The 56,006-nt window shown below is 63.0% G+C and carries 50 protein-coding genes, 4 tRNA genes and 3 pseudogenes (1 of these 57 running past the window's edge); 20 read left to right on the top strand and 37 right to left on the bottom strand.

The window, feature by feature from the left end:
- On the top strand, window positions 1–1,782 hold the 3' portion of the coding sequence (locus tag A0O30_RS21405) for an ABC transporter permease (protein WP_105947915.1). It extends 726 nt beyond the left edge of the window; 1,782 of the gene's 2,508 nt are visible here — the last part of the coding sequence; its start codon lies off the left edge, out of view; it ends in the stop codon at window positions 1,780–1,782.
- A 44-nt stretch (window positions 1,783–1,826) separates the two neighbouring features.
- Here the strand turns inward: A0O30_RS21405 and greB are convergent, their stop codons facing one another.
- From greB to A0O30_RS21385, 4 genes are all read right to left on the bottom strand, one after another.
- Window positions 1,827–2,300: a transcription elongation factor GreB gene (gene greB, locus A0O30_RS21400; RefSeq protein WP_060498371.1), complete on the bottom strand. Its 474-nt coding sequence runs from the start codon at window positions 2,298–2,300 to the stop codon at window positions 1,827–1,829.
- An 11-nt stretch (window positions 2,301–2,311) separates the two neighbouring features.
- Entirely contained in the window at window positions 2,312–2,620 is a 309-nt protein-coding gene (locus A0O30_RS21395; protein ID WP_105947914.1) for a hypothetical protein, read from the bottom strand.
- 247 nt (window positions 2,621–2,867) lie between these two features.
- Entirely contained in the window at window positions 2,868–3,305 is a 438-nt protein-coding gene (locus tag A0O30_RS21390; RefSeq protein WP_019097176.1) for a DoxX family protein, read from the bottom strand.
- A gap of 113 nt (window positions 3,306–3,418) precedes the next feature.
- Window positions 3,419–4,837: a transglycosylase SLT domain-containing protein gene (locus A0O30_RS21385; protein WP_105947913.1), complete on the bottom strand. Its 1,419-nt coding sequence runs from the start codon at window positions 4,835–4,837 to the stop codon at window positions 3,419–3,421.
- A 157-nt stretch (window positions 4,838–4,994) separates the two neighbouring features.
- Here A0O30_RS21385 and A0O30_RS21380 point away from each other — a divergent pair, with 157 nt between their 5' ends.
- The 3 genes from A0O30_RS21380 to A0O30_RS21370 all read left to right on the top strand — a co-directional run bounded on the left by A0O30_RS21380 (window position 4,995) and on the right by A0O30_RS21370 (window position 7,824).
- Window positions 4,995–5,792 (top strand): TatD family hydrolase, encoded by a 798-nt coding sequence (locus A0O30_RS21380; protein WP_105947912.1) that lies wholly within the window; start codon window positions 4,995–4,997, stop codon window positions 5,790–5,792.
- Window positions 5,793–5,901: 109 nt separating this feature from the next.
- Window positions 5,902–7,380, top strand: a complete 1,479-nt coding sequence (locus A0O30_RS21375; RefSeq protein ID WP_060498375.1) for a methyl-accepting chemotaxis protein — start codon at window positions 5,902–5,904, stop codon at window positions 7,378–7,380.
- A gap of 75 nt (window positions 7,381–7,455) precedes the next feature.
- Window positions 7,456–7,824 carry an Mpo1-like protein gene (locus tag A0O30_RS21370; RefSeq protein ID WP_060498376.1) on the top strand — a complete coding sequence of 123 codons (369 nt, stop codon included), beginning with the start codon at window positions 7,456–7,458 and terminating at the stop codon, window positions 7,822–7,824.
- A gap of 118 nt (window positions 7,825–7,942) precedes the next feature.
- On the opposite strand, the gene A0O30_RS21365 is transcribed toward A0O30_RS21370, so the two are convergent.
- The 3 genes from A0O30_RS21365 to A0O30_RS21355 all read right to left on the bottom strand — a co-directional run bounded on the left by A0O30_RS21365 (window position 7,943) and on the right by A0O30_RS21355 (window position 9,887).
- A complete protein-coding gene (locus A0O30_RS21365) occupies window positions 7,943–8,740 on the bottom strand; it encodes an acyl-CoA thioesterase II (RefSeq protein WP_105947911.1) in 798 nt (265 codons plus the stop codon).
- 86 nt (window positions 8,741–8,826) lie between these two features.
- Window positions 8,827–9,594, bottom strand: a complete 768-nt coding sequence (locus A0O30_RS21360) for a CHAD domain-containing protein (protein ID WP_105947910.1) — start codon at window positions 9,592–9,594, stop codon at window positions 8,827–8,829.
- 14 nt (window positions 9,595–9,608) lie between these two features.
- Entirely contained in the window at window positions 9,609–9,887 is a 279-nt protein-coding gene (locus A0O30_RS21355; RefSeq protein WP_003250254.1) for a lipoprotein, read from the bottom strand.
- A gap of 180 nt (window positions 9,888–10,067) precedes the next feature.
- Here A0O30_RS21355 and A0O30_RS21350 point away from each other — a divergent pair, with 180 nt between their 5' ends.
- Window positions 10,068–11,108, top strand: coding sequence for a patatin-like phospholipase family protein (locus A0O30_RS21350; RefSeq protein ID WP_016714767.1), 1,041 nt, complete (start codon window positions 10,068–10,070; stop codon window positions 11,106–11,108).
- Window positions 11,109–11,322: 214 nt separating this feature from the next.
- Here A0O30_RS21350 and A0O30_RS21345 read toward each other — a convergent pair whose 3' ends face one another.
- The 7 genes from A0O30_RS21345 to A0O30_RS21315 all read right to left on the bottom strand — a co-directional run bounded on the left by A0O30_RS21345 (window position 11,323) and on the right by A0O30_RS21315 (window position 20,347).
- Window positions 11,323–13,194 (bottom strand): SurA N-terminal domain-containing protein, encoded by a 1,872-nt coding sequence (locus tag A0O30_RS21345; RefSeq protein ID WP_105947909.1) that lies wholly within the window; start codon window positions 13,192–13,194, stop codon window positions 11,323–11,325.
- 181 nt (window positions 13,195–13,375) lie between these two features.
- Entirely contained in the window at window positions 13,376–13,648 is a 273-nt protein-coding gene (gene hupB, locus A0O30_RS21340; protein ID WP_003250246.1) for a nucleoid-associated protein HU-beta, read from the bottom strand.
- A 152-nt stretch (window positions 13,649–13,800) separates the two neighbouring features.
- The gene (gene lon, locus A0O30_RS21335; protein WP_105947908.1) at window positions 13,801–16,197 is read right to left on the bottom strand and encodes an endopeptidase La; all 2,397 of its coding nucleotides are present in this window, start codon (window positions 16,195–16,197) and stop codon (window positions 13,801–13,803) included.
- Between the two features lie 164 nt (window positions 16,198–16,361).
- Window positions 16,362–17,645 (bottom strand): ATP-dependent Clp protease ATP-binding subunit ClpX, encoded by a 1,284-nt coding sequence (gene clpX, locus A0O30_RS21330; protein ID WP_003250242.1) that lies wholly within the window; start codon window positions 17,643–17,645, stop codon window positions 16,362–16,364.
- A gap of 108 nt (window positions 17,646–17,753) precedes the next feature.
- The gene (gene clpP, locus A0O30_RS21325; RefSeq protein ID WP_003250240.1) at window positions 17,754–18,395 is read right to left on the bottom strand and encodes an ATP-dependent Clp endopeptidase proteolytic subunit ClpP; all 642 of its coding nucleotides are present in this window, start codon (window positions 18,393–18,395) and stop codon (window positions 17,754–17,756) included.
- 91 nt (window positions 18,396–18,486) lie between these two features.
- On the bottom strand, window positions 18,487–19,800 hold the full coding sequence (gene tig, locus A0O30_RS21320) for a trigger factor (protein ID WP_104835176.1): 1,314 nt from the start codon (window positions 19,798–19,800) through the stop codon (window positions 18,487–18,489).
- A 247-nt stretch (window positions 19,801–20,047) separates the two neighbouring features.
- Entirely contained in the window at window positions 20,048–20,347 is a 300-nt protein-coding gene (locus A0O30_RS21315) for a DUF6388 family protein (protein WP_105947907.1), read from the bottom strand.
- Between the two features lie 280 nt (window positions 20,348–20,627).
- On the opposite strand from A0O30_RS21315, the gene A0O30_RS21310 reads away from it, so the two are divergent.
- Window positions 20,628–20,930 (top strand): XRE family transcriptional regulator, encoded by a 303-nt coding sequence (locus A0O30_RS21310; protein ID WP_105947906.1) that lies wholly within the window; start codon window positions 20,628–20,630, stop codon window positions 20,928–20,930.
- A gap of 74 nt (window positions 20,931–21,004) precedes the next feature.
- Here the strand turns inward: A0O30_RS21310 and A0O30_RS21305 are convergent.
- The 4 genes from A0O30_RS21305 to A0O30_RS21290 all read right to left on the bottom strand — a co-directional run bounded on the left by A0O30_RS21305 (window position 21,005) and on the right by A0O30_RS21290 (window position 21,455).
- Window positions 21,005–21,080 (bottom strand) — tRNA-His (locus A0O30_RS21305).
- A gap of 44 nt (window positions 21,081–21,124) precedes the next feature.
- A tRNA-Leu gene (locus A0O30_RS21300) sits at window positions 21,125–21,209 on the bottom strand.
- Between the two features lie 52 nt (window positions 21,210–21,261).
- Window positions 21,262–21,337: transfer RNA gene (locus A0O30_RS21295), tRNA-His, on the bottom strand.
- A 41-nt stretch (window positions 21,338–21,378) separates the two neighbouring features.
- Window positions 21,379–21,455: transfer RNA gene (locus tag A0O30_RS21290), tRNA-Arg, on the bottom strand.
- 270 nt (window positions 21,456–21,725) lie between these two features.
- On the opposite strand from A0O30_RS21290, the gene folD reads away from it, so the two are divergent.
- Window positions 21,726–22,580, top strand: coding sequence for a bifunctional methylenetetrahydrofolate dehydrogenase/methenyltetrahydrofolate cyclohydrolase FolD (gene folD / locus A0O30_RS21285; protein ID WP_105947905.1), 855 nt, complete (start codon window positions 21,726–21,728; stop codon window positions 22,578–22,580).
- 186 nt (window positions 22,581–22,766) lie between these two features.
- Here folD and A0O30_RS21280 read toward each other — a convergent pair whose 3' ends face one another.
- From A0O30_RS21280 to A0O30_RS21255, 6 genes are read right to left on the bottom strand one after another with little or no spacing between them, the layout of a single operon-like run.
- A complete protein-coding gene (locus A0O30_RS21280) occupies window positions 22,767–24,506 on the bottom strand; it encodes an ABC transporter substrate-binding protein (protein ID WP_105947904.1) in 1,740 nt (579 codons plus the stop codon).
- A 39-nt stretch (window positions 24,507–24,545) separates the two neighbouring features.
- Window positions 24,546–24,818: a DUF2160 domain-containing protein gene (locus tag A0O30_RS21275; protein WP_013971877.1), complete on the bottom strand. Its 273-nt coding sequence runs from the start codon at window positions 24,816–24,818 to the stop codon at window positions 24,546–24,548.
- Window positions 24,819–24,830: 12 nt separating this feature from the next.
- Window positions 24,831–25,631, bottom strand: coding sequence for a carbohydrate ABC transporter permease (locus A0O30_RS21270; protein WP_105947903.1), 801 nt, complete (start codon window positions 25,629–25,631; stop codon window positions 24,831–24,833).
- A 3-nt stretch (window positions 25,632–25,634) separates the two neighbouring features.
- Window positions 25,635–26,498, bottom strand: a complete 864-nt coding sequence (locus A0O30_RS21265; protein ID WP_016714776.1) for a carbohydrate ABC transporter permease — start codon at window positions 26,496–26,498, stop codon at window positions 25,635–25,637.
- Window positions 26,495–27,592, bottom strand: coding sequence for an ABC transporter ATP-binding protein (locus A0O30_RS21260; protein WP_105947902.1), 1,098 nt, complete (start codon window positions 27,590–27,592; stop codon window positions 26,495–26,497). Before A0O30_RS21260 ends, A0O30_RS21265 begins: the two co-directional genes overlap by 4 nt.
- Window positions 27,592–28,686: an ABC transporter ATP-binding protein gene (locus tag A0O30_RS21255; protein ID WP_105947901.1), complete on the bottom strand. Its 1,095-nt coding sequence runs from the start codon at window positions 28,684–28,686 to the stop codon at window positions 27,592–27,594. Before A0O30_RS21255 ends, A0O30_RS21260 begins: the two co-directional genes overlap by 1 nt.
- 223 nt (window positions 28,687–28,909) lie before the next feature.
- Between A0O30_RS21255 and A0O30_RS21250 the strand changes: the two genes are divergently transcribed.
- On the top strand, window positions 28,910–30,658 hold the full coding sequence (locus A0O30_RS21250; RefSeq protein ID WP_105947900.1) for a sigma-54-dependent Fis family transcriptional regulator: 1,749 nt from the start codon (window positions 28,910–28,912) through the stop codon (window positions 30,656–30,658).
- A 22-nt stretch (window positions 30,659–30,680) separates the two neighbouring features.
- On the opposite strand, the gene A0O30_RS21245 is transcribed toward A0O30_RS21250, so the two are convergent.
- From A0O30_RS21245 to A0O30_RS28265, 3 genes and pseudogenes are all read right to left on the bottom strand, one after another.
- Window positions 30,681–32,369 carry a bifunctional diguanylate cyclase/phosphodiesterase gene (locus A0O30_RS21245; RefSeq protein ID WP_105947899.1) on the bottom strand — a complete coding sequence of 563 codons (1,689 nt, stop codon included), beginning with the start codon at window positions 32,367–32,369 and terminating at the stop codon, window positions 30,681–30,683.
- Between the two features lie 13 nt (window positions 32,370–32,382).
- Window positions 32,383–32,877, bottom strand: a pseudogene (locus A0O30_RS28270) (methyl-accepting chemotaxis protein); the annotation flags it as partial.
- Between the two features lie 789 nt (window positions 32,878–33,666).
- Window positions 33,667–33,948: pseudogene (locus tag A0O30_RS28265) on the bottom strand (PAS domain-containing protein); the annotation flags it as partial.
- A 266-nt stretch (window positions 33,949–34,214) separates the two neighbouring features.
- Between A0O30_RS28265 and A0O30_RS21235 the strand changes: the two are divergent.
- The 5 genes from A0O30_RS21235 to A0O30_RS21215 all read left to right on the top strand — a co-directional run bounded on the left by A0O30_RS21235 (window position 34,215) and on the right by A0O30_RS21215 (window position 38,759).
- Window positions 34,215–34,529 (top strand): helix-turn-helix domain-containing protein, encoded by a 315-nt coding sequence (locus A0O30_RS21235; RefSeq protein ID WP_025754409.1) that lies wholly within the window; start codon window positions 34,215–34,217, stop codon window positions 34,527–34,529.
- Between the two features lie 228 nt (window positions 34,530–34,757).
- Complete coding sequence (locus A0O30_RS21230; protein WP_016714783.1) at window positions 34,758–36,071, top strand: C4-dicarboxylate transporter DctA; 1,314 nt, start codon at window positions 34,758–34,760, stop codon at window positions 36,069–36,071.
- A gap of 44 nt (window positions 36,072–36,115) precedes the next feature.
- Window positions 36,116–36,820, top strand: coding sequence for a FadR/GntR family transcriptional regulator (locus A0O30_RS21225; RefSeq protein ID WP_016714784.1), 705 nt, complete (start codon window positions 36,116–36,118; stop codon window positions 36,818–36,820).
- 16 nt (window positions 36,821–36,836) lie between these two features.
- The gene (locus tag A0O30_RS21220; RefSeq protein ID WP_105947897.1) at window positions 36,837–37,502 is read left to right on the top strand and encodes a GntR family transcriptional regulator; all 666 of its coding nucleotides are present in this window, start codon (window positions 36,837–36,839) and stop codon (window positions 37,500–37,502) included.
- Between the two features lie 195 nt (window positions 37,503–37,697).
- Entirely contained in the window at window positions 37,698–38,759 is a 1,062-nt protein-coding gene (locus A0O30_RS21215; RefSeq protein WP_105947896.1) for a hypothetical protein, read from the top strand.
- 41 nt (window positions 38,760–38,800) lie between these two features.
- Here A0O30_RS21215 and A0O30_RS21210 read toward each other — a convergent pair whose 3' ends face one another.
- Window positions 38,801–39,229: a PACE efflux transporter gene (locus A0O30_RS21210; protein WP_016714787.1), complete on the bottom strand. Its 429-nt coding sequence runs from the start codon at window positions 39,227–39,229 to the stop codon at window positions 38,801–38,803.
- A gap of 102 nt (window positions 39,230–39,331) precedes the next feature.
- Here A0O30_RS21210 and A0O30_RS21205 point away from each other — a divergent pair, with 102 nt between their 5' ends.
- The 3 genes and pseudogenes from A0O30_RS21205 to A0O30_RS28255 all read left to right on the top strand — a co-directional run bounded on the left by A0O30_RS21205 (window position 39,332) and on the right by A0O30_RS28255 (window position 42,239).
- Entirely contained in the window at window positions 39,332–40,210 is an 879-nt protein-coding gene (locus A0O30_RS21205) for a LysR family transcriptional regulator (RefSeq protein ID WP_105947895.1), read from the top strand.
- A 97-nt stretch (window positions 40,211–40,307) separates the two neighbouring features.
- Window positions 40,308–41,384 (top strand): annotated as a pseudogene (gene mcpA / locus A0O30_RS28260) (methyl-accepting chemotaxis protein McpA); the annotation flags it as partial.
- 114 nt (window positions 41,385–41,498) lie between these two features.
- Window positions 41,499–42,239, top strand: a complete 741-nt coding sequence (locus A0O30_RS28255; protein ID WP_370290711.1) for a methyl-accepting chemotaxis protein — start codon at window positions 41,499–41,501, stop codon at window positions 42,237–42,239.
- A gap of 33 nt (window positions 42,240–42,272) precedes the next feature.
- Here the strand turns inward: A0O30_RS28255 and A0O30_RS21195 are convergent, their stop codons facing one another.
- The 3 genes from A0O30_RS21195 to A0O30_RS21185 form a co-directional block, all read right to left on the bottom strand.
- Window positions 42,273–43,337: a hypothetical protein gene (locus tag A0O30_RS21195; protein WP_105947893.1), complete on the bottom strand. Its 1,065-nt coding sequence runs from the start codon at window positions 43,335–43,337 to the stop codon at window positions 42,273–42,275.
- Window positions 43,338–43,532: 195 nt separating this feature from the next.
- Window positions 43,533–43,910, bottom strand: a complete 378-nt coding sequence (locus tag A0O30_RS21190) for a RidA family protein (RefSeq protein WP_012271538.1) — start codon at window positions 43,908–43,910, stop codon at window positions 43,533–43,535.
- A gap of 12 nt (window positions 43,911–43,922) precedes the next feature.
- Window positions 43,923–45,059 (bottom strand): FAD-binding oxidoreductase, encoded by a 1,137-nt coding sequence (locus A0O30_RS21185; protein WP_105947892.1) that lies wholly within the window; start codon window positions 45,057–45,059, stop codon window positions 43,923–43,925.
- Between the two features lie 115 nt (window positions 45,060–45,174).
- Here A0O30_RS21185 and A0O30_RS21180 point away from each other — a divergent pair, with 115 nt between their 5' ends.
- Together A0O30_RS21180 and A0O30_RS21175 are read left to right on the top strand one after the other, a co-directional pair.
- Window positions 45,175–45,768, top strand: a complete 594-nt coding sequence (locus A0O30_RS21180) for a helix-turn-helix domain-containing protein (protein ID WP_105947891.1) — start codon at window positions 45,175–45,177, stop codon at window positions 45,766–45,768.
- A gap of 105 nt (window positions 45,769–45,873) precedes the next feature.
- Window positions 45,874–46,659, top strand: a complete 786-nt coding sequence (locus tag A0O30_RS21175; RefSeq protein ID WP_012271535.1) for a sulfite exporter TauE/SafE family protein — start codon at window positions 45,874–45,876, stop codon at window positions 46,657–46,659.
- A gap of 3 nt (window positions 46,660–46,662) precedes the next feature.
- Here the strand turns inward: A0O30_RS21175 and A0O30_RS21170 are convergent, their stop codons facing one another.
- From A0O30_RS21170 to A0O30_RS21150, 5 genes are all read right to left on the bottom strand, one after another.
- Window positions 46,663–47,202, bottom strand: a complete 540-nt coding sequence (locus tag A0O30_RS21170) for a histidine phosphatase family protein (protein WP_105947890.1) — start codon at window positions 47,200–47,202, stop codon at window positions 46,663–46,665.
- A gap of 99 nt (window positions 47,203–47,301) precedes the next feature.
- Window positions 47,302–47,634: a DUF3325 domain-containing protein gene (locus A0O30_RS21165; protein ID WP_105947889.1), complete on the bottom strand. Its 333-nt coding sequence runs from the start codon at window positions 47,632–47,634 to the stop codon at window positions 47,302–47,304.
- On the bottom strand, window positions 47,631–49,151 hold the full coding sequence (locus A0O30_RS21160; RefSeq protein WP_105947888.1) for a PepSY domain-containing protein: 1,521 nt from the start codon (window positions 49,149–49,151) through the stop codon (window positions 47,631–47,633). The genes A0O30_RS21165 and A0O30_RS21160 overlap by 4 nt, the downstream gene beginning before the upstream one ends.
- The gene (locus A0O30_RS21155) at window positions 49,148–49,435 is read right to left on the bottom strand and encodes an iron transporter (protein WP_105947887.1); all 288 of its coding nucleotides are present in this window, start codon (window positions 49,433–49,435) and stop codon (window positions 49,148–49,150) included. Before A0O30_RS21155 ends, A0O30_RS21160 begins: the two co-directional genes overlap by 4 nt.
- A 156-nt stretch (window positions 49,436–49,591) precedes the next feature.
- Window positions 49,592–51,832 carry a TonB-dependent siderophore receptor gene (locus A0O30_RS21150; RefSeq protein ID WP_105947886.1) on the bottom strand — a complete coding sequence of 747 codons (2,241 nt, stop codon included), beginning with the start codon at window positions 51,830–51,832 and terminating at the stop codon, window positions 49,592–49,594.
- A gap of 398 nt (window positions 51,833–52,230) precedes the next feature.
- Between A0O30_RS21150 and A0O30_RS21145 the strand changes: the two genes are divergently transcribed.
- Together A0O30_RS21145 and A0O30_RS21140 are read left to right on the top strand one after the other, a co-directional pair.
- On the top strand, window positions 52,231–52,545 hold the full coding sequence (locus A0O30_RS21145; protein WP_060498405.1) for a DNA-binding transcriptional regulator: 315 nt from the start codon (window positions 52,231–52,233) through the stop codon (window positions 52,543–52,545).
- A gap of 203 nt (window positions 52,546–52,748) precedes the next feature.
- Window positions 52,749–53,951 carry an MFS transporter gene (locus tag A0O30_RS21140; protein WP_105947885.1) on the top strand — a complete coding sequence of 401 codons (1,203 nt, stop codon included), beginning with the start codon at window positions 52,749–52,751 and terminating at the stop codon, window positions 53,949–53,951.
- 58 nt (window positions 53,952–54,009) lie between these two features.
- Here A0O30_RS21140 and A0O30_RS21135 read toward each other — a convergent pair whose 3' ends face one another.
- Complete coding sequence (locus A0O30_RS21135) at window positions 54,010–55,818, bottom strand: ABC transporter ATP-binding protein/permease (RefSeq protein ID WP_105947884.1); 1,809 nt, start codon at window positions 55,816–55,818, stop codon at window positions 54,010–54,012.
- Window positions 55,819–56,006: the final 188 nt, after the last annotated feature.

Raw genomic sequence — 56,006 nt, 5'->3', positions numbered from 1 at the left:
GACACCCGCGATGGCAACCAGCAGATCGGTGGCGCCCTGGGCAAGGCCGAACGCTACCTGAACATGGCCAGCCTGGTGGCGGTGCTGCTGGCGGGCGTGGCCGTGGCCCTGTCGGCCAGCCGCTATGCCGCACGCCGCCTGGACGCCAGCGCCCTGCTGCGCTGCCTGGGGCTGTCGCGCCGCCAGGCACTGGGCCTGTATTGCCTGCAACTGGCCATGCTCGGCCTGGTCGCCGCCCTGGCCGGCGCCCTGCTCGGCTGGCTGGCCCAGCTGGGCCTGTTCCGCCTGCTGCAGGGGCTATTGCCAAGCGTGGTGCCTGCCGGAGGCGTCGTTCCCGCCCTGGCCGGCATCGGGACCGGGCTGGTGGCACTGGCCGGTTTCGCCCTGCCGCCGATCGCTGCACTGGGCCAGGTGCCCCCGCTGCGGGTGCTGCGCCGCGACCTGCTGCCGATACCGCCCAGCAGCTGGCTGGTGTATGGCGCCGCGCTGTTTGCCTTGGGCCTGATCATGTGGCGGCTGAGCCTTGACCTGCTGCTCACCTTCGCCTTGCTCGGTGGCGGCCTGGTCGCCGCATTGTTGCTCGGCGGCCTGCTGTTGCTCGGTTTGCGCAGCCTGCGCCAGTTGCTGGCCGGCGCACCGCTGACCTGGCGCCTGGGGTTGGGCCAGCTGCTGCGCCACCCCACGGCCGCCGCCGGCCAGGCCCTGGCCTTCGGGCTGATCCTGCTGGCCATGGCCCTGGTCGCCCTGCTGCGCGCCGAACTGCTCGACACCTGGCAAGCCCAACTGCCCAAGGATGCGCCCAACCATTTCGCCCTGAACATCCTGCCGGATGACCGCGAACCGTTCGCGCAACGCCTGCACCAGGTCAATGCAGCCTCGGCGCCGCTTTACCCGGTTACGCCCGGGCGCCTGGTGCAAATCAACGAGCAGCCGGTGCAGCAAGTTGTCAGCAAAGACTCGGCGGGTGAACGCGCCGTGCAGCGAGACCTTAGCCTGACCTGGGCCGCCGAACTGCCCGAAGGCAATCAACTCACTGCCGGCAGCTGGTGGCAAGCCTTGCCGGCCGACAGCGAAATACCCGGCGTTTCGGTGGAAGCAGAGCTGGCCGCCAGCCTGAAACTGCACATGGGCGACCTGCTGACCTTCGACATCGGCGGCCAGCAGCGCCAGGCCCGGGTCAGCAGCCTGCGCAGCGTGCATTGGGACAGCTTCCAGCCGAACTTCTACATGATCTTCCAGCCCGGCACGCTGCAGGGGTTGCCGACCACTTACCTGACCAGTTTCTACCTGGCACCCGGCCACGACCTGGATGTGGTGGCGCTGTCGCGGGCATTTCCGGCGGTGACCATCCTGCAGGTGGACGCCTTGCTCGACCAGTTGCGCAGCATCCTCGCCCAGGTGACCCTGGCGGTGGAGTATGTGCTGCTGTTCGTGCTGGCGGCCGGGCTGGCGGTGCTGTTCGCCGGCTTGCAGGCAACGCTGGACGAACGCATTCGCCAAGGTGCCTTGCTGCGTGCGCTAGGGGCGGCGCGGCCATTGCTGGTGAAGGCGCGGCGTATCGAGTTCGGTTTGCTGGGTGCGGCCAGTGGGCTGTTGGCGGCAGTGGGTTGTGAACTGATTACCCTGGTGCTGTATCGCTATGCCTTCGATTTGCAGTGGAGCCCGCATCCTTGGCTGCTTGTGTTGCCGCTGGCGGGGGCACTGCTGGTGGGCGGTGCGGGGGTGCTGGGGACGCGGCGGGCGTTGAATGCCAGCCCGCTGGCGGTTTTGCGGGAAACCTGATTGCCACATGTGCCCGCGAAGAGGCCGGCACAAACAACATCAATCTATTGTCCGTACGAGATGCTGCTCACATACCAGGTCGCTTCACCGGTAGGTGTATGCACCACCACCTCATCACCCTCTTCCTTCTTCAACAAGGCACGGGCCATGGGCGAATCGATCGAGATGTAGTCGTTGCGCCCGTAGATTTCGTCATAACCGACAATGCGAAACTTCATGGCCTCACCATCATCATTCTCGATCTCGACCCAGGCGCCGAAAAATACCTTGCCTTCCTGCTGCGGCGAATAAGCCACCACCTTCACATCTTCAAGACGCTTTCGCAGATAACGCACCCGGCGGTCGATTTCGCGCAGCAGCTTCTTGTTGTACTGGTAGTCGGCGTTTTCGCTGCGATCCCCCAGGGATGCCGCCCAGGCAACCTTCTGAGTGATCTCCGGGCGATATACCCGCCACAGGTGGTCCAGCTCTTTCTTCAGCGCCTCGTGGCCTTCCGTGGTAATGATGTTGGTGCTCAACAGCGCACTCCTTAACGGCGGGTAATCAGGCCTTGGCGCGCGATACGGGTGAGGTGGCCAATAACGTCTGCGGCCTCATCCTGCGCCGGAGCCTGGATGACGGCCAGGTCAAAACGGTCATTGCCGTACTGCGCCAGGTGGCAGCCGGTTTCGGCAAACTGAATCAGAAACGCGCGTGCCTGGCCCTTGCGCCGGGACAGGCCTTCGAGGTGACGCAAAAGGGTGGGCTGATGCTGGCCGCCGAGCAGAATGCGCGGTGTGCGGGACGCCTGGTTGGCAGGCAATGGGCTTAAACAGACACTGGTACGTGGGCAACTCATGGAGCTTCTCTCCGCCTCGCGAATCCCGCTGGGCAGCGGTGGGAGGCGTCACCGAACCAGCGCTTTAGCGGTATTTCGGATAACCCGGATGGGGGCTTTCCTGCGCCCCGCAAGTAGCTGTTTAAATCGGCGCAGGCGGTATGCTAGAGCGATGAGCCACAAGTTGCAAGCTACAAGCCGCAAGCAAAAGCAGGCCGAGTATTGGCCCGCTCTTGCTTGCGGCTTGTAGCTCAAAGCTTGCAGCGGGTTACCGGGCGATCAGGCGGTCCAGCGAGAAGCGGCCAGCGCCTTCGATCATGACGGCGACAGTGCCCGCCAGCAGGGCCAGGGCGAACTCATAGCCGTTATTGGACATGAACAGGCCGTTGCCGATATGCACCGAGAAGATCGCCACCACCAGGGTCACGGTCAGCGCCAGAGCCGCCGGGCGGGCCAGCAGGCCGATCACCAGGGCCAGGCCACCGAAGAATTCGGCACTGCCGGACAGCAAGGCCATCAGGTAACCCGGCGCCAGGCCGATGCTTTCCATCCACTGGCCGGTACCTTCCAGGCCATAACCGCCAAACAGGCCGAACAGTTTTTGCGCGCCATGCGCCATGAAGATGATGCCAACCAGGATGCGGATAACGCTGAGGCCAGCGCCGGCGCGGGTGGAGAACAGGGCGTTGAGGGTCGTGTTGTTCATGTCGAAGCGTCCTTGAAGCGGAGAAGTTGTGTTGGAATGGGCGCTATCATAATCAATTCAATAGATATGAAAATCGCAAAAAACCCAACATAACAATCGATAAAATCGATTTATCAACGCTTCGCTACGCGCTCCAGCACCGCACGCTCGCGGTTGAACGCCAGGAAGTACTTGTTGACGCTATTGACGAAGTTGACCGGCCCCATGCCGACCTGCTCCATGGCGATGCGCTCGGTCTGGAAGAACCACTGGTTGCCATTGAGGCCACGCCGCCGGGCCTCCGCACGCATGGCCTGGACCCGCTCGGGGCCGAGGTTGTAGGCCGCCAGCACAAAGGCCATGCGTTCACGCTCGTTGATCTTGGGGCTGGCAAAGAACTTGCGACGGATCAGCGCCAGGTAACGGGCACTGGCTTGTACATTGCCATCTACCGTGGCGGTGTTGCTCACCCCTACCCGCTGGGCCGCCGAAGGCGTTATCTGCATCAAGCCGTGGGCACCGCCAGTGCCACGCGCGGCCGGGTTGAGGGTGGACTCCTTGAAGGCCAGCGCGGCCAGGTTGAGCCAATCGATCTGCTGCGCCTGGCCATGCTTCTGCAGCACTGCACGCACCGAGGCCAGCCGCTGACGGTCCTTGCTGGCCAACGGGTTGTGCACCCGGTACTGGCGGCGGTAGATGCGCTCGAAGGCGGCATCCTGGTTGTCCGGTGCGCGGTAGCCCTGCAGGAAACGATCGACCGTGGCCAGCAATTGCGGTGCATCGTGCCCTACATACCAACGCATGGCCTGCGGCGCCCCGAGGTGCACCCGGGTGTCCAGGCGCAGGCGTGGCATCACCCGCGCCCAGCGCCGGGCAATGGGTTGCTCGACCACTGTCAGGTGGTAGATGCCCGCCTGCACCATCTCCAGCACATCCTCTACCGCCAGCGTTGAGTCGACCCACTCCACCTTGATCGGCGGCCGTTTGCGCAGGGCCAGTTGCTGGTTGACCTGCTGGATCAGCGGCCCGGCGGCACTGGCACTGGTCAAGGCCACGGTACGCCCGGAAAGCTGTTCGACCTTGCTGAAGCTTCGCTCGCCCTTGCGCCCCACCAGCATCAGCGGCACCTGGTCGAGAATTGGCGCACTGCTGCTGACACCGCGCACCGTGCTGGGGTCAAGCAGCTCGCCCGGCGCTGCCAGGTCACCCTCGCCGCGAGCCAGTGCGCCTAGCAGTTGCTCCTTGGCGCGTGGGATGAGCTTGAGTTGAATCTCCTGGCCATCGGCGGCACGGGCATTGAGGTAATGCTCCAGGGCGCGCAGGCGGTAGTATTCGATGCCGACCGGCTCGCCTTTGACCTCACCGGAGCTGTTGCGGCTTTGATTGACCAACACCCGCAGCACCTGGCTGGAGCGGATCTGTTGCAGGTCGCGCACCTTGGCAGGCGGGATATTCTGCTGCGGCCCCGGCGCGCGCGCATGGGCGGCACCGGGCAGGGTCAGCCCAATCGTCAGCCCGAGCGTGAACAGGAAGGTGAGCCAGCATCGCAGCATGCGAAAACGTGTCCGTGGTCGGTGGGCGGCATCCATGGGTTGCACCGCCAAGTGAGAAATGACGGTAAAAGACCACGGCAACAGCATGAAGTTCTTGGTTTTTTCAGAAAAACGCGGTTTTTGCTATGCTGGCCGCCCCGCGGCACGAGATAGCACCATGCAACTGATCGATATCGGCGTCAACCTGACCAACAGCAGTTTCCACGACCAGCAGGCAGCCATTGTCGAGCGCGCGCTTGAAGCCGGTGTAACGCAAATGGTGCTGACAGGCACCAGCCTGGCGGTCAGCGAGCAGGCACTGGAGCTGTGCCAGCAGCTGGATAACAGCGGCGCGCACCTGTTCGCCACGGCAGGCGTACACCCTCACGATGCCAAGGCCTGGGATGCCGGTAGCGAGCGCCAGTTGCGCCAACTGCTGAATGAGCCGCGCGTGCGTGCAGTGGGAGAATGCGGCCTGGATTTCAACCGCGACTTCTCCCCTCGCCCGCTGCAGGAAAAAGCCCTGGAAGCCCAGCTCGCCCTGGCTGCGGAACTGCGCCTGCCGGTGTTCCTGCATGAGCGCGATGCCAGCGAGCGTTTGCTGGCAATCCTGAAGGATTACCGCGACCACCTGACCGGCGCGGTGGTGCACTGCTTTACCGGCGAACGCGAGGCGCTGTTTGCCTACCTGGACATGGACCTGCACATCGGCATTACCGGCTGGATCTGCGACGAACGCCGTGGCACTCACCTGCACCCGCTGGTAGGCAACATTGCCGAAGGCCGGCTGATGCTGGAAAGCGACGCCCCCTACCTGCTGCCACGCAGCCTGCGGCCCAAGCCGAAGAACGGGCGCAACGAGCCGGCGTTTTTGCCAGAGGTGTTGCGTGAAGTCGCCTTACACCGGGGCGAATCAGCCGAGCATACGGCTGCCCACACCACCGCAACGGCGCGGGCATTCTTCCAGCTTCCCTGAGCCCTGCGTGCGGGCTGTTGATATGTATCAACATCTTGCTGAGTAGATACAGGCACAATGATGGCACCTTGCCAATATTGTTTCCGCTCAACTCAGAGAAGACCTGCCCATGGGTGCCTGGCTTAGCAATGTTTCCCTGAAGTACAAATTCTGGGCCGTCAACGCGGTGGCCTTTGTCACGACCTTGCTGCTGGTGCTCTACGCCGTGCACCTGGAGCAACGCGCCCGCGCCGAGGCAGCACAAGCCCAGGCGGCCGCACAGGCCCAGCTGATAGCCGCCTGGCCGGCTGGGCAAGCACTGCCCCGCCTTGCCAATGTCATCAGTTGGCCTGCGGGGCAAACGCCGACGTTCGCCGGTGAGGCGCTCGACCCCCTGCGCAACGCCCAAGGCTGGGTCGAACTGCCAGGCGCCTGGGTCCTCGGAGAAAACCCGCTGCGCGGCGCACAGGTGCTGCGCAACGGTGACCAGCACGTGGCCGTGGTGGCCCAGTCGCCAAGCCTGCGCCAGGTGTTCTTCGACCGCTTCAGTAACTACGCGGTGTGCGTGCTGATCCTGATGCTGGCCATGCTTGGCGCTTCGCAGTTGCTGATCCGCTTCCTGCTCAGCCAGCTCAACACCTTGAAAGACGTGATGCTGCATGTGGAGAAAACCGGTGACCTGGCTGCCCGCGTGCCGCTGGCCTGCGGCGACGAGGTCGGCCAGATGGCCGGGGCCTTCAATGCCATGCAGGCCACCTACCACCGGGTCGTCAGCACTGTTGCCCACACGGCGGCACAACTGGACTCCGGCGCCGCACGCCTGGCCGCCAGCATGAGCGACGTGCGCCACGGCATGCTCGGCCAACAAAGCGAAACCGACCAGGCCGCCACCGCGATCAACGAAATGTCGGCGACGGTACACCACATCGCCCAGCATGCCGGTGCCACCCGCGACCTGTCGCAAACCGCCGACACCTTGGCCGGCAGCGGCAAAGAGGTGGTCAGCCGGGTACAGGACTCGATTTCCGGGCTTTCCAGCGGCGTGCAGCAAACTGCCGAAATGATTCGCCAGCTGGCCGACGACAGCCAGAAGATCAACGGCGTGGTCAGCGTGATACACAGCATCGCCGAGCAAACCAACCTGCTGGCGCTCAACGCTGCCATCGAAGCGGCCCGTGCTGGCGACCTGGGGCGCGGCTTTGCCGTGGTGGCCGATGAGGTGCGCAACCTGGCCAAGCGCGTGCAAACCTCTACCGACGAAATCACCACCATGGTCTCGGCCCTGCAATCGGGCACCCGCGATGCGGTGGAGTTCATGCAGGAAAGCTCTTACAAAGCCGACGACTGCGTGCGACAAGCCCAGGAGGCCGGCGAAGCGCTGGCCGAGATTACCGGCGCAGTGGCGCAGATGCGCGAAAGCAACACCCAGATCGCCGTGGCCGCCGAGCAACAAAGCCAGGTGGCCGAGGAAATGAACCGCGCCGTGGTGAGCATCCGCGATGTCACCGAGCAGACCGTGCAGCAGACGGTGGGCTCGGCCACCACCAGCAGCGAACTGGCGACCCTGGCCGGCGAACTCAGCAAGGCCATTGGCCAGCTCAAGCTATAGTCACCATAGCCAGCCTCGATTGGCCCCCGCCCGGGGGCCGCACTAAGCTTTGGGCATGACTGTGAGGAAATGCCCATGAGCAAGCGTCTGCCCAACCTGCCCGCCTGGCAATGGCGTGGCTACCACCATAACCACCGCCACCCGGCTAACCTGGTGCTGCACCTGATTGCCGTGCCGCTGTTCATCCTTGGCGCGCTGTTGGTTCTGTCCGGCCTGTTTGCCCTGGACCTGGGGCAGATTGCTGTCGGCGTGATCGCCCTGATTGCGGGGCTTGGCTTGCAGCGCCAGGGGCACCGGCTGGAAGCCGAGCAGCCTGAGCCGTTCGCCAATCGTCAGGACGCCGTGCAGCGATTGCTGACCGAGCAGTTCATCACCTTTCCGCGCTTTGTGCTGAGCGGGGCGTGGTGGAAGGCCTGGCGGGAGCGGCATAAACACCGGCATTGATGCCAAGGGGCTGCTTTGCAGCCCAATCGCGACGCAAGGCCGCTCCCACAGGAATCGCGCAGTCCCTGTGGGAGCGGCCTTGCGTCGCGAAAGGAGCGCGCAGCGCTCCCAGGAGTGATCAGGCAAATACGGTCACGGTCTGTCGGCTCAGGGCCAGCAACTCGCCCTCTGCCGTCCAAAGGGCGGCCGCCGCATGCCCATACCCGTCCCGCGCATGTTCGGTTTCCACGCAATAGCGGCACCAGTCCAAGGTCGACAATTTCGCCGTAGGCTGGATGAACTCGATGGTCCAGGTCAGCGTACTGCCAGCAGCCGGTTGCTTGAGAAACGGCATCAGGCTCGGCGGCCAGGCATCGACCAGCGCCAGCAGGTGTGCTTCATTGACCTGTTCTTCTGCCACATCCCGCAACCGCACCCAACCGCCCATCTTGCGCGACTGATTGCCACTGAACGGCAACCCGCCCACCGCCCAGCGCAAGGCGACATGGCGCATGAACTCGGGTGTGACGCCCTTGATATAGGGCAGTTCGGGTGCGGCGTCTTCAAGCGCTTTCATTTCCATGGCCGGTAATGCCGGTACATCGACCACAGATGGCCGCCCCGCGCCGAAATTGCCTTGCACCAAGGTCACCACCTGGCCATCCTGGACCGCGCGGCCCAGCAAGGTGCTGACAGCCTTGCCTTCGCGCAGCACCTCCACCTCGAAGCGAATTGGCACGTCCGCGGCCGCAGGCGCTACAAAGCTGATGGCCAGCGAGCGTACCGGGCGGCTGTCGGTGAGCTTCAGGCGCATGGCCTCATAGACCATGGCCGCCATCAGCCCGCCAAAGGCAGCGCGGCCCTGGGCCCAGCTAGGCGGGATGCTGACGGCTTCCGGGTTGGCTCGCACAGCGTCGAGCAGTTGGTTGAAATTCATGGGCCGGCTCCTGCCTGCAGAAAGGGTCTGCCCATCCTAGCCAGCAAACCCTGGGCGATCAGCCCGCATATCGGTCATTGTTCGGGCTAACGCCGCGCCAGTGCCTGCAACAAGGCATCCAGCGTCACGTCCGACTGGCGCTCGGCTTCGTGCAACTCTTGCTCCCAGTCGGCCTGGCAGGGGGCAAGGTCTGCGTGGTCGCGCGCCTGCAGCAGCCACTGCAGGCGGTCATGCCAGTCCCCCAGGTCGCCCTGCGCCGTTTTCAGCAAGCGCTGCAGCTTTTTCCCGGCGTGGTCGAGCTGCGGGTACGCTTCATCGCCATAGCGCGCACGCTTGATCAGCAAGCGCAGGCGGTGACGGTCGTGAGCCGGATCCTGCAAGGCTTTGTGCAATGTACGCCACTGCTTGACCAGGCGCTTGTCGATGCGCTTGCCCAGTGACTGGGTCAGCCCCTCGCGGCCGGCTGCCCGCAGAAACAACGGAAACGCGTCGACAATCGCCAGCACACGCGCCAGCTGCGGGCTGGCAGCGACACTGGCGAAGGTCCTGTCCCGCCCTTCCAGGCGCCGCTGCCCGACCGCGACGTGGCCGCGCCCGATCAGTTCGGCTGCCAGCACCTCACGATCGCGCAGCGGCGTGGTCAGGGTACCCAAGGCGCTGGCGGCCTCCTCCAGCTGTTCCACGCCTGGCAACCCGCGCACAGGCCTGAGCAGGCTGCGCAGACGGCGCAAGGTGATACGCAGGTCATGCAGCGCCTCGCTGTCGGTATTGGCAGCCAGGCGCTCGCGACACGCCAGCAGGCGTACCTGCACGGCCAGCATCTGGGCAACTACATGATCGAGCATGGCAGACATAAGACGCTCCTCGGTCAGCGCCCGGCGCGCGACTCACGAATGTAGAACCGCGCCTTCTCAGCCTTGCGGGTACAGCTTTCGTAGCCTTCGAACTGCTGCTGGGTCTTCGCGCCGGTCAGCAGCGACAAGGCTTTGGAGTAGCTCACGGCCCCGGCAAAGCCTTCGGCCTTGGCCAGGTCCAGCTCCTTCCAGGCGGCATCCAGCTGGGTGGCGCAGCTGTCACGGTAGGCCGTCTTGCCCGCGCAGCCTGCCAAGGCCAGGGCAATCAGTGGAAGGCAGATCCAGGCTTTCATCGGTATGACCTCAATGGTAAAAAAACGGTGGCTGTTCGACGCCCGGGCAACTGAAAAGTGCCCGGCCCAGCCAACTTTGCGTGGCCAGCATTATCACAGTAGCTCAGCGCGATCTACATTGAAGCACAGGCCGCCAAGGGTGCATTGTAGGACCATGGTTGCACGGCCCGAGGAATGTTCATGAGTAAACGCGTGGCACTGGTATTGGGATCGGGCGGCGCCCGGGGATATGCGCACATTGGCGTGATTGAGGAAATCGAGCGCCGGGGCTACGACATCGCCTGCATCGCCGGTTGCTCCATGGGGGCGGTGATTGGCGGCATCTACGCCGCCGGCAAGCTGGAAGACTACCGCAACTGGATCGAGAGCCTCGACTACCTGGATGTACTGCGCCTGGTGGACGTGAGCTTTCGCCTCGGCGCCATTCGTGGCGACAAGGTGTTCGGGCAGATCCGCAAGATCGTCGGCGAGATCAACATCGAACAACTGCGCATCCCCTACACGGCGGTTGCCGCCGACCTTACCAACCAGCAGGAAATCTGGTTCCAGGAGGGTTGCCTGCACCAGGCCATGCGCGCCTCGGCGGCCATCCCCAGCCTGTTTACGCCAGTGATGCAGGGCAATCGCATGCTGGTAGACGGCGGCATCCTCAACCCGCTGCCGATCGTGCCGGTGGTGTCCAGCCACTGCGACCTGATCATCGCGGTCAACCTCAACGCCACCAACCAGAAGCAGTATCAATTGCCGGTGATCGAGCGCCCGGCGGCGTTCAAGATGCGTTTTGACTCCCTGCTGAGCTCATTGGGCTCTCGCTTGCCGTTCCGGCGCAAGCCGGCAGAGGAGCTGATACGCATCGAACAGGAGATCGTTGCCGAAGGGCTGGCGCCGCCGAACCCGTGGCTGGCAGATGCCGCCAACCCGGAAGGCCAGCAACCGGCAGCGGCACCCGAGCGCGAGGGGGCGCCCAAGTCGGCGACCGGCTCGTTCATCATTGACAACGTGGGGCCGGCTTCGCTGCTGGATTTGATCAACCAGAGCTTCGAAGTGATGCAGACCTCGCTGGCGCAGTACAAGATCGCCGGCTATCCACCGGATGTACTGATCAACGTGCCCAAGCGGGTGTGCCGGTTTTTCGAGTTTTACAAGGCGCCAGAGCTGATTGCCCTGGGGCGGGAGATTGCGCGCGATACGCTGGATAACTATGAAGGGGTGAAGCGCTAACGCAGGAGCAAGCGCTCGTTGTGGGAGCGGCCTTGTGTCGCGAAAGGGCCGCAAAGCGGCCCCATCAATCTCCGCGGTGAAACTGAAAATGTGGGGCTGCTGTGCAGCCCTTTCGCGACACAAGGCCGCTCCCACAATGACCGCGCGTCCCTTTGAGTGAACAGAAATGAAACAGGCCGCACGAGGCGGCCTGTTTCTTCATGCAGCGATCACCTTAGTAACGGGTGATGTCTGCATTGGCTTCCAGCTGTTTGCGATAAGCCGCAAAGTCCTGCTGGCCAGCACGCGACGCGAGGTAGCGGCGGATCTGCTGCTTCTCTTCGTCGGTGGCGGTAGCGCCTTCGTTAACACCCTTGAGCTGCAGCACCACCAGGCTACCGTCACGCAGCACTACGCTGCCGTAAACCGGCTTGTCCTTGGCTTGCGGCTTGCCGAGGCGGAACAGTGCCTGCAGTTCGGCCGGGTCAATACCGTCCTCGCCACGGGTCACAGCCTCATAGGCCTTCCAGCCCTGCCCTTCATGCACGCTGCCCGCTGCGATGGAGCCGTCACGCAGGCCGGCAATCAGCTTGTCTGCCTTGGCCTTGAGTTCGGCGGTCGCCTTGTCTTTGGCCAGCTGCTCGCTGATGTTCTTGGCCACGGCCTCCAGCGGCAGTTGCTCTGGCTTGCGGTGCTCCTTGACGCGCAGTACCACGGTGGTTTCCGGGTCGAGCTCGATGGCGGTGCTGTTGGCACCTTCGTCCAGCACTTCTTCGGAGAACGCAGCCTGTACCACCGAACGGTTGGCAGTGATGCCTTCGCCACCCTCGCGGCCGAAGGCTGCGGAGGTGTGCACCTTGAGGTTCAGGTCCTGGGCCGGCTGAGCCAGGTCGGAAGCCTCGTAGGCCGCATCCTGCAACTGCTTGCTGGCGTCGACGTAACGCTGCTCGACCAGCGGAATCTTCAGGTCGCGGGTCAGCTTGTCCTTCAGGCTGGCGAAGCTCGGTACTTCCGGAGCCTGCACACCCAGCAGCTTGATCAGGTGGTAGCCGAACTCGGTACGCACCGGTGCCGATACCTGACCATCCTGCAGCTTGTACAGCGCCTCTTCGAACGCCGGGTCGTAGACACCAGGGCCGGCGAAGCCAAGGTCACCACCGTTGTTGGCCGAACCTGGGTCCTGAGAGAACTCCTTGGCCAGCGCGGCAAAGTCTTCACCCTTGGCCAAGCGCTGTTCGATCTCTTCGGCACGGGCTTTGGCCTGTGCGTCGGTGGCCTTGTCGTTGACCTCGATGAGGATGTGCGCGGCATGGCGCTGTTCCGCGAGGTTGGCGATTTCCTTCTCGTACTGAGCCTTGAGCTGTTCGTCAGTCACGTTGACCTGGTCGAAGAACGCCGACTTCTTCAGCTCGATGTAGTCGATCACCACCTGGTCAGGCGACATGAACTCCTTGGCGTGCTGGTCGTAGTGCGCCTTGACCTCTTCGTCGCTGACCTTGACCGAGGCCGGGTCGGCCTTGAAGGTCAGGGAAGCGAAGTCGCGGGTCTGCTTCTCCAGGCGGGCGAAAGCATCCACCTGCTGGTCGGTGACGAAGCTGCTGCCGGCCAGGCCGGTGCGCAGCTGGCCGATGAGCATTTCTTCGGCAAGCATGTCACGGAACTGCATGCGGCCGTAGCCCATCTGGCGGATGACCTGGTCGAAACGGTCAGCGCTGAACTTGCCGTCCACCTGGAATTCCGGCGTCTGCAGGATCACCTGATCCAGCGCGGCCTCGGAGAAGGCGAACTTGGCATCTTCGGCGCCTTGCAGCAGCAGCTTGCGGCTGATCAGGCCCTTGAGGGCCTCTTCACGCAGCAATTTGTCATCCAGCAGCGCCGGGTCGAAATCCTTGCCCAACTGTTGCATCAGCTGACGGCGCTGCATGTCGGCGGCCTGGCTCAGCTCATTCTGGCTGATGGTCTGGCCGTTCACCTTGGCGGCGTCCTGGCTATGGGTGGCGGCCTGGAAAATGGCTTCAAAGCCGGTCAACGCCATCAACACGACGATAAGGCCGATGATGGTCTTGGCAATCCAACCTTGTGAATTGTCCCTGATATTTTGCAGCATGCGTCCCCCAGAAACGGCTGTACCACTGCGTCGACAACCGCGGAGCGTGGGTAGAATCCTGATAAAAGAAAGGCGCATCCGAGGATGCGCCTTTGCTTAGCAAACGTGTCAGGCGGGAACGTTTGCGCCCCGCCATCACCGTGCTCGGACCAGGCCAGGCCGGGTCCGGCTGAAAGACGACTTAGTTGACGGCGTCTTTCAGGCCTTTGCCTGCCTTGAAACCTGGAACCTTGGCGGCTTCGATCTTGATCGCCTTGCCGGTTTGCGGGTTACGGCCGGTGCGCTCGGCGCGCTCCTTGACCGAGAAGGTACCGAAGCCAACCAGTACCACATCGTCACCTTGCTTCAGGGCGCCGGTGACGGATTCGATGACTGCGTCCAGCGCACGGCCGGCTACAGCTTTCGGGATGTCAGCAGATGCGGCGATAGCGTCAATCAGTTCCGACTTGTTCACTCTAAGTCCCCTTATTTCTCTATTGAGTTTGTTTCTAAGTATGTAATGAAAAGCTTATGAAACGTGCGCTGGGTGGCCTGATGACAATAGCGTGCCGCTTTATAGCAAGGCCCCGAAAAAACTGTCAAGGAAAGCCCCCCAGCCAAAAACTACTAATGCGTGCTGATTCTTTCCTTAGCATCGCCGTCGCGCTTTTCATCTTTCGCGACAATCTCCGGAGCCACATCTGGCAAGGGCTCCGGGGCGTATTGCAGCGCAATTTGCAGGACTTCGTCAATCCATTTGACCGGTTTGATCTGCAGATCCTGTTTGATATTTTCAGGAATCTCCTTCAAATCGCGAACATTCTCCTCGGGAATGATCACCGTCTTGATCCCGCCACGGTGTGCCGCCAGCAGTTTTTCCTTCAACCCGCCAATGGCCAGCACCTGGCCACGCAGGGTGATTTCGCCGGTCATGGCCACATCGGCGCGCACCGGAATCTGCGTCAGCGCCGACACCAGCGCGGTGCACATGCCGATACCGGCACTTGGCCCATCCTTCGGCGTAGCGCCTTCCGGCATGTGGATATGCACGTCATGCTTCTCGTGGAAGTCGGCGGCAATACCCAGGCTGCGGGCGCGGCTACGCACCACGGTCTGTGCGGCAGTGATCGACTCGACCATCACATCGCCCAACGAGCCGGTCTTGATCAGCTGGCCCTTGCCGGGGATGACCACGGCTTCGATGGTCAGCAGTTCGCCGCCCACCTGGGTCCATGCCAGGCCGGTGACCTGGCCGATCTGGTCCTGCTGCTCGGCCAGGCCGTAGCGGAACTTGCGCACGCCCAGCAGGTGTTCCAGCTGCTCGCTGGCCACCTTGACCTTGACCTGCTTCTGCCCGGTATGTTCCTTGACCACCTTGCGGCAGACCTTGGCGATTTGCCGCTCCAGGCCCCGCACACCGGCTTCGCGGGTGTAGTAGCGGATGATGTCGCGGATCGCCGAAACGTCGACTTCCAGCTCTTCTTTCTTCAAGCCGTTAGCCTTGACCTGCTTGGGCACCAGGTACTTGACCGCGATGTTGATCTTCTCGTCCTCGGTGTAGCCCGGCAGGCGGATGACTTCCATACGGTCGAGCAGCGCCGGCGGGATGTTCATCGAGTTCGAGGTGCACAGGAACATCACGTCCGAGAGGTCGTAGTCAACCTCCAGGTAGTGGTCGTTGAAGTTGTGGTTCTGCTCCGGGTCGAGCACTTCCAGCAGCGCCGAGGCCGGGTCGCCACGCATGTCGCTGCCCATTTTGTCGATTTCATCGAGCAGGAACAGCGGGTTGCGCACGCCCACTTTGGTCATCTTCTGGATGAGACGGCCTGGCATGGAGCCAATGTAGGTGCGGCGGTGACCACGAATTTCGGCTTCGTCACGCACGCCACCCAAGGCCATGCGCACGAACTTGCGGTTGGTAGCGGCCGCGATCGACTCGGCCAGCGAGGTCTTGCCGACGCCGGGAGGGCCGACCAGGCACAGCACCGGGCCACGGATTTTCTTGACGCGCTTTTGCACGGCAAGGTATTCGAGGATGCGTTCCTTGACCTCTTCCAGGCCATAGTGGTCGGCATCGAGAATTTCCTCGGCCTTGGCCAGGTCCAGGCGCACTTTGCTCTGGGCCTTCCACGGTACCTGCACGAGCCAGTCGAGGTACGAGCGCACCACGGTGGCCTCGGCCGACATCGGCGACATCTGCTTGAGCTTGTTCAGCTCGGCCTGGGCCTTGGTGAGGGCATCCTTGGGCAGGCCAGCGGCTTCGATGCGCTTTTTCAGCTCTTCGACTTCGTTGTGGCCTTCATCGCCATCGCCGAGTTCTTTCTGAATGGCCTTCATCTGCTCATTCAGGTAGTACTCGCGCTGGCTGCGCTCCATCTGCTTCTTGACCCGGCCGCGAATGCGCTTTTCGACCTGCAGCAGGTCGATTTCGGCATCCAGCAGCGCCAGCACGTGCTCGACACGGGTTGGCAGGTCGACGATTTCGAGAATTTCCTGCTTCTGTTCGATCTTCAGGGCCATGTGGGCGGCCATGGTGTCGACCAGGCGCCCTGGCTCTTCGATGCTGTTCAGCGAAGACAGCACTTCGGCAGGGACCTTCTTGCCCAGTTGTACATACTGCTCGAACTGCGACAGCAACGTGCGCACGAACACTTCCGACTCGCGCTCGGCGGCGTCGCTTTCGTCGATCAGGGAGACTTCGGCACGGATGTGCCCTTCTACTTCGGTGAAACGCTCGACAGCGCCACGCTGCTCGCCTTCGACCAGCACCTTGACGGTGCCATCAGGCAGCTTCAGCAGTTGCAGCACGGTGGCAACGGTACCGACGCGGTACAGGGCGTCCTCGCCCGGGTCGTCGTCGGCCGGGTTTTTCTGGGCCAGCAGCAGGATCTGCTTTTCGCCCGTCATCGCGGCCTCAAGGGCCTCGATGGATTTTTCGCGCCCCACGAACAGCGGGATAACCATGTGCGGGTAAACAACGACATCGCGCAATGGCAAAAGAGGCAAGTCGAGGGTGGTCTTCATGATTTCGCCTCTACAGCGGCCTTATGGCCGGAAACCGGTGGAAATGATGCTTGGACCTAATGTGGGGGCACGCTTGGGAAATTACAAGCGCTAGCGCAGGAAAAGCAGAAAGGGGCCCGTAGGCCCCCTCCTTGCTTGCAACCGTGAACCGGCCTTTGCCTGAATCAGGCGTCTGGCGCGGCCTTGGCTTGCGGCTCGCTGTTTTCGTAGATCATCAGCGGCTGCGAGGTACCCTCGATGACGCTCTCATCGATCACCACCTTGCTGACATCCTTTTTCGAAGGGATCTCGTACATGGTGTCGAGCAGCACGCCTTCGAGGATCGAACGCAGGCCACGGGCGCCAGTCTTGCGCTCCAGGGCCTTGCGGGCAACGGCCTTGAGTGCATCACTGCGGAACTCGAGGTCGACGCTTTCCATCTCGAACAGCTTGGCGTACTGCTTGGTCAGGGCATTCTTCGGCTCGGTAAGAATCTGCATCAGCGCAGCCTCGTCCAGCTCGTCGAGGGTCGCCAGCACCGGCAGACGGCCGACGAATTCCGGAATCAGGCCAAACTTGACCAGATCGTCCGGCTCGACCTCACGCAGGGACTCGCCAACCTTCTTGCCCTCTTCCTTGCTGCGCACTTCGGCGCCAAAACCGATACCACCTTTGGTGGAGCGGTTCTGGATAACCTTTTCCAGGCCCGAGAACGCACCACCACAGATGAACAGGATGTTGCGGGTATCAACCTGCAGGAATTCCTGTTGCGGGTGTTTACGGCCACCTTGCGGCGGAACCGAAGCCACGGTGCCTTCGATCAGTTTCAACAACGCCTGCTGCACGCCCTCGCCCGAAACGTCACGGGTGATGGACGGGTTGTCCGACTTGCGCGAGATCTTGTCGATCTCGTCGATGTAGACAATGCCCATCTGGGCCTTTTCCACGTCGTAGTCGCACTTCTGCAACAGCTTCTGGATGATGTTCTCGACGTCCTCACCCACATAACCGGCTTCGGTCAGGGTGGTGGCGTCGGCAATGGTGAACGGTACGTTCAACAGGCGTGCCAGGGTTTCGGCGAGCAGGGTCTTGCCCGAGCCGGTCGGCCCGATGAGCAGGATATTGCTCTTGCCCAGTTCGACTTCGTCACCCTTCTTGTCACGCTGGTTCAGGCGCTTGTAGTGGTTGTACACCGCTACGGCCAGCACCTTCTTCGCGCGCTCCTGACCAATGACGTACTGGTCCAGGATGCCGCTGATTTCTTTCGGCGAAGGCAATTTGTGCGCGCTGCTCTCGGCCTGGGCTTCCTGCACCTCCTCACGGATGATGTCATTGCACAGGTCGACGCACTCGTCGCAGATAAATACCGAGGGCCCGGCAATCAGTTTGCGCACTTCGTGCTGGCTTTTGCCGCAGAAGGAGCAATAAAGCAATTTGCCGCTGTCCTCGCCGTTACGGGTGTCAGTCATTCGATCGATCCAATCCGGTAGGCTTGCAACACAAGATGAAGGCAATTGCGGGCTTTTTCAAGTCCGCAGGTAGGCGCTTTGCGCACCTACCTGCTCTGGCACCCCGGTTCAGGAGGCCAGTTGCCGCTTGTCGTAGACCGAGTCGATCAGGCCGTACTCGGCCGCGCGCGAGGCGCTCATGAAGTTGTCACGCTCGGTGTCGCGCTTGATGGTCTCGAGCTCCTGGCCGGTGTGGTAGGCCAGCAGCTCGTTCAGACGGGCCTTGATATTGAGGATTTCCTGGGCATGGATCTCGATATCGGTCGCCTGCCCCTGGAACCCGCCCAACGGCTGGTGAATCATCACGCGCGAGTTCGGCAGGCAGTGACGCTTGCCTTTGGCACCGGCAGCCAGCAGGAAGGCGCCCATGCTGCAGGCCTGGCCGATGCAGATGGTCGAAACGTCCGGCTTGATGAACTGCATGGTGTCGTAAATCGACATGCCGGCGGTGACGGAGCCACCCGGCGAGTTGATGTACAGATGGATATCCTTGTCCGGGTTTTCCGCTTCAAGGAACAGCAGTTGCGCAACGACGAGGTTGGCCATGTAGTCCTCTACCGGGCCGACCAGGAAAATTACACGCTCCTTCAACAGGCGCGAGTAGATGTCGTAAGCGCGTTCGCCACGGGCGGACTGCTCGATAACCATCGGGACCAGGCCGCCTGCGGCCTGGATGTCAGAGCTCTGCTGAATATAAGAATTGCGGGACATGTCCTGCGCTCACTCCCAAATAGTCATGGCTTGAATACGCACAAGCCAGCTCGAAGGCTGGCTTGTGGGGGTTTCCTACGAGAGAACCGTATTACTCAGCTTCGGCAGGAGCCTGTGCTGGTTTAACGGCATCTTCGTACGAGACCGACTTGTCGGTCACAGTCGCTTTCTGCAGAACAGTATCTACAACTTGTTCTTCCAGCACAACCGAACGCACTTCGTTCAGTTGCTGGTCGTTCTTGTAGTACCAGGCGATGACCTGCTCAGGCTCTTGGTAAGCCGAAGCCATTTCTTCGATCATTTCGCGAACCTTGGCGTCGTCCGGCTTCAGTTCGAACTGCTTGACCACTTCAGCAACGATCAGGCCCAGCACAACGCGGCGCTTGGCTTGCTCTTCGAACAGCTCGGCTGGCAGTTGCTCTGGCTTGATGTTGCCACCGAACTGCTGAACAGCCTGCACGCGCAGACGGTTGACTTCGTTTTCCAGCAGGGCTTTTGGCACTTCGATCGGGTTGGCGGCCAGCAGACCGTCCATGACCTGGTTCTTGACCTTGGTCTTGATCGCCTGACGCAGTTCACGCTCCATGTTCTTGCGAACTTCGGCGCGGAAGCCTTCCAGGGTCGATTCCTTGATGCCGAACTGGGCGAAGAATTCTTCGTTCAGCTCTGGCAGCACAGGGGCGGCAACGCTGTTGACGGTGATGGTGAACTCAGCGGCTTTGCCAGCCAGGTCCAGGTTCTGGTAGTCCTCTGGGAAGGTCACGTTGACAACGCGCTCTTCGCCAGCCTTGGCGCCAACCAGGCCGTCTTCGAAGCCCGGGATCATGCGGCCGGAGCCCAGTACCAGCTGGGTGCCCTTGGCCGAACCACCGGCGAATACTTCACCGTCAACCTTGCCAACGAAGTCGATGTTGACCTGGTCGTCGTTCTGCGCAGCGCGCTCAACGGCTTCAAAGCGGGTGTTCTGCTTGCGCAGCACTTCCAGCATGTTGTCCAGGTCGGCGTCAGCCACTTCGGCGCTCAGGCGCTCGACGTTGATCGACTCCAGGCCGGCAACGGTGAACTCAGGGAACACTTCGAAGATGGCGACGAATTCCAGGTCCTTGCCCTTTTCGAAGGACTTTGGCTCTACAGCCGGAGCGCCAGCCGGGTTCAGCTTCTGCTCGACGATGGCTTCGTAGAAGGAAGCCTGGACCAGGTCACCGAAAGCCTCTTGACGGGCATCGGCCTCGAAGCGCTGACGGATCACGCTCATTGGCACCTTGCCTGGGCGGAAGCCGGCAACCTTGGCGCGCTTGGCAGTCTGTTGCAGACGCTTGTTGACTTCGTTCTCGACGCGCTCGGCCGGAACGGCGATGGTCATGCGGCGCTCGAGAGCGGAAGTGTTTTCAACAGAAACTTGCATGGATATTCCTCGTTGCACAGACGTTAGCCGGCGTTAGCCCGACTCCAGAATCAAGGGCAAGCATTCTAGTGAGTCGCGCAGCAGAAGTCACCCCACTCGGGACGACGGGAAACCACGCCGGTCGATTAACTTTCAAGGCCCGCACGGCGCACCGCCAGGCCTGTTTCAATACGGGCCGCACGACACCCGGGGCGCCCTACAGCCGAAATACCTTGTCAAACAACTGCCAACAACGATTTCGCTTCCTTTATTCAGGGTCGATTTCGTTGAACTGGCAGTACTCTTCCCATTCCATCCCCAGCGCCTCGGCCACCTCACGGTGCGTTTCCAGGCGCATGGCCTGCAGCTGCTCCGGGGTTTCGGCGATCAGTTGCAGCGCCAGCTCCCAGGGCTGAATGCCCTGCTCGCCGGCGGCATCTTCGAACGCCCACTCGATCTGCTGGGCCTGTTCGCGCGCATCCAGCTCGCGGATCTCTTCGAGCAGCTGCGGGTTGGCTTCGGCAAAGCGCTGCAGCGCCAGGGCCTGACGGGCTTCTTTTGCAATCATCGGGCTATTCCTCTGCCTGTCAAACAGGCCGGTGTTTCAACCGGCTGAAATCTAACAGCTTTTATTGGGGTGTCACCAGCGGATTGCAAGGGGACAGGCCGTATTGATTTACCGCCCGGCGAATAGCCTTACAACATCGCAAGAAATGCCCCATGGCACGAGCACGCACCCTCGGCTTGAGTGGAGCACCTTTTTTGGTACACTCCCATAAACAGGAACAAGCCGCGCCAGACCTGGCCACTGCCAGACAGCGCAAAGCCGCCATAGAGAGGCACCCGCAATGAATCCACATATCGGCACCGACTTCGACGATTTCCTGGCAGGCGAGCAGCTTGCCGAAGAGGTTTCTGCAGCCGCCCTCAAGCGCGTGATTGCCTGGCAAATCGCTGAAACCATGAAAGCGCAAAAGATGAGCAAGAAGGCGCTGGCGGAGCGCATGCACACCAGCCGAACCGCAGTAGACCGCGCCCTGGACCAGAATGACCCCGGCATGACACTGGCAACCCTGGCCAGCGCAGCGCGAGCCCTGGGGCAGCGCGTAGAGGTTCGCCTGGTACCGGAGAACAGCCCTACCCTCGCCTGAGCAGTAAAAACGCTTGCCAAAACCCAAAACAAAAAGGCGCCCGATCTCACGATCAAGGCGCCTTTTCAAGAATATGGGGTGGACGATGGGAATCGAACCCACGACAACTGGAATCACAATCCAGCGCTCTACCAACTGAGCTACGCCCACCATATTGCAGTCTTGCGATGTTGCGGTACAACCTTACAGAAGCATGGTGCGGACGAAGAGACTCGAACTCTTACAGCTTGCGCCGCTGGAACCTAAATCCAGTGTGTCTACCAATTTCACCACGTCCGCGTAACGCTTAAAACAAAGGCGCCAGATGCTATCGAGGCGCCCTTGAAGAATATGGGGTGGACGATGGGAATCGAACCCACGACAACTGGAATCACAATCCAGCGCTCTACCAACTGAGCTACGCCCACCATATTGCATTACCGCCTACTTGCGTGCCAAAGCTGCCTAATGGCGCACCCGGCAGGACTCGAACCTGCGACCATCCGCTTAGAAGGCGGATGCTCTATCCAGCTGAGCTACGGGCGCTTAAGCTTGAAGCCTAACCGAACGAGACTTTAACAGATAACTGCTAAACCACTCATTCTGCCCGACTTAGCCAACCAGTGCTAGGCTGTGCCCGACAAGTGCGGCGAATCTTATAGTCGACCCTGTAACTCGTCAACACCTTTTTAAAAAAAATTTAAATTATTTAAGGGGTTAGGGGATTTGCCCGACCACCCGCCTTTGCCCGTGGGCCGTGTCGTGCGAGAATGCGCGCTCTTTATTGTTTCCTTCTCGATGGTTAATCACGCGTCTATGACTGCACACCTAATCGATGGCAAGGCGATCGCCGCCAACCTGCGCAAGCAGATCGCTCAACGTGTCGTGGAGCGTCGCCAGCAAGGCCTGCGTACGCCGGGCCTGGCAGTGATCCTGGTCGGCACCGACCCCGCCTCCCAAGTCTATGTCTCGCACAAGCGCAAGGACTGCGAAGAGGTCGGCTTCATTTCGCAGGCGTTCGACCTGCCCAGCGAAACCTCGCAGCAGGCCCTGACCGAGCTGATCGACCGCCTCAATGACGACCCGGCTGTCGACGGCATCCTGCTGCAGTTGCCGCTGCCGGCGCACCTGGACGCCTCGCTGCTGCTCGAGCGTATTCGCCCGGACAAGGATGTGGACGGCTTCCACCCGTATAACATCGGCCGCCTGGCCCAGCGCATCCCGCTGCTGCGCCCGTGCACGCCGAAAGGCATCATGACCCTGCTGGAAAGCACCGGTCAGGACCTGTACGGCATGAACGCAGTGATCGTCGGCGCGTCCAACATCGTGGGTCGCCCGATGGCCATGGAACTGCTGCTGGCCGGCTGCACCGTCACCGTCTGCCACCGCTTCACCAAGGACCTGGCTGGCCATGTCGGGCGCGCCGACCTGGTGGTCGTGGCTGCCGGCAAGCCGGGCCTGGTCAAGGGTGAGTGGGTCAAGGAAGGCGCTATCGTCATCGACGTGGGCATCAACCGCCAGGAAGACGGCAAGCTGGTCGGCGACGTGGTCTACGAGACCGCCCTGCCACGTGCCGGCTGGATCACGCCGGTGCCGGGTGGCGTCGGGCCGATGACCCGTGCCTGCCTGCTGGAAAACACGCTGTATTCAGCGGAAGAGCTGCACAAGTAAAACGGCGTGAACTGAAAACGGCACCTCTGGCAGGTGCCGTTTTTTTTGCCTGCGGTTCATGCATTGGCCTTGCCGGCCTCTTCGCGGGCTTGCCCGCTCCCACAGGAACCCCACTCCCCTTGAGAGCGATGCAGTACCTGTGGGAGCGGGCGAGCCCGCGAAGAAGCCAGCGTGGTGCTTAGGCGATCACTTCCTGGCCGCCTCCCACGACTTCAACAGTTCGTTGTAGCTGACCGTCTCGCCCTTAGGCTTCTCGTTGGCCAACTTCGGTTTCGGTGCACCGGGCTGGTCGAACCAGTACTGGGCATCCTTCTCCGGGTTCAGCTTGGGCGCACAGGTGGCCTGGGCATTGGACCGCTGCAAACGTTCCATCATGCGGTCCTGGTCCCGCGCCAGGCCATCCAGCGCTTCCTGCGGGGTCTTCTCGCCACTGGCCACTTCGGCAATGTGGCTCCACCATAGCTGCGCCAAGCGCGGATAATCCGGTACGTTGGTACCGGTAGGCGTCCACTGCACCCGTGCCGGGCTGCGGTAGAACTCCACCAGCCCACCGAGCTTGGGCGCGAGGTCGGTCATGGCCTGGGAGTTGATGTCCGACTCACGAATCGGCGTCAGGCCGACGATGGTCTTCTTCAGCGACACCGTCTTGGAGGTAACGAACTGGGCATACAGCCACGCTGCCAGGCGTTGCTTCTCGGGGGTGGACTTGAAGAACGTCCACGAACCCGTGTCCTGATAGCCCAGCTTCATCCCCTCCTCCCAATAAGGCCCCTTCGGCGAGGGCGCCATGCGCCACTTCGGCGTGCCATCGGCATTCACCACCGGCAATCCGGGCTTGGTCATGTCGGCGGTAAACGCGGTGTACCAGAAGATCTGCTGGGCGATGTTACCCTGCGCCGGCACCGGCCCCGCCTCGGAGAAGGTCATGCCCTGCGCTTCCTTGGGCGCGTAGGCACGCATCCAGTCCACGTACTTCTGGGTGGCGTATACAGCGGCCGGGCCGTTGGTGTCGCCGCCACGGGTGACACTGGAGCCCACCGGGTGGCAGTCCTCCACGCGAATGCCCCATTCATCCACCGGCAGGCCGTTGGGCAGCCCTTTGTCGCCACCGCCGGCCATGGAGAACCAGGCATCCGTGAAGCGCCAGCCCAGCGACGGGTCTTTCTTGCCGTAGTCCATATGGCCATAGACGCGCTTGCCGTCGATTTCCTTGACGTCTTCGGTAAAGAACCTGGCAATGTCTTCATAGGCCGACCAGTTAACTGGCACACCCAGCTCGTAGCCGTACTTTTCCTTGAATTTGGCTTTCAGGTCAGGGCGCTCGAACCAGTCGGCGCGGAACCAGTACAGGTTGGCGAACTGCTGGTCAGGCAGCTGGTAGACCTTGCCGTCTGGCGCGGTGGTGAAGGAAATGCCGATGAAGTCCTTCAGGTCCAGGGTCGGCGAGGTGTAGTCCTTGCCTTCGTTGGCCATCAGGTCGGTGATCGATTCCACCTTGCCGTAGCGAAAGTGCGTACCGATCAGGTCGGAGTCGTTGACCCAGCCGTCGTAGATGTTCTTGTCCGACTGCATCTGTGTCTGCAGTTTCTCCACCACGTCGCCTTCCTGGAGCAGGTCGTGGGTCAGCTGGATGCCGGTGATTTCGCTGAAGGCCTTGGCCAGCACCTTGGACTCGTATTCATGGGTGGTGATGGTTTCCGACACCACGTTGATCTTCATGCCACGGAACGGCTCTGCAGCCTTGATGAACCACTTCATCTCGGCCATCTGCTGTTCCGGGGTTAGCGTCGAAGGCTTGAACTCGCTGCCAAGCCATTTCTTCGCTGCGTCCTCGTATTGGTCGGCCCAGGCTGTGCCATGCACGCTGGTCAGCACCAGCAACGCGGCCAGGGTCAAATGTCGCGTCTTGTGCTTGTTATCGAACATTGTGATCTCCCGTTTCGGTTATTCCACAGGGCCGCTCGCTCAGCCCCAGCGCAGCACCACCACCAGCCACGCCAGCGACAGCAGCGAGGCCACCCACAACGGCCACTCGCTGACGCCAACCACCAGCAAATGCAGGTAGGCGCTGGCCAGCAGGCCGATGAACAAGCGGTCACCCCGGCTGGTGACCAGCGGCAAGAAGCCCCGCCGCTCCACGCAAGGACGGCGCAGCTCAAGCAGGGTCATGCCCAGCAGCAGCACGCCAACGGCGGCAAAGAACAGCGCCGTCGGCAAGGTCCAGGCCATCCACTCCATGCGTTGCCCTCCTCACACCCGGCCCAGGGCAAAGCCCTTGGCCACATGGTTGCGCACGAACCAGATCACCAGCATGCCCGGCAAAATGGTCAGTACCCCCGCCGCCGCCAGCACACCCCAATCGATGCCTGATGCCGACACGGTGCGGGTCATCACGGCAGCAATCGGCTTGGCATTCACCGAAGTCAGGGTGCGCGCCAGCAGCAGCTCGACCCAGGAAAACATGAAGCAGAAAAACGCCGTCACGCCGATGCCGGAGCCAATCAGCGGAATGAAGATTTTCATGAAGAAGCGCGGGAAGCTGTAGCCGTCGATGTAGGCCGTTTCGTCGATTTCCTTTGGCACGCCCGACATGAAGCCCTCCAGGATCCACACCGCCAACGGCACGTTGAACAGGCAATGGGCCAGGGCAACAGCAATATGGGTGTCGAACAGGCCGATCGACGAGTACAACTGGAAGAACGGCAGCAGGAACACCGCCGGGGGCGCCATGCGGTTGGTCAGCAGCCAGAAGAACAGGTGCCGGTCGCCAAGGAAGCGATAACGCGAGAAGGCATAGGCCGCCGGCAGCGCCACCAACAACGAAATCAGCGTGTTCAGGCACACGTAGTACAGCGAGTTGATGTAACCGCTGTACCAGCTGGCATCGGTGAAAATCACCCGGTAGTTGTCGAGGGTGAATGCCTGCGGCCACAGGGTCAGGCCGCCCAGGATCTCGGTGTTGCTCTTGAACGACATGTTCAGCAACCAGTAGATCGGCACCAGCAGGAAGAAGAAATACAGCAGCAGGGCCAGCGTTTTGCGCGCACTCATGGGCTAGTCCTTGTCGGCATGGGTCATGGCTGTGTAGAACAGCCACGACACCAGCAGGATGATCAGGAAGTACACCAGCGAGAACGCTGCCGCCGGGCCCAGGTCGAACTGCCCCACGGCCATGCGCGTGAGGGTCTGGCTGAGGAAAGTGGTGGCGTTACCCGGCCCGCCACCGGTCAGCACGAACGGCTCTGTGTAGATCATGAAGCTGTCCATGAAGCGCAGCATTACCGCGATGAGCAGCACGTTCTTCAGCTTGGGCAGCTGGATATGGCGGAACACCGCCCAGCCCGAGGCGCGGTCGATGCGCGCAGCCTGGTAGTACACGTCGGGGATGGCGCGCAGGCCCGAATAGCACAGCAGCGCCACCAGCGAGGTCCAGTGCCATACGTCCATCACCAGCACCGTAAGCCAGGCGTCGAACGGGTCGCCGGCGTAGTTGTAGCTGACCCCGAGCTTGGCCAGGGTAGCGCCAAGCAGGCCGATGTCGGCACGGCCGAAGATCTGCCAGATGGTGCCCACCACGTTCCACGGGATCAGCAGCGGGATGGCCATGACGATCAGGCACACCGACGCCATGCGCCCCTTGGTCGGCATGGTCAGGGCAATGCCGATGCCCAGCGGGATCTCGATCAGCAGCACGCAGGCGGAATAGATGAACTGGCGCAGCAGCGCATCATGCAACGCCGGGTCGCGCAGCACCTGGCGGTACCAGTCGGCACCGACGAAGTAGCGGTTGGACTGGTCGAAAATATCCTGCACCGAGTAGTTGACCACGGTCATCATCGGCACCACCGCGCTGAACGCCACCAGCAGGAACACCGGCAGCACCAGCCACCAGGCCTTGTTGTTCGGCACTTTGTTCATGGCCCGGCCTCCAGCAGCACATCGTCGACGTACAGCATCAGCCACTGCGCCGGCAAGCTGACCCAGGCCTGATCCACAGGCAGCGGGCGGTCCTCGCCCAGGCGCGCCTTCAGCGCGACACCGCCAGCTTCGACGGTGACGATGCGGTAGGTGCCCAGGTCTTCGATATCCAGCACGCGTGCGGGGATGGCGTCATCGAACGGGCTGTCCCACAGCTGTAGGAATTCTGGCCGGATGCCCACTTGCAAGCGCCCGCCTGCCGTTGCCGCCAGCCGTTCGCGCAGGCCATCGGGCAAAGCCAGGTGGACATCACCAAACGCCACCCCGTCGGCTTCGGCGCGCACCTCGATCAGGTTCATGCCCGGGCTGCCGATGAAGTAGCCGACAAAGGTATGCCGGGGCCGCTCGAACAGCTCACGCGGGGTGCCGAACTGAACGATGCGCCCACCGTGCATCACTGCGATCTTGTCAGCGAAGGTCGATGCCTCCAGCTGGTCGTGGGTGACGTAGATCATGGTGATGTTGAACTGCTCGTGAATCTGCTTCAGCTTGCGCCGCAGCTTCCACTTCAGGTGCGGGTCGATTACCGTCAGCGGCTCGTCGAACAGGATCGCCGACACGTCATCGCGCACCAGGCCGCGGCCCATGGAGACTTTCTGCTTTTCGTCGGCGCTGAGGTTGCGCGCCTTCTTGCGCAACACGGCAGACAGGTCGAGCACCTCGGCAATTTCTTCCACCCGGGCACGCACCCGGGCCTCATCCAGCCCCTGGTTGCGCAAGGGGAAGGCCAGATTGTCGAACACCGTCATGGTGTCGTACACCACCGGGAACTGGAACACCTGGGCAATGTTGCGCGCTTGCGGTGACAGCTGGTTGACCGGTTTGCCGTCGAACAGCACCTCGCCATGGGACGGCGTCAGCAGCCCGGAAATGATATTGAGCAAGGTCGACTTGCCGCAGCCCGACGGCCCGAGCAACGCGTAGGCGCCGCCCTGCTCCCATACATGCTCCAGCGCGTGCAGGGCATAGTCCGCCTCGCTGGCGGGCTGGCGACTGTAACTGTGCGCCAGTTGGCGCAGGCGGATTTCGGCCATCACCCTCTCCTTGCCTGGCGCAGCCCCGGGGCCTGCACCAACGCCCCGGCGCTGTCGAAGACGAACAGCTTGTGGGTGGGGATGAACACGCGGATCGGCGTGTCCACCTGGTATTCGTGCACCCCGGGCAGGTGCAGGATCATGCGCCAATGCTCGTTGCGCACATGCAGGAAGGTTTCGGAACCGCTGATCTCGGCCAGCTCCACCAGCACCGCCAGTTCCAGGTCATCGTCGTGGGCCGGTACCAGGGTGATATGGCTGGGGCGCACGCCAAAGCGGTAGTCGCCTTCGGCAAGCGCCTGCAAGTCGGCATTGCGGGCAAAATGCACGGCCTGGGCCAGGCTCACCTCGTTGCCACTGATACGGCCAGGCACCAGGTTGATCGGCGGCTCGGAAAACAGCTCGGCCGCCAGCACACTGCCCGGGCGCTGATACACCTCGGCGGTGGGGCCGCTTTGCACGATGCGGCCCTCATGCACAAGGGTGGTGGTGCCACCCAGCGCCAGCGCCTCGTTGGGCTCGGTGGTGGCGTACACGGCAATGCAGTGGCGCGCCGCGAACAGCTCGCGAAGCTCCTGGCGCAGGCCTTCGCGCAACTTGTAATCGAGGTTGACCAACGGCTCGTCAAACAGGATCAGCGAGGCATCCTTGACCAACGCCCGGGCCATCGCCGTGCGTTGCTGCTGGCCGCCGGACAGCTCCAGCGGCAGGCGCTGCAGGTAGGTTTCGATGCGCAACATCTCGGCGGTTTCCTGCACACGCCTGCGGATGTCCGCCTCGGCCATGCGCGCTTGACGCAGCGGCGAGGCGATGTTTTCGTACACGCTCAAGGTCGGGTAATTGATGAACTGCTGGTACACCATCGACACGTTGCGCTGGCGCACCGGCACACCCGTCACGTCCTGGCCATCCATCAGCACCCGGCCCCGGTCCGGGCGATCGAGCCCGGCCATCAGGCGCATCAGGCTGGTCTTGCCGGCCAGGGTGCGGCCCAGCAGCACGTTGAACGAACCAGGCTCGAAACGCAGCGAGGCATCGACGATCCACGGCTGGTTGTCGACGCTGCGGCTGATCTGCTCCAGCACCAGGGACATGGCATGGCCTTCTTGTCGTTGTTGTCTGCCGGGCACAGCCAGTTCCGTGCCAGTTGCTCCCCGATGCTCTGGCTTGGGGCCTGGGCGGCATGCCACGCAAATCGGGGGTTCACAAGTGAACACAATCACTGAACAACTGAACACCTGCCGGTTTGACAATGAACACCCGTGAACAACACTGAACAGCGGTCCGCCCATAACAACAACCACACAGGACAGGCCCATGGCCGCATCCGCTTCGACCCACGCCCAGCTCATCCAGGCATCCTGGGCCCGCTGCCGCGATCACGGTTTGCAACCGCAGCACGCACCGGACTTCGACTGCCTGACCCGCGCCGAACTCAGCGAACTGCTGGAAAAACGCCAGGCCCTGCTGCGCCTGACCCGCGAGGAAGTGCTACCGCAATATGCACACCTGCTGGGCAACGCCAGCTACCTGGTGATGCTGGCCGATGCCAGCGGCTGCCTGCTCGACAGCTGGGGTTCGCGGCGTTTCATCGAGCCGCGCCAGCAGCATGGTTTCAGCGCCGGCGCCCACTGGCACGAGCGCGGCGTTGGCACCAATGCCTTGGGCACCGCGCTGATTTGTGCCCAGGCCATTCACGTCGGCCAGGACGAGCACTTCCTGCGCCAGAACCGCTACATGTCCAGCGCCGCCGCCCCCCTGTTCGACGCTGCACGGCAACTGGTCGGGGTGTTCGACGTGGCCAGCGACGGCTATCTGCCGACCAGCCAGACACTGGGCCTGGTACGCATGATGGGCCAGAGCCTGGAAAACCGCCTGATCCTCGCCGCGCATGCCGACCAGCATGCACAACTGATCTTCAACAGCGCCTCCGACAACCTCGACAGCCCCTGGGCCGGCCTGCTGGTGTTCGATGAGCATGGGCAGGTGCTGGCCGCCAACCACCGGGCCGACAGCCTGCTCGGCGGTAACCCGCTGCAGCAGAACATCGAGCAGCTGTTCCAGTTGCCCCTGCAGCAGTTGCTCAGCCATCCCCGGCAACAGCCCTTCGCCCTCCAGGCCACCGGGCGCAACCGCTTTCATTGTCAGTGGCATCCACCACGCGAAACGCCCCGCCGCCCTGAACCTGGCAATGGCGAGCCACGCCTGGAAAAAGCGCGAGTGCAGGCCGGCCTGCTGCTGGAAAAGGACATTCCAGTGTTGGTGCAGGGTGAAACCGGTGTGGGCAAGGAAGTGTTCGTGGAAACCCTGCACCGTGCCAGCAGCCGCGCCGACAAGCCCTTGGTCGCCGTCAACTGCGCGGCGATCCCGGCCGAACTGGTGGAGTCGGAGCTGTTCGGCTACGACAAAGGCGCGTTCACCGGCGCCCACCACAAAGGCAACCCGGGGCTGATCCGCAAGGCCGACCGCGGCATCCTGTTTCTCGACGAGATCGGCGACATGCCGCTGCCTACCCAGGCCCGCCTGCTGCGCGTGTTGCAATCGCGCAGCATTCAGCCGCTGGGCAGCGGCGAACCGGTGGCGGTGGATATCCGCGTGGTGTCGGCGAGCAACCGCGACCTGGCCGAAGAGGTGCGTGCCGGGCGCTTTCGTCAGGATTTGTACTACCGCATTGCCGGGCTGACGGTGGTGCTGCCGCCGCTGCGCGAGCGTGCGGACCGGCGGCAGTTGATCGACCAGGTGCATGCCCGCTACCGCGAGCCTGGGCAACCGGCGCGGCTGCCCCCGGCCATTATCGAGTTGCTCGATCAGCATCCCTGGCCTGGCAATGTGCGCGAACTGGTCAGTGTGCTGCAGGTGGCAATAGCCTTGGCGGGCAACGGGCCAGTCGGCGTCGAGCACCTGCCTGCAGGGTTTCTGGCCGAGTTGCAGGTGCCTGTGCTGGTGGCGACCGATGCGGTAGACCTGCAGACGCTGGTTGAACAAGCCAATGGCAACCTGTCAGCAGTGGCACGCGGCCTGGGGATCAGCCGGACCACCCTCTACAAGCGGCTGCGTGAGCGATGAATCTATTGACCTGCACGGCCGCTCAAGGATTACGCCACTGCACCGGTTGCCGGTAAGCCTCTGCCCAGGCTTGCACTTCACTGGCCGGCATCGGCCGGGCAATGCAGTACCCCTGCGCCAGCTCGCAGCCCAGCCCCATCAGCACCCGGCCGTGCTCGACGCTCTCCAGCCCCTCGGCGATCACCTCCCGGCCAAAGGCCCGGGCCAGACCGATCACCGCCGCTGTCAGCGCCAGGTCGTCCTGATCATGGAGGATGTCACGCACGAACGACTGATCGATCTTGATCGTCTGGGTCGGCAAGCGTTTCAGGTAACTCAACGACGAATAACCGGTGCCGAAATCGTCCAGCGAGAAGCGCACGCCCAGTGCGCGGCAGGCGTCCAGGCAACGGCTGACATGCTGCAGGTTGTCGATGGCCACGGATTCGACGATTTCCAGGTCCAGCCTGGCCGGGTCCACCGCCGGGTACGCTGCCAGCAGCTGCTGCAGGCGCTCGGCAAAGTCACTGCGCTGCAAATGCCGCGCGGCGATGTTCACACTCAGCGACCAGGGCTGCCCCTGCTGCTGCCAGGCCTGCAACTGGGTCAAGGCCTGATCGAGCACCCACTCGCCGATTTCAACGATCAGGTCGGTCTGCTCTACCCAAGGCAGGAAATCGCCGGGCGGCACCACGCCACGGCCTGGCCGCTGCCAGCGCAGCAAGCCCTCGAAGCCCAGCACCTGGCCGCTACGCAGGTTGACCTTGGGCTGGTAGTAAAGGCAAAGCTCTCGGTTGTTAAGGGCCCGTCGCACCCGCGCCACCGTCTGGTGAGTGGCCTTGAGCTCCTGCTCCTGCGACACGTCGAACACGTGATACCGGTTGCGCCCGCGCTGCTTGGCCACATACATGGCCTGGTCGGCATGGCGCACCAGGGTATCGGCATCTTCGTCATCCTGCGGGTACAGGGTCACGCCGATACTGGCGCTGAGCGACAGCGTGTGCCCCCGGACCACACAGGGCGCCGCCAGTGCCCGCAATACCCGCCGCAGGGCCGCATGCAGCTTTCGCTCATCATCGACGTCGCGCAGGATCAGCACGAACTCGTCGCCCGACAACCGGGCCACGGCATCACCCCCGCGCAGGATGCGCTTCAGGCGCTGGGCCACTTCCACCAGCAGCAGGTCGCCCACCGCGTGCCCGTAACCGTCGTTGACCGCCTTGAAGCCATCCAGGTCGAGCATGCACACCGCCAGCGGGATGTCTTCACGCCGCGAGTAGGCCAGGGCCTGGTTCAACAGGTCGGACAGGTAGGCGCGATTGGGCAGGCCAGTGAGCACATCGTGCCCCACCCGCCATTGCAAGGTGTGCAACAGTTGGCGCTTCTCGGTGACGTCGAAGCGGATCGATACATACTTGCGCACCAGGCCGGTCAGCGGGTCGACCAAGGGCACCATGGTGCTGTCGACCCAGTACAGCGAACCGTCCTTGGACCGGTTGCAGATCTCGCCCTTCCACACCCGCCCGGCGGCCAGGGCCCGCCACATGCCAACGAAGAACGCCGGCTCGTGCAGGCCGGAGTTGAGGATGCGGTGGTTGGCACCCAGCAGCTCCTCGCGGCTATAGCCCGAGATGCTGCAGAACTGCTGGTTGACGTAGGTGATGTTCCCACGCAGGTCGGTTTCCGAAAAGATCGCGGCCGCGTCCACGGCCGCGCGATAGATATCATCCATAAAGCATCCTGCCTTAGCGGTTGAAGCGCTCCACCAGGGCGCGCAATCCGGCGCACACCTGTTCCAGTTCGGCGCCGCGCGAGGCGGCGGCGTTGGCGCTGTGGGCGCTGTGCTGGGCAATACCGGCTACGCCGTTGATCTGCCGCGAAACGTCTTCGGCCACTGCCGACTGCTGCTGCGAAGCGGTCGCCATCTGCTGGCTCATGTCACTGATGCGCTGCACCGCATCGCGAATGCCATGCAGCGCCCGTCGCGCTTCCTGCACCTGGGCAACACCCAGCTCGGCACCTTCGATGCCCTGGCTGGCGATCGCCACGGCTTCTTCGGCACCACTGCGCAGCGCATCGATGATGGCCTGGATGTGCAGGGTCGACTGGCGGGTCTTGTCGGCCAGCGCCCGCACCTCATCGGCGACCACGGCAAAGCCGCGCCCTTGCTCGCCCGCACGCGCTGCCTCGATGGCTGCGTTGAGGGCGAGCAGGTTGGTTTGCTCGGCAATGCCGCGGATCATTCCGGCAGCCTCCGCGATGGCACCGGTCTGACCGGCCAGCTGGCTGACCGCCTGGTTGATCTGCGTCACGGTGCTGGCCAAGGTACGAATGGCTGCACCGCTGGCATCTGCCACCTGGCTGCCCTGCTCGGCCAGCAGGTGCGCGGTGTGTGCCTCGGCGGCGGTCAACTGGACATGGTTGGCCACTTCACCGATGGAGGCGGCCATCTGGTTCATTGCCGTGGCGCTCAGGTCGGTTTCGGCGCGTTGCTCCAGCAGCGCGGCCTCGGTGCCGCGCGACAACTGCCCGGCATCGTGGGCGGCCACGGCCATTTGCCCGGCCAGGTCGCTTAACCGCGTCAATGCGGTTTTCAGGCGTGCCTCTTCGCTGATCAGCATCAGTTGCAGTTGCCCGGCGGCACCCGGCAAGTCGCTGTAGGTCAAGGCTGCAACCGGGTCGGCGAAGGCACCGTCAGCACCTTGCACAACCTGCTGCAACTGCCGGCCAAGGGCATCGCGTGCCCACAGGCCGTAGGCCAGGAACAGCCCCAGGGTCAGCCCCTGCCCCACCAGGCCAGGCCAAAGCTGGTTGGCGCCCAGTGCCAGCAGCCCACCCGCCAGTGGCAAGGCCAGCGCCTGGGCCAGCAAGTTCAGCCGACGCGGCACCGACAATGCCGCCTGGCCATTACGCAGCCGCGCATACAGGGCTTCGGCACGGGCCACCTGCTCACGCGTGGGGCACACCCGCACCGACTCGTAGCCGACCACACGCCCGCCTTCGAGGATCGGCGTGACGTAAGCGTTGACCCAGTAGTAGTCGCCGTTACGGCAGCGGTTCTTGACGATGCCCATCCAGCTCTTGCCAGCTTTCAGGTAGCGCCACATCAACGCGTACACCGCCGGCGGCATGTCCGGGTGGCGCACCAGGTTGTGCGGGCTGCCGATCAGCTCCGCCTCGCTGTAGCCGCTGATGGCGGCGAATTCGGGGTTGCAGTAGGTGATCAGGCTGGCGGTATCGGTAGCAGAAATCAGCCGCTGATCAGGGGGAAAACGTTGCTCGACCGGGGTAACCGGCAAGTTGAGGCGCACGATGAGACTCCATTCACTGACGTGCCGGTACTCAGCTCATCGACAGCCACCGGAACCGATCCGTAGCGATCCGCTCCAAATGGCACATGCGCTTCCCGCCGTTGGGGCACGAGGCCGAACCACACAGGGAAGTTGACGATGACTGACCGGTCAAGCCGTGAATTCTACGAAATTCATCACATAAATAAAACAAAGGTGATCAATCATGGCGTTGCGCCATGTTGATAGATATCGTTAAGTTCTTGATTCTAAATGGGAATTAAGTGATGACGAGATCAGCTTTGGGTACCGCCCTGCGCCGCTACCGCAAGCTGGCGGGCCTGACCCAGGCACAACTGGCCGAACGGACCGGCTTCGATCCCAAGACCATCAGCCGCTTCGAAACCAGTACCTATACCCCCAGCATCGATGCACTCATGGAGTTTGCTCAGGTGCTGGGCGTCAAACCCAAGGACTTCTTCGCCGAGCCGGACGACGAAGAGGAGCAGCGCGCCTACCTGTTCGGCGTCATTCACAACGCCCCGCCCAAGGATCTTGGCAAGCTGATTGCAGCAGTGGAGCAGGCACTGGCCAAGCCCTGAACTGATTCGCGACTCCCCACTTCACGGCATGCACCGAAGTAGAGCCTGGCAGGCCAGATTGCCCCATAACTGGTCAGACCGGTAAGGCCGAAAACCCTTGCAAAGTCGGATTTTTCGCGCTTTTATGGCCTCGCGCTGAACAAACCGGTAAGACCACAATAATTAAGTCCTGCGCTCTTTCGCCCCGTGCGGCTACCGAAGCAAGGACACCGATCAGAGATCAATCCCATGCTCAAATGGTGCTCGCGTTCGATCTTCCTGCAAGTCGTGCTCGGCCTTGCCCTCGGCATCGCCTGCGGTCTCAGCTTTCCCGACCTTTCCCTGCAACTCAAACCCCTTGGCGACGGCTTCATCAAGCTGATCAAGATGCTCATCGGCCTGATCGTATTCTGCGTGGTGGTCAGCGGTATCTCGGGCGCGGGCGACCTGAAAAAGGTCGGGCGCATCGGCCTGAAGTCGGTGATCTACTTCGAAGTGCTGACCACCCTGGCGCTGGTGATCGGCCTGGTGTTCGCCTTCAGCAGTGGCATTGGTAGCGGTGCCAACATTCACCTGGACCAGCTGTCCACCGCCGATGCCAACGGCCTGGCCGAGCGCGGCCAGCACATTCACGGCGCCACGGCGTTCTTCATGGACCTGATCCCCACCTCGGTGATCGGTGCCTTCGCTGACAACAACATTCTTCAGGTGCTGTTGTTCTCGGTACTGTTCGGCAGTGCGCTGAACCTGGTGGGTGACTCGGCCGCCGGCATTTCGCGGCTGATCAACGAGCTGAGCCATGTGATCTTCCGCATCATGGGCATGATCGTGCGCCTGGCGCCGATCGGCGTGTTCGGCGCCATCGCCTTCACCACCAGCAAATACGGCCTGGAATCGCTGCAGCACCTGGGCGGGCTGGTCGCACTGTTCTACCTGACCTGTGCCGGCTTCGTGCTGATCGTGCTGGGGACGGTCATGCGCCTGTCGGGCCTGAAGCTGTTGCCGCTCATCAAGTACCTGCGTGAAGAGCTGACCATCGTGCTGGGCACCGCCTCTTCCGACGCCGTGCTGCCGCAGATCATGCGCAAGCTGGAGCACCTGGGCATTGGCAGCTCCACCGTCGGCCTGGTGATCCCGACGGGCTACTCGTTCAACCTCGACGGCTTCTCCATCTACCTGACCCTGGCCATCGTGTTCATCGCCAACGCCACCGGCACGCCGCTGGAAATGACCGACCTGCTGACCATCCTGCTGGTATCGCTGGTGACTTCCAAGGGCGCTCACGGCATCCCAGGCTCGGCGCTGGTCATCCTGGCCGCCACCTTGACCGCCGTGCCCGCGATTCCGGTGGTTGGCCTGGTGCTGGTGCTGGCAGTGGACTGGTTCATGGGCATCGGCCGGGCATTGACCAACCTGATTGGCAACTGCGTGGCCACCGTGGCCATCGCCCGCTGGGAAAAGGACATTGACCTGGAGCGCGCGCAGAACGTGCTCGACGGCAAGCCCGGCTTTGCCCCCACGCCGCGCAAACAGCCCAACACGCACCATCAACAGGAATTCTGAACCAGAGCGGCCGGCGATCACGCCGGCCCTTGCAGGAGCGAACCGTGATCAGCTCATCGACCGTCGTCAACTCAGTGGTGGAAAAACTGCGCCAGGCCTTGGCCCGGGGCCAATGGCGCACCGGCGACATGTTGCCGGGCCAGCGCGAGCTGGCCGAACAACTGGGCATCAGCCGCCCTAGCCTGCGCGAAGCGGTGACCGTGCTGGAGACCCTGGGCCTGGTCCGCTCGTTGCCAGGCAAGGGCGTACTGGTACTGGACGCCGATGCCACCCTCCAGGAACCCGGCATCGACACCAGCGCTGCGGCCAGCCTGGCCGACGTACTGGAACTGCGCTACACCCTTGAGCCCTTCATCGTTGGCCTGGTGGCGCAATCGGCCAACAGCCAGGACATCGGCCAGTTACGCCTGACCCTGATGGACATGCGCGAAGCGCTGGAGGCCGATGACAGCGAAGCCGGCGTGAAGGCCTACATCGCCTTCCATGAAGCGCTGTTCGCGCTCACCACCAACCCGATCTTCCAGAGCGTGGTGCAGCAGACCGGCAATGCCCTGAAACAGAGCGCCGACATGCTGCGCAACTCGCCCGAGCACCTGGCGGCTCGGCTGAAGGAGAACGAAGCAGTGGTACGTGCCATACGTGAACGCAACAGCGCCCAGGCCAGTGCCCAGATGCGCCAGCACATCCTCGCCGAAGGCCAGCGCATGGGCATTTCGCTGAACATCCCGGACGAACACCCGCATCCATGACCCCAGGAGAGCGACCATGAACGCCGCCCCTCACCTGCCCGCCCTGCTTGCGGCCGGCGAAACCCGCCTGTCGGCCGAGCAGATCTACCCCCGGCTGTTCGACGCCATTCTCGAACAGCGCCTGCCTCCGGGCGCGCTGCTGCCTGAGCAGGCGCTGGGCCATGCCTTTGGTGTCAGTCGCACCGTGATTCGTCGTGTGCTTGGGCGCCTGTCCGACCAGCAGGTGGTGGTGCAGCGCCCCAGCCACACCGCGCACCTGGCCGCGCCCGACCCGGATCAGGCACGTCAGGTGCTCAGTGCCCGGCGCCTGGCCGAAACCACGCTGATTACCCTGGCCACCCAGCGCGCCCGTCCGGCGCAGGTGCGCCAGCTGCGGCAACTGGTAGAACGCGAACGCCAGCATCATGAAAATGGCGAACGGTGCGCGGCGATCCGCCTGGGCGGTGAGTTTCACCTGAAACTGGCGCAGGTGGCGGCCAATGCGCCGCTGGCACGGTTCCTCAATGGGCTGGTGCCGATGACCTCGCTGATCATCGCCCGCTACGAATCACCGTGCTGCGACCACTGTGCATGGGAAGAGCATGCGGCCATCATCGATGCCGTGGAACAAGGCGATGCCGAGGCCGCGCTGGATTTGATGCACAAGCACTTGGACCGCCTGGAAGAAAAGCTCGACCTGTAACAAACAGGGCCGCTGCGCGCCCCATCGACGCGGTTCGTCGCCACGACAAGCCAGCTCCCACAGGTACTGCGTCGCTCTCAAGGTTGCCGCGATTCCAGTGGGAGCTGGCTTGCCGGCGATGGGCTGCGCAGCAGCCCCAACAACCCCACCCTATACTGCGAGAACCACCCCAGCCTCTATCAGGGAGGCGGTCGCGTGAGTTGTCGAATCCTTCTGTTGCTGTGCTTCGTGCTGGCCCTCGGTGCCTGCGCGAGCAAGCGCCCGCCTGCCCCGCCACCGCCCGCAGCGCTCACGCCCGCCGCCTGGCAACGCATCGACCAGGAGCTGATCGACGCTTCGGTCGGCGCCGCCGGCTCGGCCAACGACTATGCCCGGCGCTCCATGCGGGTATGGAAGGAGCAGGTACAACAGCGCACCGAAAGCGACTTCATCCCTTGGTTCACCGGTTACTGGACCCAGCAGTGGCTCACCCTCAAAGTGGCCTGGTACAAGCTCGACAGCGGTGAAGGCCGTGAACCTGCGGAAAAGCGCCTGGCCCTGTACCTGCAGGAGCAATACCACGAGCGGGTGATCGAGCCGGTGGCCGAGCAGATCAACCCCGAGGGCATCCGCGACCGCGCCTGCGAGCTGTACCTGCAGCTGCTCGGCCAGCAGCTACCCGCCATCATCAGCCGCTACAACGCGCCGCCCGAGCAGGTCAGCCAGCGCCTCAACCGCATCCCCGCTATCCACCTAGGGCCGCCGGATGCGCGTAATGCCAGCCTGTACCAGCTGCTTCGGGCCAAGTCGCTGGACCAGCAACCGGCCTGGCAAGCCATGCGCCAGCACTTGCATGAGCAGGCCAGCAAAGGCCCCGGGCGAACCGATGTCGGGTTGAACTCGGTGGCCACCCAGGCCAGCGAAAAGCTCGGCGCTACCCTGGCCCCGCGCGGCATCGCCAGTGCCGTGGCGTCGGCGGTGGGCAAGGTGGCGGGGGCGATGATTTCGATTGCGGCGGCCGGCTACGGCATGATGACCCATGACCGCGATCACCCGCAGATGGTCGAACAGTTGCGGGTGATCCTCAACGTGGCACTGAACCAGGAATGGCAGGAGTTGATGGAAAACCGCCAGAGCGGGGCCATGGCGGGGGTGTACTACCTGTCGGGGCAGGTTGAGGACAGCTTGCTGGCCAGTGTGCCACGGCCGGCTGAACAACCTGTAGAGCAGCAGGTGAAGCAGCAGCAAGCACCTTTGATCATTCGCCTGCCGCCTTAGGGGGTGCCTGTACCTGCGCAGAGGCCGGTACAGGAGAACCGTCAGGCAGCGGCCATCGCGGAACTTGGCAGCCCGAACACCCGATCAAACGCCCAGTTGTAGGCAAAGGTGTAGCAAGGCACCAGCACGATGAACGCCATGTCCACCAGCAACGCCTCCACCAGTGTCATGTCGAGCCACCAGGCAATCAGCGGAATCAGGTACACCACCAAGGTCAGCTGAAAGCCGATGGCATGCGCCACCCGCCGCGCCACGCTGCGCCCACGCTTGGCCTGACGGCTCTCCCACCCTTCGAACAAGGTGTTGTAAACCAGGTTCCAGAGCATGGCGATGGTGGTGATCATCACCGCCAGCGGCCCGGTATGCGACGCCTGGGTGTCCGACAGATAAGCCAGCCCGAGGGTCGACATGCACAACCCGATCAGCTCATAAAAAGTCACGTAGACCAGCTTGCGTTTCAATCCCTGCACTCGGGGTTACCTCCAATGACAAAAGCGATGGGGCGCGATCATGCTTCACCACGCTTGACAGCAAAAGTCAGCAGCTGTCAGATCTACTGACAGGAGGCTGCCATGAACTTTTCCAGCGACAACATCCAGCTTTTTCTAGCCGTGCTCGACTGCGGTTCGTTTTCTGCCGCCGCACGCGCCCTCAAGCGCGTGCCTTCAGCCGTGAGCATGGCTATCGGCAACCTTGAAGCGGAACTGGGCTACAGCTTGTTCGAACGTGGTTCGCGTGAGGTTCGCCCAACTGCCCAAGCCCTGGCCCTGGAACCACACGCCAGACTGATTGGCGAACAATTGGGTTTGCTGCAGGTACACGCACTGGAGCTTTCCCAGGGGTTGGAAAGCAGCCTGACCCTGGCCGTGGTACCAGACATCGACCACCGGCCATTGCTGGCGGCCATCGCACGCCTTGGCGAACGCTACCCGCTGCTGGATATCGCCCTGCTCAGCGCCCCGCAGGAAGAAGCCCTGAACCTGCTGGACAGTGGCCGCGCCGACCTTTGCGTGGCCTTTGCAGGCCTGCAGGTCGACGCCCGCCGAGGCTTCCAGCACATCGGCATGGAGTCGCTGGTGGCCACCCTGTCGCCGGCCCACCCGGCCTTGCGCGAGGGGCGCATCCATTACCTCGAAGACCTGACCCAGGTGCGTCAGATTCTGGTGCGCAGCCGCGACCTGCCAATGGCCGACCCGCGCCCGCTGATCGGCGCAGCGCACTGGTCAACCGACAGCTTCGACCTGGCGTTGCAAATGGTGGAAGCAGGCCTGGGCTGGGGCGACCTGCCGTTGTCGCGGGTTGCGCCACTGCTCGCCAGCGGACGCCTGGTGCGCCTGGGTTTTCGCAATACACGCAACGAGTTGCAGTTGCCGGTACACATCTTGTGGCGCAAGCAACAACCGCTGCAGCAAGCCGCACGGCTGTTGATCCAGCAGTTGAGTAGCCGTTGATTACCGTCTGTCGAAACGGCCGTAAGAATTTTCTGTAAGTACTTCAATCTTTTACACCTTTAGCCGATATCCCGGTCGACAGGCCCCGCAGTGCGTCATGAGCGCGCTGCGCCCTCCCCTCATTGGCTCAAGGTCTCGAAACATGAACCTGAAATTTCGCCACAAGATCCTGCTCAGCGCCTGCGGCGTCGTGGTCCTGGCATTTGCCCTGTTCACGCTCTACAACGACTACCTGCAACGCAACACCATCCGCCAGAACATCGAAGCGTCGGTGCAGCAGTCCGGTGCACTGACCGCCAGCAGCGTGCAGAACTGGATGAGCGGGCGCATCCTGGTGCTGGAAAACCTGGCCCAGGACATCGGCCAGCTAGGTGCCGGCGAGACCCTGGCCGGGCTGATCGAGCAGCCGTCCTACACGCGTAATTTCCTGTTCACTTACCTGGGCCAGGCCAACGGTGCGTTCACCCAGCGCCCGGACGCCCAGATGCCTGCCGGTTACGACCCGCGCCAGCGCCCTTGGTATGGCGCCGCCGCCAGCGCCGGGCAGACCGTGCTGACCGCCCCCTACCAAGGCGCGGTCGGCGGCCTGATGGTCACCATCGCCACCCCGGTGAAGAGCAAAAGCAATGGCGAGCTGATCGGTGTGGTCGGCGGTGACGTGACCCTCGACACCCTGGTCGAGATCATCAACTCGGTCGACTTCGGCGGCATCGGCCACGCCTTCCTGGCAGACGCCAATGGCCAGGTGATTGTCAGCCCCGACAAAGACCAGGTGATGAAGAACCTCAAGGACATCTACCCTGGCAGCAATCTGCGGATTGCCGCCGGCATGCAGGATGTCACCCTCAACGGCCAGGACCGCATCATTTCCTTCGCCCCGGTAGCTGGCCTGCCGTCGGCGCAGTGGTACATCGGCCTGTCGATCGACAAGGACAAGGCTTACGCCGCACTCAGCCAGTTCCGTACCTCGGCGATCATCGCCATGCTGATTGCCGTGGCTGCCATCGCCGGCCTGCTCGGTCTGCTGATCCCGGTACTGATGAGCCCGCTGACCACCATGGGCCGCGCCATGCGCGACATCGCCGAGGGTGAAGGCGACCTTACTCGCCGCCTGACCGTGCAGAACAAGGACGAGTTCGGCGAACTGGCCACCTCGTTCAACCGCTTCGTCGAGCGCATCCATGCCTCGATCAGCGAAGTGTCCTCGGCCACCCGCCTGGTGCACGACCTGTCGGAAAAGGTGGTCAGCGCTTCCAACGCGTCGATCACCGGCTCGGAAGAACAAAGCATGCGCACCAACAGCGTGGCGGCTGCCATCAACGAACTGGGCGCCGCCACCCAGGAAATCGCCCGCAACGCCGCCGATGCTTCGCAGCATGCCAGCGGCGCCAGCGAGCAGGCACACGGTGGCCGTGAAGTGGTGGAAGAGGCGATCAGCGCCATGACCGCCTTGTCACAGCGCATCAGCGAGTCTTGCGCGCAGATTGAAACGCTCAACGCCAGCACCGACGAAATCGGCAAGATTCTCGACGTGATCAAGGGTATTTCGCAGCAGACCAACCTGCTGGCACTGAACGCCGCGATCGAGGCGGCCCGTGCCGGTGAAGCCGGCCGTGGCTTTGCCGTGGTGGCCGACGAAGTGCGCAACCTGGCACACCGTACCCAGGAGTCGGCGGAAGAGATCCACCGCATGATCACCAGCCTGCAGGTAGGTTCGCGCGAAGCGGTGCACACCATGAACACCAGCCAGGTGTCCAGCGAGCAGACCGTGCAGGTGGCCAACCAGGCCGGTGAGCGCCTGGCCAGCGTGACCCAGCGCATTGGCGAAATCGATGGCATGAACCAGTCCGTGGCGACCGCGACCGAAGAGCAGACCGCCGTGGTCGAGAGCCTCAACCTGGACATCACCCAGATCAACGCCCTGAACCAGCAGGGCGTGGAAAACCTGAACGAAACCCTGCGTCATTGCGACCAACTGGCCCAGCAGGCCGGGCGCTTGAAGCAGCTGGTGGGCAGCTTCAGAATCTGATGGGCCCGAAGAGGGGCGCTATGCGCCCCTTTTTTATGCCACAGCCGCTTTCGTGGCCCTGCCCCGCCGCACCCAGGCCAGCAACACCGCCGCCATCAGCACGAAGCCCAGGTAGCCAAACAACGGGTACACCTCCCCCACCAGGCTGATGAACCCCACCAGGCTGCAGCCAAACGCCACCACCCCGGTTATCACCGAACCCCAGCGGAACGTTGCCGTGCCCGCCGGCAGCAGCCGCGAAAGGAACGAAAACAACGTACCCACTGCCGTGTTGACGATCATGCCGAAGATGATCAGGCACATCACCACCCCCAGCAGCGGTGACACTTCGTTGGCAATCGACAGCATCGGCATGGGCAAGTCGGCCACGCTGTCCAGGCGCGACAACAGCCCGGCACTCATCACCAGCATCAGGCCGCCCAGCGCCGCACCACCCAGCAGGCCACCCCACACTGCGGTTTTCTCGCCCTTGGCCGAACCACCCAGAATGGCCAGGATCGGCGCACCGGCAACGATGTTGTACGACACATACAGGAACGCGCCCAACAGCCAGTGCCGGGTACCGGCCTGCTGCTGGCTGGCCAGCTGGTCGAGCGCGGCGAAGCTCTGTTCACGGGTAAACACGGCGTACAGTGCAATCGCCGAAGCGACCAGGATCAACAGCGGTGTGATGGCACCGATGGCCAGGATCACCTTGCGCACGTCCAGGCACACAATCGCCACCACCACCAGCGTCACCAGCACACTGCCGGTCAGTGCCGGAATGCCGAACTGCTGCTCCAGCAACGCGCCACCACCGGCCAGCATGACCACCGTGACGGCGAACATGAAAAAGGTGATCAGCCAGTCGACGAACAGGCCTAGGTGGCGGCCGCAGATGGCCTGTATCACGTCCTTGTGCGAGGTGGCCTGCTGGCGGTTGCCCAGCCCGGCCAGGGCCATGCCAAGGAAGGTAAACAGGGCTGCACTGACCAGTGCCCCCGCCAACCCCCACACACCGAAATCGACAAAGAACAACAACAGTTCCCGCCCCGAAGCGAAGCCCGCCCCCACGATCACGCCGACAAATGCGCCGGCAATCTTCAGCTGCTCTTGCATGTGAACCTCTGGATTTATTGTTGTTGTCTTACTGCCACCGCATAGCTTTGTGGGGGCAAATGTCTTGCACAAAATCTAAAAGGTGGCGCGATCTCTGTGGGAGCGGGCGTGCCCGCGAACACGGGCGAAGCCCGTGCCATCCTCCGCGCAGCCTGCTTCGCGGGCACGCCCGCTCCCACATGGATTCGTTCTCGGTTACAGATCGCCGACAAACGCCTGCACTTCAATCTCCACATCCACCCCCAGCGCCAACGCCGAGGCCACTGTCGAGCGCACCGGCAACGCGGCACCGAAGAATTCCTTGTACACCTCGTTGAAACCGGCGAAGTGGCTCATGTCCGACAGCCATACCGTGGCCTTTACCACCTGGTCGAAACGCGCGCCGCACGCCGCCAGGCTTTCGGCAATGCGCTCGCAGGCGGCGCGGGTCTGGGCCTGGATGTCGCCACGCACCACTTCACCGCTAGCGCTCATCGGCACCTGGCCAGAGAGAAACAGAAAACCACCGGCCTTCACTGCACGGGAAAACGGGAACGGCAGGCTGCTGGGGAAACGCTGGATGTCATTGCTCATGGGATGCTCCTTTCAAGGTTGCTGGAAACGGGCCGGGGACAGGCGCTCGGGCGCCACGCCCTGGCTGACAAGGCTGGAGCACAGGGGTTGGCCAAGCAGCAGGTCGGCGGCCAGGCGCGAAGCCCCCGCTGCCGACTGGATGCCATAGCCGCCTTGCGCCGCCAGCCAGAAGAACGCGGGGGCGTGTGCATCGAAACCCACCACCAGGTCGCCGTCCGCAACGAACGATCGCAGCCCGGCCCAGGTGTGACTGGGGCGGCGGATCGTCAAGGTGGTCATGCTTTCGATGTTGTAAATGCCCAACGCCACATCGAGCTCTTCCGGCGCAGCATCCTGCGGCTCTACCGGGTCGGCGTTGGCAGGCGAACCGAGCAACTGCCCGGCGTCGGGTTTGAAGTAAAAGCTTTCGTCGACACCAATCACCGCCGGCCAACGGGCGAAGTCCTGGTCGGCAGGGCCAGGAAAGGTAAATGCACTGCGCCGGCACGGTTGCAGGCCGATGCGCCCCACACCGCATTGCTCGGCCACACGGTCTGCCCAGGCACCCGCGGCATTGACCAGCTGACGTGCCTGCAGACGGCTGCCATCAGCCAATTCCACCTGCCACAGGTTGTCCAGATACCCGGCCTGGACCAGCTCGGCGTTGCAGCGCAGCTCACCACCGGCAGCGCGAAAACCGCGCAAGAAGCCTTGGTGCAAGGCATGCACATCAAGGTCCATCGCGCCCGGCTCCAGCACTGCGCCCGCCAGGGTTTCGCTGCGCAGGCTGGGTACCAGTGCCAGCGCGGCATCACGGTCAAGCAGGCTGACCTCGGTGCCATTGGCCAGGTTCTGCGCGTGGGTCTGCTCAAGCAGCTCGCGCTGCTCCACGCTGGCCACATACAGGCAGCCGCGCGGCTCCAGCAGCGGGTGCTCGCAGAAGCCCTCTGGCGGGGCTTCATAAAAGGCCCGGCTGGCGCGGGTCAGCGCCTGGATCTGCGCAGTGCCGTAGGCCTCCATGAACATGGCCGCCGAACGCCCGGTGGAATGGTAGCCAGGCTGTGCTTCGCGCTCGATCAGCAGCACCCGCTGCTGGCCAGCCAGGCGATAGCCCAGCGAGGCACCGGCAATGCCGGCGCCGATGATCAGGGTGTCGTAGATCGGGGTCATGCACGCTCCTGCCAAGCAAATTATCATTTATGAGAATTCTAATATATGAGAATTTAGAAATGCGCAAGTGTCCAAGGTAAGATGCCCGACCAACGCCGCATGCCGAGAACGCTGAATGCCCGCTGCCCTACCCCTGCTTGACCGCACCGTAGTCGGCCAGCGCCTGCGCCAGGTGCGCAAGGCGCGCCAGATGACCCTCAAGCAATTGTCCGAAGCCAGTGGCGTACCGCTATCCACCTTGTCGAAGATGGAGCTGGCACAGGTGTCGGTCAGTTATGAAAAGCTCGCCGCCGCTGCGCGGGCGCTGAATGTCGATATTGCCCAGTTGTTCCGCTCCGGTGCCACGGTCAACGCCCCGGTGCCCGTGACCGTGGTGGTCGATTCATTACCGGCGGCGGCGGGCTACTCGACCGGCACCTACGACTACCACCCGATCGCCGGCGACTTCCCCGAGCGGCGCATGACGCCGGCTTATGCCCGCATCATCGCCCGTGAACGCGGCCAGTTCGACGACTTTATCCGCCACCCCGGGCAAGAGTTCGCCCTGGTGCTGAGCGGGCGCGTGCGCATCGAGTTCGAAACCGGCGAAGCGGTGAGCATCGGGCCACAGGAAACGGCGTATTTCGACAGCCAGGTGGGGCATATCTACCTGTCCGAGAGCGAGGACGGCGGCGATGCACATGTGATGGTGGTGATGACGGATCGTTAAGCTGCCTCGGTTATAACCTAATAACGAACAAGTCTATTTGGCTATAAAAAAATCTATATGCTGGCTGCATCCGATAACGGGCAAAGTTGGGCAGTCGAGTAGCGTATGGATGTAGGTTCTTTTGGTTTCACCATTGCTGGCCTGGTCGTGGGTTTCATCGTCGGCATGACCGGCGTCGGTGGCGGCTCGCTGATGACCCCGATCCTGTTGTGGTTTGGCATCAACCCGGCTACGGCCGTCGGTACCGACCTGCTCTATGCCGCCATCACCAAGGCCAGTGGCGTCTGGGTGCATGCGCGCCAGAAGAACATCGACTGGAAAATCACCGGCCTGCTCAGCCTGGGCAGCGTGCCCGCCGCTGCGCTGACCCTGTGGTTCCTCAGCACCCTGCACACCGACACCTCGGCGCTCAATGCCATCATCAAGCAAGGCCTGGCGGTGGTGCTGATCCTGACCGCGCTGGCCATCCTGTTCAAATCGCGCCTGCAGGCCTTTGCCAGCCGTCATGCCGGTGACCACTACCATCTCAGCGATCGCAGCCTGAACATCCTCACCGTACTCACCGGCGTTGTGCTGGGGGTAATGGTCACACTCACCTCCATCGGTGCTGGCGCCCTGGGCACCGTGGCGTTGTTCCTGCTGTACCCGTTCCTGGTCACCCGCCGCCTGGTCGGTACCGAAATCGCCCACGCCGTGCCCCTTACCCTGGTAGCAGGCCTGGGCCACGCGGGCATGGGCAACATGGACTGGTCGCTGCTGGGCTACCTGCTGCTGGGCTCGCTGCCGGGCATCTACCTGGGCAGCCACCTCACCGGGCGGATCTCCGACCGCGTACTGCGCCCGTGCCTGGCGGCGATGCTGCTGTTGATCGGCTACAAGCTGGCGTTCTGAGCCTCATGCCAGGCGCAGTCGCCACTGCCCGGTAAAGCTCAGATCCAGGCGTGACAGGGGAACTACGTCGATACGCTGGCTGGCCTTCATCGGGCACCCCAACACCTCTACCAACACAGCGCGCATGACCATGGGGTGGGTCACCGCCAGCCAATCGCCCGGCCTGTCGAAGGCTGCCAGCCAGGCGGCCAGGCGCTGGCACAGGGCGGCGAACGACTCCCCCCCGTGCGGCGCACTGGCCGGGTCCTGCAACCATTTCGCCAATGCTTCAGGCTGCTCAGCCTGCAATTGCTTCAACGCCAGCCCCTGCCAGTGACCCAGGTCGCAATCGGCCAAGCCTGGTTCGACCTGCACCTGCCCCGCCAACCACGTAGCCGTCTCGCAGGCTCGTCGCTCTGGCGCAGCCAGCAGTTGCATGCCGGGCAGCATGGCGTCGGGTTGTTGCGTCAACGGCAAGATGCCGTCATCTGTACGGTGCAGGCGCCCGACCTTCTGGGCCTGGGTCAGGGCATGGCAGATCAGGGTCAGGCGGACGGCTTTCACCGGGGCTCTCTCGCAGCAGGCTGGGGCCCATGGTTTAACACGCTGCGAAGCTTTTGGCTGCAACTATGTCGTAGCAGCCTTTACCGCGATGAGGCCCGGTCAAAGTATCAGTGACACCAGGCCCCACACCGGCACCGCGGCCACCAACCCGACCGCCATCCGCGGCCAGTACGGCAGCAGCATCACCAGCAGCAACCCCGCCAACGACAGCGCGCCGAACCAGGCCACCGGCCCCATGGCCCAGCCCCAGGCCTGGGCACACATCATCAGGCTGGCCAGCAACGCCAACCAACCTGCACTGCGCAGGCCGACACGCAGCGCGGGTGGGCACGCCCGGCTCCACACTTGCTTGTAATGCCGCTCCAGCCCTTGGCACAGCCCAAGCATGCCGGCGTAGGCGAACACCACGCCACCTATGATCCACATCATCATGCCTTGGCCTCCTGTTGCCGGCCCACCCTGGTCTTCTGTTGCGCTGGCTGTGCTTGCCACACCCGCCAGGCCACCAGACCGAGCAACACCCCCAGCACCAGCGCACAGCCCGCTACGCCCATACGCATCGTGTCTTCAAGGCCGCCAAATGCACCCAGACCGATGCACAGCAATGCCGCCAGCAGCAGTTGTTCGACCCAGGCGCGCCGCGCCGGCCTGACGCCGGCATGCAACAGCGCCAGCAGCCATACGCCGAAGAACGCGCGCACTTCCCAGCTTTCCCGCTGCATCAAATCCACCGGTAGCAAACGGCTGGCCCACAGCAGCCCCACGCATGCCAGCAGCAGGCCGCTGATAAAGCCTACGTTGCACACTTCGGCCACCCGGTACCAACGCCGTGCCGATGTTTCGGCGGTGGCGCTGGCGTATTTACGCCCACGCTTGACGCAGAACAGCACCAGCCCGCTGGCGATCATCAGGCAACTGACCAACCCGCACATGAAGTACAGCCAGCGCATCGGGTAGCCGCCGAACTGGGCGAAGTGCAGGCCGACCATGACCCGTTGGGTCAGCGGCGCCGCACGCCATTCAGGCACGTCGCTGAGTAACACCCCGCTGACGCCGTCGAAAACCATGGCCTGCCCCTTGGCGAGGGCGATGCGGTTGCCCAGTTCGGGGCGGATTTCGATACGCGCCGCTGCAGTGTTGGGGTTGCGAATGTTCAAGCCGCCAATAGGCCCCAGCCGCGCCTCGGCCTGGGCCAGCAACGGCGCCACATCGACCAGGGTGGCCGGCTGCCTGGCCAGGCCACGGGGTTGCTCCAGGCGGGCATTACCCTGTGCCTGGAAGTAGGCGCGGGTGTCACCGGCAAAGAGTGCGTCCACCCCGGCAGGGATATAAATGAGCATGAAGATCACCAGGCCGGTATAGGTGATCATCAGGTGGAACGGCAGCAGCAGCACCGCACTGGCGTTGTGAAAATCCAGCCACGAGCGCTGGCCCTTGTTCGGCCGGAAGGTGAAGAACTCCTTGAAGATCTTCTTGTGGATGACAATGCCGGTCACCAATGCGGCCAGCATCACCAGCGCCAGCGCGCCGACCACGAAGATGCCCCAGTTGCGTGGCAGGTCGAGGGTGAAGTGGAAGCGGAAGAAAAAGTTGCCGCCGACGCTGTCACGCACCTCGATGGCTTCGCCGGTGCGCGGGTCGAGCTGTACGCCGCCACCGTGGCGCCGCTCGCCGGTGGACACGCGCAGGCCTGGCGAGCGCTCGCTCGGCAGGCTGATGCCCCAGTTGCCGGCCTTCGGCTCATGGGCCTGCAGGTAGGCGATGGCACGCTGCGCGGCGGCGGCCTGGGACACCTGAGTGGCCGGGATTTCCGGCTGCATCCAGTGGTTGAGCTCCTTGTCGAACACTGCCAGCGTGCCGGTAACGAAAATGGCGAACAGCAGCCAGCCGAAGATCAAGCCGGCCCAGGTGTGCAGCCACGCCATCGACTGGGTGAAGGTGTTTTTCATGCCAGGCGCTCCAGTATCTGCGGCCAGAAACCGACCAGGGCCAGGGGCACGGCCAGCGCCAGCGGCGCCCAGGCGCGCAAGGCATCACGGCTGGCAAAGGCCCAGAGGATGGTGGCGGTGTAGAAAATGAACGCGGGCAGGGTCGCGACGATGACCGCGTCGGTGGCAGACAGCGCCAGGATGCGGGCCAGGCAGGCAGTGGCGGCGTAGCTGAAGGCATAGCCGCCGAGCAGTGCGGCACTGGTGCGGGAGAGAATCTGTAGCCAGGCAGGGGCTTTGATCATCGGAGGGCTCCTTGAGTCCAGTGATGAGGCCAGGGCTGCTGCGCAGCCCAATCGCCGGCAAGCCAGCTCCCACAGGGACTGCACAGGGCTCGATGACTGTGCAGATTCTGTGGGAGCTGGCTTGCCGGCGATTGGGCCGCACAACGGCCCCTTGGATCAGAAGTTGATATTCAGCGCAGCAAACACCGCCCTGCCCGGCTGGTTATAGGTGTTGGCCCCCGAGCTGCTGGCGTTGCCGCCACGCAGGATCTGCTTGTCGAACACGTTGTTCACGCCTACCCGCACGTCGTAGTTGGCGTTGAACTTGTACCCGGCACTCAGGTCCACCAGGCCATACGCCTCGACGTCCTGCTGGGCGGTCTTGTCGTAGTCTTGCTGGGTGCGGTAGTTGTAGGTCGGCGACTTCTGCTTGCCAAAGTAGGTGCCCGCTACCTGGAACGACAGCTGCTCGGTGGCGCGCCAGTCGAGGGTGGTGTTGACGGTGTACTCCGGAATCACCGACAGCGGCTCGCCGGTTTCGCGGTTGTCGTTGTCGAGCATCCAGGTCAGGTTGGTGTTCCAGTCCAGGGTCGGAGTCAGTTCGATGAAGAAGTTGCCTTCGATACCTTCCACCCGCGCTTCGCCCGCGTTCTCCCACTGGGTCACGCGGCGACCGCTGTTAATGGCGTAGAGCACATCGGTCCCGCCGATGATCTTGTTCTTGTAGTCGTTGCGGAAATAGGTCGCGCTGGTACGCCAGGTGCCACGGTCGTACAGCAGGCCGATTTCCTTGTTGACGCTGATCTCTGGCTTGAGGTCGGCATTACCTTGCAGGTAGCAGCCGCCAGAGTTGGTCTGCTGCACACTGCAGCCCTGGCCACGGCTGTAGAGCAGGTAATTGGGGTTGGACTGGTACAGGTTGGGTACCTTGTAGGCACGAGCAATGCCGCCCTTGACCGACAGTGCCTCGGTCAGTTTGTGCGACAGGTTCAGGCTTGGGCTGAAGTTGTCGCCAAACATCTCGTGATGGTCAAAGCGCAGGCCGGGCGTCACGGTCGTATCACCCAGGACGATATTGTCCTCGACGAACAACGCATAGCTTCTGGCCGTCATCTTCGTATCGCTGCGATCGAAGCCGCTGATCGCATCACTGCCCGAACCGCTCGGGTCGAAGCTTTGCGGGCGGAACGAGCCCTGGTCATTGAGCGACTCGTACAAGTACTCACCGCCCAAGGTCAGCACATGTTCAGTGCTGCCCATGGCGAACGGCAGGTTGACCTCACTGCTCAAACGGGTGTTGCGCAGCCGCGACATCGCCGCGCCGCTGTCGTTGATCGCGCCTTCCGGGCCACCGGCCAGGCCCTCGTTGAGGCGCCAGTTACGCACGTACTCGTACGCCAGGGTGGTCTTGCTGGTGCCCCAGGTAAAGTCGCCCAAGTGGGTCAGGTCGTACGTGCTGCGCTGCATGATGTTGGTTTCGTGGCCATACAGGCTGGAAATCAACGCGACATCGCTGCCGCCGTTGCTGTTCATGGTGTCGCCCGCGTAGATGTTGCCCTGACGGCTGTAGCCTGCGCTGGCTTCAAGGCGGTGCTCGTCGTTGAGCTTCCAGCTCAGCAAGCCATTGATGTCTTTGTTGCGCACACCTTCGCGTCCGGCAACCAGTGCGCTGTTGGCGTGGCTGGCGTTGATGTCGAGGTCGTCGGCGTCGGTCTTGGCCAAGCCGCCATACAGGCGGAACCCGAGGTTGTCGGTAAGGCCGCCACCCAGGTTGAAGTTGGCGCGGCGGCTGGCGCCTTCGGCGCTGTCTTCCGGCAGTTGGGTATACAGGCTGACACTGCCCTTCAGTTCATCGGTGGGGCGCTTGGTGATGATGTTGACCACCCCGCCCATGGCGCCGGAACCGTAGCGTGCGGCAGCCGGGCCGCGCAGGATCTCGATGCGCTCGACCGCTTCGGCCGGCACCCAGTTGGTTTCACCTCGGGTATCGCGGTCGCCGTTCCAGCCATAACGCACGGCGTTGCGGGCGCTGGACGGTTTGCCGTCGATGAGGATCAAGGTGTTCTCCGGGCCCATGCCGCGCAGGTCGATCTGGCGGTTGTTACCCCGCGCGCCGCTGGCGCTGTTGCCGGTCAGGTTGACACCGGGCTCGCGGCGGATGATGTCGGACAGGTCATTGCTCGGCGGGTGGCGCTTGATGTCTTCGGCGGTGATGATCGACGAGCCCAAGGCCTGGCGCGCCTCGCGCTCGGCGGTGATCAGGGTGTCCTGGATCACCAGCGCATTGTCGGCGACCGGCACTTCCAGCACCTCACCCGCACGCTGCTCCTCGGCTTGCGCCGCGGTGGCCATCATGGCCGGCGACGCCAGCGCGACGAACGCCAGGGCCAGGCTATTGGGTGAAGTTCTGCACTGCATGGGTACATCTCCTGCGATTCATGAGCGAAAAGGCACATCCCTGTCGGAAACCGGGGGCCTTCGCCCACCGGCCCCACAAACACAGTTTGGTGGCCAACAGGGGAGGTAAATATAGAGAGATGCAAATGCGAGTAAATCTTATTTACGAAGTTTACATGTTTGTAACGGAACTTTGCTGAAACCCGGGATAGAGCAGTTGCTGTTCGCAACCTACGAAGTCTTGCGCGGCCCTTGTAGGAGGTGGCTTGCCTGCGGTGGGCCGCGCAGTGGCCTCGGCAGCGTCAGCGCCAACGCGCTCGCCAGAAACCCGTCGATACATCCCCACGCTTCTTGAGCTCAGCCGAACATAGCAAAATAACTACGTCAAAGACGTAGGGATATTACCAAGGAGCTCAACCATGCCCCTGACTGAAAAAGAGCTGATGCTGCGCGATGCCAGCCGTAACATCGGTGAGGAGTTGCTGGAGTCCATACGCAATGTGAAAGCTGGTCGCTATGGTGCAGTACATCAGATAGAGGTGACCAAGGCCGCCGAGGCACGGAGCAAAACGGGGCTCTCCCAGCTCAAGTTTGCCGAGTTGCTGGGCGTTTCAGTACGCACGCTTCAGGAGTGGGAGCAAGGTAGGCGCGCGCCATCAGGTGCCGCTCGGTCCCTACTCCACATTGCAGCTTCTCGCCCGGACGTTTTTCGTGAAGTGCTTCAGGGCCTGTAACGGCTCCCCTGAACGAGCGTGCCTGCGGCGGGCCGCGCAGTAGCCTCGGCAACCGGCGCGTGTCACGGTGCTCAGGCTACACGCCAGCACCCAGCGACCTGGGTGGTGAGCACGCTGGCCATTGCCGCTACCCACTCATCCGATTTGCATCCTGCACGGAGGCTCCTACAGTTTCGAGCGTAACAACTCTGTCGGGAGCCCAGATGCGCAGCAATGAAGACAGCCGCTCTGCACACACCACCAGAAGCCTGCCGAAGATCCCTCGTAGCGTCTGGGCGCTGGGCTTCGTGTCGATGTTCATGGATATCTCCTCGGAGATGATCCATGCGCTGCTGCCGCTGTACATGGTTACCGTGCTCGGCACGTCGGTAGTCGCGGTGGGCGTTATCGAAGGCATTGCCGAAGCGACCGCATCGATCACCAAGGTGTTTTCCGGCGCCCTCAGCGACCGGCTGGGCAAGCGCAAGCTGCTGACGGTGCTCGGCTATGGCCTGGCTGCGCTGACCAAGCCGGTGTTCCCCATTGCCTCCGGGCTGGAGTGGCTGACCGCAGCACGTTTCGTGGACCGGGTCGGCAAAGGCATCCGCGGGGCGCCGCGCGATGCGCTGGTGGCCGATGTCACCCCCGCCGAGCTACGGGGCGCGGCGTTCGGCCTGCGCCAGGCGCTCGATACCGTGGGCGCCTTCCTCGGGCCGTTGTTGGCAATCGTGCTGATGTGGCTGACCGCGAGCCATTTTCAAACCGTGTTCTGGGTAGCGGTGATCCCGGCGTTTATAGCGGTGTACATTCTCATCGCCTTGGTTCGCGAACCTGAAACGCCGCCTGCCGCACGGCCGGTACGCACACCGCTGGCACTGCACGAGATGGTGCACCTCGGGTTGGCGTATTGGCGACTGATCGGCCTGGCAACGTTGTTCACCCTCGCCCGTTTCAGCGAAGCGTTCCTGCTGCTGCGTGCCCAGGACATGGGCCTGGCACCGCTGTGGGCGCCGGCGGTGCTGGTCTTGATGGCGCTGGCCTACTCACTGTCGGCCTACCCTGCCGGGGTGCTGTCGGACCGGGTGGGGCGCCGAGGCGTGCTGATGGCCGGGTTGGGTTTGCTGATCGCTGCCGACCTGCTGCTGGCCCTGCTACCGGGCTGGGGCGGGCTGGCCCTGGGGGTTGCAGCCTGGGGCCTGCACCTGGGCTTCAGCCAAGGTGTCTTCGCGGCCATGATCGCCGACAGTGCCCAGGCCAACCTGCGTGGTACCGCCTTCGGCCTGTTCAACCTGCTGACCGGTGTGGCACTGCTGGCCGCCAGCGTGGTAGCCGGATTGCTGTGGGATGGTGCAGGATTTCAGGCAACCTTTCTGGTCGGCGCGGGGTTCGCTGGCGCCACCCTGGTGGGGTTGATACTGCTGCGCTGAGCCTGGAAAGCGCCCGGCTGATCGCCATGCTGGACGGTGATCAGCACCCGGACGCGGACTAGGCCAGCGCAGCCTCCTGCTCCAGCAACGACCAACCGCCATGCCCATCCACTTCCAGCCGATGGGTATGGAACGCTGCCAGCGTGCTGCGGTGGCCGACACTGACCAGCAGTGCATCCGGCATTTCCGAGCGCAACAACGCATACAAGGCATGTTCGAGGCCCTCGTCCATCGCCGAGGTGGACTCGTCGAGGAACACCACCTGCGGCCGGTTGAACAGTACCCGGGCGAATGCCAGACGCTGCTGCTCACCCACCGAAAGAATGTGTGACCAGTCGCAACTGACGTCCAGGCGCTCGGCCAGGTGAGCCAGGTTGACCTGGCGCAACGCCTGCTGCATCCGCGCCTCATCCTCAGGCTTGCTGGCTGCCGGGTAGGCAATGACAGTACGCAAGTCACCCAGTGGCAGGTACGGGCGCTGCGACAGGAACAGTGCCTGATGGCCCATTGGCCGCCTGACCTCACCTTCGGCATACGGCCAAAGGCCCGCCAGGGCGCGCAGCAGCGTGGTTTTACCACTGCCCGATGGCCCTTTGATCAAAAGCGCCTGACCCGCGTGCAGGCTCAGGTCCAGGTCGGCAATAAGGGCGTGCCCGTCCGGACGCAGCACCTGCAGGCGGGTGATCTGCAGTGCATGCGCCTGGTCTTCGGTCAGGACGCGTGGCAATGCGCTCGCCTGCTCATTGGCATCGAGAAACCCGGTCAGACGGTCGAGGGTCGCCCGGTACTGGGCAAACGCATCATATGACTCACGGAAGAACGATAACGAATCCTGCACCTGGCCAAATGCCTGGGACGTTTGCATGACGTCGCCCAGCTTGATCGCTCCGCTGAAGAAACGCGGCGCCTGCAGAATGAACGGGAACACCACGGCAACCTGGCTGACGCCCAGGTTGAAACCACTGAACTTGAGGTTTCGGAACACCAACGCCCAAGCATTCACGATCAAGGCAGCAAAGCGGCCCAACAAGGTGCCCCGCTCGACCTGAGCACCTTGGTAGAAGGCGATGTTCTCGGCGTTTTCACGCAAGCGCATCAGCGCATAGCGGAAGTTCGCAGTGAGTTTTTCGTTGAGGAAATTCAGGCGGATCAATGGGCGCCCGAGGCGGAAGGCGACCCAGGTGGCGACGATGACATACAGGTACACGGCAAACACCATCGCCCGGGGGATCTCCATCCCGGCCACCGTCAGCGGTGCCGACAGCCCCCAGAGAATGCCGGTGAATGCCACCAGCGAAACCAGCGCACTGACCGCGCCCAACGCCAGGCTCACCGAGTTGGTGACGAAGGCGTTGATATCCAGTTCGATACGCTGATCGGGGTTGTCCACCGGCTCGGCGAGGAACTGGCCGCGGTAGTAGGCATCGCCTTTCATCCAGTCGTGGGTCAGACGCTCGGTGAGCCAGACCCGCCAATGAATGCTGAATGCCTGGGTTACGTAAAACGTGAACAGCGAGCGCAGCACATGAATGGTAGCCAGTACGGCAAAGACGCCAAGCAAGTACCAGAACGCGGTTTGATCAAGGCCCTGCAAAGCGCTGTAGAAGCCGTTGTACCAGAACGAGAACAGCACGTTCAGCCGTACAGAGAACAGTGTCAACACCAGCAGCAACGCAAACACCAACAGCGGCCGCCAACTGCGCCTGAAACTGAAATAGGGCCCGGCAAGCTGCCAGAACTGGCTGCCCCAGCGCGTGCAGCGCACAGCCAGTGTGGCGGCTGCTGCGAAGCAGACTAAGGTGATGAACGAGGCGATTGCCAGCCAGCTCAGGCTCTCTTGCAAAGCCTGGTGCCAGTTCATTTCCATGGTGGGTATCCGTGCTGAGTATTTCCGCGAGCGTAGCATTGCTCCGCGATTCGTCAGGCATAGATGACGCACATTTCATGATTGCTTTGGTTGTTTGAAGCAGGCGACGTGGTGGATGGCACCGGCTTTTCCGGTGTTCGCGGCTAAAGCCGCTCCTACAGGGATCTGGGCAAAGCCGAGACTTGCGT

Source organism: Pseudomonas sp. LLC-1 (assembly GCF_002992185.1).
Classification (GTDB): domain Bacteria; phylum Pseudomonadota; class Gammaproteobacteria; order Pseudomonadales; family Pseudomonadaceae; genus Aquipseudomonas; species Aquipseudomonas monteilii.
The sequence above is the reverse complement of the archived record's forward strand: the minus strand, read 5'-3'. Positions and strand labels throughout refer to the sequence as shown.

Excerpts from the sequence above, each read along its gene's own strand:
- A0O30_RS21395 (WP_105947914.1), bottom strand. The coding sequence starts at position 2,620 with ATGAGTTGCCCACGTACCAGTGTCTGTTTAAGCCCATTGCCTGCCAAC.
- A0O30_RS21390 (WP_019097176.1), bottom strand. The coding sequence starts at position 3,305 with ATGAACAACACGACCCTCAACGCCCTGTTCTCCACCCGCGCCGGCGCT.
- A0O30_RS21385 (WP_105947913.1), bottom strand. The coding sequence starts at position 4,837 with ATGCTGCGATGCTGGCTCACCTTCCTGTTCACGCTCGGGCTGACGATT.
- A0O30_RS21380 (WP_105947912.1), top strand. The coding sequence starts at position 4,995 with ATGCAACTGATCGATATCGGCGTCAACCTGACCAACAGCAGTTTCCAC.
- A0O30_RS21375 (WP_060498375.1), top strand. The coding sequence starts at position 5,902 with ATGGGTGCCTGGCTTAGCAATGTTTCCCTGAAGTACAAATTCTGGGCC.
- A0O30_RS21370 (WP_060498376.1), top strand. The coding sequence starts at position 7,456 with ATGAGCAAGCGTCTGCCCAACCTGCCCGCCTGGCAATGGCGTGGCTAC.
- A0O30_RS21365 (WP_105947911.1), bottom strand. The coding sequence starts at position 8,740 with ATGAATTTCAACCAACTGCTCGACGCTGTGCGAGCCAACCCGGAAGCC.
- A0O30_RS21360 (WP_105947910.1), bottom strand. The coding sequence starts at position 9,594 with ATGTCTGCCATGCTCGATCATGTAGTTGCCCAGATGCTGGCCGTGCAG.
- A0O30_RS21355 (WP_003250254.1), bottom strand. The coding sequence starts at position 9,887 with ATGAAAGCCTGGATCTGCCTTCCACTGATTGCCCTGGCCTTGGCAGGC.
- A0O30_RS21350 (WP_016714767.1), top strand. The coding sequence starts at position 10,068 with ATGAGTAAACGCGTGGCACTGGTATTGGGATCGGGCGGCGCCCGGGGA.
- A0O30_RS21345 (WP_105947909.1), bottom strand. The coding sequence starts at position 13,194 with ATGCTGCAAAATATCAGGGACAATTCACAAGGTTGGATTGCCAAGACC.
- lon (WP_105947908.1), bottom strand. The coding sequence starts at position 16,197 with ATGAAGACCACCCTCGACTTGCCTCTTTTGCCATTGCGCGATGTCGTT.
- clpX (WP_003250242.1), bottom strand. The coding sequence starts at position 17,645 with ATGACTGACACCCGTAACGGCGAGGACAGCGGCAAATTGCTTTATTGC.
- clpP (WP_003250240.1), bottom strand. The coding sequence starts at position 18,395 with ATGTCCCGCAATTCTTATATTCAGCAGAGCTCTGACATCCAGGCCGCA.
- tig (WP_104835176.1), bottom strand. The coding sequence starts at position 19,800 with ATGCAAGTTTCTGTTGAAAACACTTCCGCTCTCGAGCGCCGCATGACC.
- A0O30_RS21315 (WP_105947907.1), bottom strand. The coding sequence starts at position 20,347 with ATGATTGCAAAAGAAGCCCGTCAGGCCCTGGCGCTGCAGCGCTTTGCC.
- A0O30_RS21310 (WP_105947906.1), top strand. The coding sequence starts at position 20,628 with ATGAATCCACATATCGGCACCGACTTCGACGATTTCCTGGCAGGCGAG.
- folD (WP_105947905.1), top strand. The coding sequence starts at position 21,726 with ATGACTGCACACCTAATCGATGGCAAGGCGATCGCCGCCAACCTGCGC.
- A0O30_RS21280 (WP_105947904.1), bottom strand. The coding sequence starts at position 24,506 with ATGTTCGATAACAAGCACAAGACGCGACATTTGACCCTGGCCGCGTTG.
- A0O30_RS21275 (WP_013971877.1), bottom strand. The coding sequence starts at position 24,818 with ATGGAGTGGATGGCCTGGACCTTGCCGACGGCGCTGTTCTTTGCCGCC.
- A0O30_RS21270 (WP_105947903.1), bottom strand. The coding sequence starts at position 25,631 with ATGAGTGCGCGCAAAACGCTGGCCCTGCTGCTGTATTTCTTCTTCCTG.
- A0O30_RS21265 (WP_016714776.1), bottom strand. The coding sequence starts at position 26,498 with ATGAACAAAGTGCCGAACAACAAGGCCTGGTGGCTGGTGCTGCCGGTG.
- A0O30_RS21260 (WP_105947902.1), bottom strand. The coding sequence starts at position 27,592 with ATGGCCGAAATCCGCCTGCGCCAACTGGCGCACAGTTACAGTCGCCAG.
- A0O30_RS21255 (WP_105947901.1), bottom strand. The coding sequence starts at position 28,686 with ATGTCCCTGGTGCTGGAGCAGATCAGCCGCAGCGTCGACAACCAGCCG.
- A0O30_RS21250 (WP_105947900.1), top strand. The coding sequence starts at position 28,910 with ATGGCCGCATCCGCTTCGACCCACGCCCAGCTCATCCAGGCATCCTGG.
- A0O30_RS21245 (WP_105947899.1), bottom strand. The coding sequence starts at position 32,369 with ATGGATGATATCTATCGCGCGGCCGTGGACGCGGCCGCGATCTTTTCG.
- A0O30_RS21235 (WP_025754409.1), top strand. The coding sequence starts at position 34,215 with ATGACGAGATCAGCTTTGGGTACCGCCCTGCGCCGCTACCGCAAGCTG.
- A0O30_RS21230 (WP_016714783.1), top strand. The coding sequence starts at position 34,758 with ATGCTCAAATGGTGCTCGCGTTCGATCTTCCTGCAAGTCGTGCTCGGC.
- A0O30_RS21220 (WP_105947897.1), top strand. The coding sequence starts at position 36,837 with ATGAACGCCGCCCCTCACCTGCCCGCCCTGCTTGCGGCCGGCGAAACC.
- A0O30_RS21205 (WP_105947895.1), top strand. The coding sequence starts at position 39,332 with ATGAACTTTTCCAGCGACAACATCCAGCTTTTTCTAGCCGTGCTCGAC.
- A0O30_RS28255 (WP_370290711.1), top strand. The coding sequence starts at position 41,499 with ATGCGCACCAACAGCGTGGCGGCTGCCATCAACGAACTGGGCGCCGCC.
- A0O30_RS21195 (WP_105947893.1), bottom strand. The coding sequence starts at position 43,337 with ATGCAAGAGCAGCTGAAGATTGCCGGCGCATTTGTCGGCGTGATCGTG.
- A0O30_RS21190 (WP_012271538.1), bottom strand. The coding sequence starts at position 43,910 with ATGAGCAATGACATCCAGCGTTTCCCCAGCAGCCTGCCGTTCCCGTTT.
- A0O30_RS21185 (WP_105947892.1), bottom strand. The coding sequence starts at position 45,059 with ATGACCCCGATCTACGACACCCTGATCATCGGCGCCGGCATTGCCGGT.
- A0O30_RS21180 (WP_105947891.1), top strand. The coding sequence starts at position 45,175 with ATGCCCGCTGCCCTACCCCTGCTTGACCGCACCGTAGTCGGCCAGCGC.
- A0O30_RS21175 (WP_012271535.1), top strand. The coding sequence starts at position 45,874 with ATGGATGTAGGTTCTTTTGGTTTCACCATTGCTGGCCTGGTCGTGGGT.
- A0O30_RS21165 (WP_105947889.1), bottom strand. The coding sequence starts at position 47,634 with ATGATGATGTGGATCATAGGTGGCGTGGTGTTCGCCTACGCCGGCATG.
- A0O30_RS21160 (WP_105947888.1), bottom strand. The coding sequence starts at position 49,151 with ATGAAAAACACCTTCACCCAGTCGATGGCGTGGCTGCACACCTGGGCC.
- A0O30_RS21155 (WP_105947887.1), bottom strand. The coding sequence starts at position 49,435 with ATGATCAAAGCCCCTGCCTGGCTACAGATTCTCTCCCGCACCAGTGCC.
- A0O30_RS21150 (WP_105947886.1), bottom strand. The coding sequence starts at position 51,832 with ATGCAGTGCAGAACTTCACCCAATAGCCTGGCCCTGGCGTTCGTCGCG.
- A0O30_RS21145 (WP_060498405.1), top strand. The coding sequence starts at position 52,231 with ATGCCCCTGACTGAAAAAGAGCTGATGCTGCGCGATGCCAGCCGTAAC.
- A0O30_RS21140 (WP_105947885.1), top strand. The coding sequence starts at position 52,749 with ATGCGCAGCAATGAAGACAGCCGCTCTGCACACACCACCAGAAGCCTG.
- A0O30_RS21135 (WP_105947884.1), bottom strand. The coding sequence starts at position 55,818 with ATGGAAATGAACTGGCACCAGGCTTTGCAAGAGAGCCTGAGCTGGCTG.